Annotated in this window: 49 protein-coding genes (2 of these 49 running past the window's edge); 30 read left to right on the top strand and 19 right to left on the bottom strand. The window is 72.9% G+C overall.

The window, feature by feature from the left end:
* A protein-coding gene (locus B0I33_RS00420) for an AfsR/SARP family transcriptional regulator (RefSeq protein WP_181193126.1) crosses the window boundary here: on the top strand, positions 1–338 show its 3' portion. Its footprint begins 2,494 nt before the window's first position; 338 of the gene's 2,832 nt are visible here — the last part of the coding sequence; its start codon lies off the left edge, out of view; it ends in the stop codon at positions 336–338.
* A 98-nt stretch (positions 339–436) separates the two neighbouring features.
* Here the strand turns inward: B0I33_RS00420 and B0I33_RS00415 are convergent, their stop codons facing one another.
* The gene (locus tag B0I33_RS00415) at positions 437–1,039 is read right to left on the bottom strand and encodes a peptidase inhibitor family I36 protein (protein ID WP_106176474.1); all 603 of its coding nucleotides are present in this window, start codon (positions 1,037–1,039) and stop codon (positions 437–439) included.
* A 192-nt stretch (positions 1,040–1,231) separates the two neighbouring features.
* Between B0I33_RS00415 and B0I33_RS00410 the strand changes: the two genes are divergently transcribed.
* The 4 genes from B0I33_RS00410 to B0I33_RS00395 all read left to right on the top strand — a co-directional run bounded on the left by B0I33_RS00410 (position 1,232) and on the right by B0I33_RS00395 (position 5,791).
* Complete coding sequence (locus tag B0I33_RS00410) at positions 1,232–2,962, top strand: BCCT family transporter (protein ID WP_106176473.1); 1,731 nt, start codon at positions 1,232–1,234, stop codon at positions 2,960–2,962.
* Between the two features lie 138 nt (positions 2,963–3,100).
* Positions 3,101–4,192: a DUF222 domain-containing protein gene (locus B0I33_RS00405; RefSeq protein WP_106176962.1), complete on the top strand. Its 1,092-nt coding sequence runs from the start codon at positions 3,101–3,103 to the stop codon at positions 4,190–4,192.
* A 48-nt stretch (positions 4,193–4,240) separates the two neighbouring features.
* A complete protein-coding gene (locus tag B0I33_RS00400) occupies positions 4,241–4,585 on the top strand; it encodes a TfoX/Sxy family protein (RefSeq protein ID WP_106176472.1) in 345 nt (114 codons plus the stop codon).
* Positions 4,586–4,750: 165 nt separating this feature from the next.
* Positions 4,751–5,791 carry a permease gene (locus B0I33_RS00395; RefSeq protein ID WP_106176471.1) on the top strand — a complete coding sequence of 347 codons (1,041 nt, stop codon included), beginning with the start codon at positions 4,751–4,753 and terminating at the stop codon, positions 5,789–5,791.
* 22 nt (positions 5,792–5,813) lie between these two features.
* On the opposite strand, the gene B0I33_RS00390 is transcribed toward B0I33_RS00395, so the two are convergent.
* Together B0I33_RS00390 and B0I33_RS00385 are read right to left on the bottom strand one after the other, a co-directional pair.
* Entirely contained in the window at positions 5,814–6,845 is a 1,032-nt protein-coding gene (locus B0I33_RS00390; protein WP_106176470.1) for a LacI family DNA-binding transcriptional regulator, read from the bottom strand.
* 180 nt (positions 6,846–7,025) lie between these two features.
* A complete protein-coding gene (locus tag B0I33_RS00385) occupies positions 7,026–9,968 on the bottom strand; it encodes a glycoside hydrolase family 48 protein (RefSeq protein ID WP_106176469.1) in 2,943 nt (980 codons plus the stop codon).
* 527 nt (positions 9,969–10,495) lie between these two features.
* Between B0I33_RS00385 and B0I33_RS00380 the strand changes: the two genes are divergently transcribed.
* Complete coding sequence (locus tag B0I33_RS00380) at positions 10,496–13,114, top strand: glycoside hydrolase family 9 protein (protein WP_106176468.1); 2,619 nt, start codon at positions 10,496–10,498, stop codon at positions 13,112–13,114.
* Positions 13,115–13,163: 49 nt separating this feature from the next.
* Here the strand turns inward: B0I33_RS00380 and B0I33_RS00375 are convergent, their stop codons facing one another.
* The 5 genes from B0I33_RS00375 to B0I33_RS00355 all read right to left on the bottom strand — a co-directional run bounded on the left by B0I33_RS00375 (position 13,164) and on the right by B0I33_RS00355 (position 20,239).
* The gene (locus B0I33_RS00375) at positions 13,164–14,780 is read right to left on the bottom strand and encodes a cellulase family glycosylhydrolase (protein WP_106176467.1); all 1,617 of its coding nucleotides are present in this window, start codon (positions 14,778–14,780) and stop codon (positions 13,164–13,166) included.
* An 87-nt stretch (positions 14,781–14,867) separates the two neighbouring features.
* The gene (locus tag B0I33_RS00370) at positions 14,868–15,545 is read right to left on the bottom strand and encodes a lytic polysaccharide monooxygenase auxiliary activity family 9 protein (protein WP_106176466.1); all 678 of its coding nucleotides are present in this window, start codon (positions 15,543–15,545) and stop codon (positions 14,868–14,870) included.
* Between the two features lie 109 nt (positions 15,546–15,654).
* The gene (locus B0I33_RS00365; protein WP_106176465.1) at positions 15,655–17,196 is read right to left on the bottom strand and encodes a PQQ-dependent sugar dehydrogenase; all 1,542 of its coding nucleotides are present in this window, start codon (positions 17,194–17,196) and stop codon (positions 15,655–15,657) included.
* A 96-nt stretch (positions 17,197–17,292) separates the two neighbouring features.
* Positions 17,293–19,035 (bottom strand): glycoside hydrolase family 6 protein, encoded by a 1,743-nt coding sequence (locus tag B0I33_RS00360; RefSeq protein ID WP_281259327.1) that lies wholly within the window; start codon positions 19,033–19,035, stop codon positions 17,293–17,295.
* 157 nt (positions 19,036–19,192) lie between these two features.
* Positions 19,193–20,239 (bottom strand): lytic polysaccharide monooxygenase, encoded by a 1,047-nt coding sequence (locus B0I33_RS00355; protein ID WP_106176961.1) that lies wholly within the window; start codon positions 20,237–20,239, stop codon positions 19,193–19,195.
* Positions 20,240–21,209: 970 nt separating this feature from the next.
* On the opposite strand from B0I33_RS00355, the gene B0I33_RS00350 reads away from it, so the two are divergent.
* The 6 genes from B0I33_RS00350 (at position 21,210) to mftD (ending at position 25,976) form a co-directional block, all read left to right on the top strand.
* Positions 21,210–21,860, top strand: a complete 651-nt coding sequence (locus B0I33_RS00350; protein ID WP_425440434.1) for a glycoside hydrolase family 12 protein — start codon at positions 21,210–21,212, stop codon at positions 21,858–21,860.
* A 34-nt stretch (positions 21,861–21,894) separates the two neighbouring features.
* Positions 21,895–23,049 carry a hypothetical protein gene (locus B0I33_RS00345; RefSeq protein ID WP_106176462.1) on the top strand — a complete coding sequence of 385 codons (1,155 nt, stop codon included), beginning with the start codon at positions 21,895–21,897 and terminating at the stop codon, positions 23,047–23,049.
* A gap of 149 nt (positions 23,050–23,198) precedes the next feature.
* A complete protein-coding gene (mftA, locus tag B0I33_RS00340) occupies positions 23,199–23,297 on the top strand; it encodes a mycofactocin precursor MftA (RefSeq protein WP_106176461.1) in 99 nt (32 codons plus the stop codon).
* Positions 23,287–23,562 (top strand): mycofactocin biosynthesis chaperone MftB, encoded by a 276-nt coding sequence (gene mftB / locus B0I33_RS00335; RefSeq protein ID WP_106176460.1) that lies wholly within the window; start codon positions 23,287–23,289, stop codon positions 23,560–23,562. The genes mftA and mftB overlap by 11 nt, the downstream gene beginning before the upstream one ends.
* Before the next feature lie 15 nt (positions 23,563–23,577).
* Positions 23,578–24,768 carry a mycofactocin radical SAM maturase gene (mftC, locus tag B0I33_RS00330; RefSeq protein ID WP_106176459.1) on the top strand — a complete coding sequence of 397 codons (1,191 nt, stop codon included), beginning with the start codon at positions 23,578–23,580 and terminating at the stop codon, positions 24,766–24,768.
* Positions 24,769–24,803: 35 nt separating this feature from the next.
* Positions 24,804–25,976: a pre-mycofactocin synthase MftD gene (mftD, locus tag B0I33_RS00325; protein ID WP_106176458.1), complete on the top strand. Its 1,173-nt coding sequence runs from the start codon at positions 24,804–24,806 to the stop codon at positions 25,974–25,976.
* Positions 25,977–25,979: 3 nt separating this feature from the next.
* Here mftD and B0I33_RS00320 read toward each other — a convergent pair whose 3' ends face one another.
* Both B0I33_RS00320 and B0I33_RS00315 read right to left on the bottom strand, forming a co-directional pair.
* The gene (locus tag B0I33_RS00320; RefSeq protein WP_106176457.1) at positions 25,980–26,255 is read right to left on the bottom strand and encodes a YggT family protein; all 276 of its coding nucleotides are present in this window, start codon (positions 26,253–26,255) and stop codon (positions 25,980–25,982) included.
* Between the two features lie 155 nt (positions 26,256–26,410).
* Positions 26,411–27,016: a helix-turn-helix domain-containing protein gene (locus B0I33_RS00315; RefSeq protein ID WP_106176456.1), complete on the bottom strand. Its 606-nt coding sequence runs from the start codon at positions 27,014–27,016 to the stop codon at positions 26,411–26,413.
* 90 nt (positions 27,017–27,106) lie between these two features.
* On the opposite strand from B0I33_RS00315, the gene B0I33_RS00310 reads away from it, so the two are divergent.
* From B0I33_RS00310 to B0I33_RS00300, 3 genes are all read left to right on the top strand, one after another.
* Positions 27,107–28,117: an FAD-dependent oxidoreductase gene (locus B0I33_RS00310; RefSeq protein ID WP_106176455.1), complete on the top strand. Its 1,011-nt coding sequence runs from the start codon at positions 27,107–27,109 to the stop codon at positions 28,115–28,117.
* Positions 28,114–29,418, top strand: a complete 1,305-nt coding sequence (locus tag B0I33_RS00305; protein WP_106176454.1) for an MFS transporter — start codon at positions 28,114–28,116, stop codon at positions 29,416–29,418. The genes B0I33_RS00310 and B0I33_RS00305 overlap by 4 nt, the downstream gene beginning before the upstream one ends.
* Positions 29,419–29,696: 278 nt before the next feature.
* Positions 29,697–30,419: a mycothiol-dependent nitroreductase Rv2466c family protein gene (locus tag B0I33_RS00300; RefSeq protein ID WP_106176453.1), complete on the top strand. Its 723-nt coding sequence runs from the start codon at positions 29,697–29,699 to the stop codon at positions 30,417–30,419.
* A gap of 24 nt (positions 30,420–30,443) precedes the next feature.
* Here the strand turns inward: B0I33_RS00300 and B0I33_RS00295 are convergent, their stop codons facing one another.
* Complete coding sequence (locus B0I33_RS00295) at positions 30,444–31,571, bottom strand: glutathione-independent formaldehyde dehydrogenase (RefSeq protein WP_106176452.1); 1,128 nt, start codon at positions 31,569–31,571, stop codon at positions 30,444–30,446.
* Between the two features lie 92 nt (positions 31,572–31,663).
* Positions 31,664–32,128, bottom strand: a complete 465-nt coding sequence (locus tag B0I33_RS00290) for a hypothetical protein (RefSeq protein WP_106176451.1) — start codon at positions 32,126–32,128, stop codon at positions 31,664–31,666.
* Positions 32,129–32,226: 98 nt separating this feature from the next.
* Between B0I33_RS00290 and B0I33_RS00285 the strand changes: the two genes are divergently transcribed.
* A complete protein-coding gene (locus tag B0I33_RS00285; protein WP_106176450.1) occupies positions 32,227–32,976 on the top strand; it encodes a TetR family transcriptional regulator in 750 nt (249 codons plus the stop codon).
* A gap of 40 nt (positions 32,977–33,016) precedes the next feature.
* On the opposite strand, the gene B0I33_RS00280 is transcribed toward B0I33_RS00285, so the two are convergent.
* The gene (locus tag B0I33_RS00280; protein WP_106176449.1) at positions 33,017–34,735 is read right to left on the bottom strand and encodes an IlvD/Edd family dehydratase; all 1,719 of its coding nucleotides are present in this window, start codon (positions 34,733–34,735) and stop codon (positions 33,017–33,019) included.
* Positions 34,736–34,897: 162 nt separating this feature from the next.
* Here B0I33_RS00280 and B0I33_RS00275 point away from each other — a divergent pair, with 162 nt between their 5' ends.
* The 3 genes from B0I33_RS00275 (at position 34,898) to B0I33_RS29590 (ending at position 37,121) form a co-directional block, all read left to right on the top strand.
* Positions 34,898–35,914: a sigma-70 family RNA polymerase sigma factor gene (locus tag B0I33_RS00275; protein WP_245900371.1), complete on the top strand. Its 1,017-nt coding sequence runs from the start codon at positions 34,898–34,900 to the stop codon at positions 35,912–35,914.
* A gap of 80 nt (positions 35,915–35,994) precedes the next feature.
* The gene (locus B0I33_RS00270; RefSeq protein ID WP_106176447.1) at positions 35,995–36,852 is read left to right on the top strand and encodes a YybH family protein; all 858 of its coding nucleotides are present in this window, start codon (positions 35,995–35,997) and stop codon (positions 36,850–36,852) included.
* Between the two features lie 86 nt (positions 36,853–36,938).
* Positions 36,939–37,121, top strand: coding sequence for a hypothetical protein (locus B0I33_RS29590; RefSeq protein ID WP_146147432.1), 183 nt, complete (start codon positions 36,939–36,941; stop codon positions 37,119–37,121).
* A gap of 12 nt (positions 37,122–37,133) precedes the next feature.
* On the opposite strand, the gene B0I33_RS00265 is transcribed toward B0I33_RS29590, so the two are convergent.
* The 3 genes from B0I33_RS00265 to B0I33_RS00255 form a co-directional block, all read right to left on the bottom strand.
* Positions 37,134–37,799, bottom strand: a complete 666-nt coding sequence (locus B0I33_RS00265; RefSeq protein WP_106176446.1) for an HAD family hydrolase — start codon at positions 37,797–37,799, stop codon at positions 37,134–37,136.
* Between the two features lie 82 nt (positions 37,800–37,881).
* Positions 37,882–38,910, bottom strand: coding sequence for a glycosyltransferase family 4 protein (locus tag B0I33_RS00260; protein ID WP_106176445.1), 1,029 nt, complete (start codon positions 38,908–38,910; stop codon positions 37,882–37,884).
* A gap of 42 nt (positions 38,911–38,952) precedes the next feature.
* Positions 38,953–41,031 (bottom strand): amylo-alpha-1,6-glucosidase, encoded by a 2,079-nt coding sequence (locus B0I33_RS00255; protein ID WP_106176444.1) that lies wholly within the window; start codon positions 41,029–41,031, stop codon positions 38,953–38,955.
* 232 nt (positions 41,032–41,263) lie between these two features.
* Between B0I33_RS00255 and B0I33_RS00250 the strand changes: the two genes are divergently transcribed.
* Positions 41,264–41,746: an SRPBCC family protein gene (locus tag B0I33_RS00250; protein ID WP_106176443.1), complete on the top strand. Its 483-nt coding sequence runs from the start codon at positions 41,264–41,266 to the stop codon at positions 41,744–41,746.
* A 58-nt stretch (positions 41,747–41,804) separates the two neighbouring features.
* On the opposite strand, the gene B0I33_RS00245 is transcribed toward B0I33_RS00250, so the two are convergent.
* A complete protein-coding gene (locus B0I33_RS00245) occupies positions 41,805–42,578 on the bottom strand; it encodes a sporulation protein (protein WP_106176960.1) in 774 nt (257 codons plus the stop codon).
* Positions 42,579–42,783: 205 nt separating this feature from the next.
* Positions 42,784–43,533, bottom strand: a complete 750-nt coding sequence (locus B0I33_RS29790; protein ID WP_181193125.1) for a DUF6082 family protein — start codon at positions 43,531–43,533, stop codon at positions 42,784–42,786.
* Positions 43,534–43,703: 170 nt separating this feature from the next.
* Here B0I33_RS29790 and B0I33_RS00235 point away from each other — a divergent pair, with 170 nt between their 5' ends.
* The gene (locus tag B0I33_RS00235) at positions 43,704–44,462 is read left to right on the top strand and encodes a class I SAM-dependent methyltransferase (protein WP_106176442.1); all 759 of its coding nucleotides are present in this window, start codon (positions 43,704–43,706) and stop codon (positions 44,460–44,462) included.
* Positions 44,463–44,668: 206 nt separating this feature from the next.
* Here the strand turns inward: B0I33_RS00235 and B0I33_RS00230 are convergent, their stop codons facing one another.
* Positions 44,669–46,378, bottom strand: coding sequence for a DEAD/DEAH box helicase (locus B0I33_RS00230; protein ID WP_106176441.1), 1,710 nt, complete (start codon positions 46,376–46,378; stop codon positions 44,669–44,671).
* Positions 46,379–46,668: 290 nt separating this feature from the next.
* Here B0I33_RS00230 and B0I33_RS00225 point away from each other — a divergent pair, with 290 nt between their 5' ends.
* The 9 genes from B0I33_RS00225 to B0I33_RS00185 form a co-directional block, all read left to right on the top strand.
* On the top strand, positions 46,669–47,700 hold the full coding sequence (locus B0I33_RS00225; protein ID WP_106176440.1) for a LacI family DNA-binding transcriptional regulator: 1,032 nt from the start codon (positions 46,669–46,671) through the stop codon (positions 47,698–47,700).
* Positions 47,697–48,674, top strand: coding sequence for a carbohydrate ABC transporter permease (locus B0I33_RS00220; protein ID WP_106176439.1), 978 nt, complete (start codon positions 47,697–47,699; stop codon positions 48,672–48,674). Before B0I33_RS00225 ends, B0I33_RS00220 begins: the two co-directional genes overlap by 4 nt.
* A gap of 3 nt (positions 48,675–48,677) precedes the next feature.
* Positions 48,678–49,505 (top strand): carbohydrate ABC transporter permease, encoded by an 828-nt coding sequence (locus tag B0I33_RS00215; RefSeq protein WP_106176959.1) that lies wholly within the window; start codon positions 48,678–48,680, stop codon positions 49,503–49,505.
* Between the two features lie 31 nt (positions 49,506–49,536).
* On the top strand, positions 49,537–50,814 hold the full coding sequence (locus B0I33_RS00210) for an ABC transporter substrate-binding protein (protein ID WP_106176438.1): 1,278 nt from the start codon (positions 49,537–49,539) through the stop codon (positions 50,812–50,814).
* Positions 50,815–50,914: 100 nt separating this feature from the next.
* Positions 50,915–52,099: an ADP-ribosylglycohydrolase family protein gene (locus B0I33_RS00205; protein WP_245900369.1), complete on the top strand. Its 1,185-nt coding sequence runs from the start codon at positions 50,915–50,917 to the stop codon at positions 52,097–52,099.
* Positions 52,096–53,439, top strand: coding sequence for an ADP-ribosylglycohydrolase family protein (locus tag B0I33_RS00200; RefSeq protein ID WP_106176436.1), 1,344 nt, complete (start codon positions 52,096–52,098; stop codon positions 53,437–53,439). Before B0I33_RS00205 ends, B0I33_RS00200 begins: the two co-directional genes overlap by 4 nt.
* Complete coding sequence (locus B0I33_RS00195; RefSeq protein WP_106176435.1) at positions 53,436–54,350, top strand: ribokinase; 915 nt, start codon at positions 53,436–53,438, stop codon at positions 54,348–54,350. Before B0I33_RS00200 ends, B0I33_RS00195 begins: the two co-directional genes overlap by 4 nt.
* Positions 54,347–56,353: an SUMF1/EgtB/PvdO family nonheme iron enzyme gene (locus B0I33_RS00190; RefSeq protein WP_106176434.1), complete on the top strand. Its 2,007-nt coding sequence runs from the start codon at positions 54,347–54,349 to the stop codon at positions 56,351–56,353. The genes B0I33_RS00195 and B0I33_RS00190 overlap by 4 nt, the downstream gene beginning before the upstream one ends.
* On the top strand, positions 56,350–56,916 hold the start of the coding sequence (locus tag B0I33_RS00185; RefSeq protein WP_106176433.1) for a CaiB/BaiF CoA transferase family protein. Its footprint extends 642 nt past the window's final position; 567 of the gene's 1,209 nt are visible here — the first part of the coding sequence; the start codon lies at positions 56,350–56,352; its stop codon lies off the right edge, out of view. The genes B0I33_RS00190 and B0I33_RS00185 overlap by 4 nt, the downstream gene beginning before the upstream one ends.

Below are 56,916 nucleotides of genomic sequence, written 5' to 3'. Positions count from 1 at the left end.
GGCTGGCGCGCGAGACCGGGGACCGGCACCGGGAGGCGGCCGTGCTGCGGGACCGGAGCGGGCTGCACGTCCGGCGCGGCGACGCCACCGCGGCACTCGCGGATCTGCACCGCGCGCTCGCGGCGTTCGAGGGCATGCACGACGAGCGCTGCGTCGCCTTCACCCTGCTGGCGCTGGGTGAGGTGTACGCGGACACCGGCGACGGGTCGCGGGCGGCGGCGTCGGTCGAGCGGGCGATGACCGTGTTCCGGAAGGCGGGCAGCGACACGGAGGTCGCGGCGGGCAGGCGGCTGCTCGGGCGGCTGGGGACGGCGTCCGCCGCGCTCCCCGCCCGGTGAGGCCGCGGCTCCCCGCGGCAGGGACCGCGGGGAACGCCCCGTCGCGCGCCGGTGGGCGGGGCGCCGCGCGGCGCCCCGCCCACCGTGGACCACGGCCGTCAGTGGAGACGGACGGCGTCGATCTTGTTGTTCCAGTGGCCGCCACCCGGGTAGGCGATCAGGCCCAGGTCGGCGATGGACCCGCCGTTCCGGAGGTTGAAGACCCGGTCCTGCACCGGGAACGACCGGAAGTCGATCAGCGCGGAGTACGAGGAGCGCCGGTTGTACACGCTGGTCGCCTTGTCGCGGAAGTCCACATCCTCCAGGTGATGGGTGCCCGCGCGGACGAACCGGACCATGGCCGCCTGGTAGTTCTTGTTGGCCCACAGGCAGAGGTTGTTGGACGGGCAGTCGGACTTGGCGAGGGTGCCGAAGCCGGAGTCGGCCCGCGCGAGCCCCTCGGCCTCCCGGTAGGTGGGCAGGTCGTCGTAGCACCGGAAGTCGACGGGGCCCGAGACCTGCTCGACGCAGACGGTGGCACCCTGCCACCCCTGCGAGAGGTCGATGACCTTCCCGTTGTACTCGGCGGTCGCACCCGCCCGCTCGCCCGCCGCCCTGCCGGTGTCCCCGGCGCCGGTGGTGGCCTGGGCCGCGGTGGCCAGGCCGGCGGCGATGGCCGCGCCCGTGCCGATCACGGCCATCGCACGCTGCAGTTTCCGCATGTCGTCGTCGCTCCTTCGGTTGGTTCGGACAACGGCTTCCAACCTGGCGGCGGGCGCTGCAGAACCGCTGCACACCGGCTGGAGTTCCACGGAAGCCCGCTGGTCCGGGTGCGGCCAGGAGAGCGCGGGCACCTACGATGTTCGCGCATCGGTCACCGGCAGGAAGGAGGGCGCGCGTCAGGCGCGCACGCCATGTCCGCAGACTCCGATCAGCTCGGGTCGGCCGCGTCCGCGACGGGGGACGGCCGGCGAGCGAACGCCCCAGAGGAGACCGCCGCCGCCCGGGGCGAGCCCCAGCCTGCCGGGGAGGGCGGTGCGGACCGCCCCGCCGAGACCGACCGCGTGGTGTTCGGGGTGGCCGGCGTCCTCGCCGTCGCGATCGTGGCGTGGGGCATCGCGTCGCCCGGCAGCCTCGCTGCCGTGGCGGACACGCTGCTCAACGACGCCGTCATCCCGTACGGCGGCTGGGCGTTCGTGCTCGGCGCGAGCGCCTTCGTCGTCTTCGCGCTCTGCCTGGCGGTCAGCAGGTACGGTCGCATCCCGCTCGGCCGCGACGGCGAGGGACCCGAGTTCCGCACGGTGTCCTGGGTCGCGATGATGTTCAGCGCGGGCATGGGCATCGGCCTGATGTTCTTCGGCGTGTACGAGCCGGTCGCGCACCTGGCCGCGCCCCCGCCGGGCAGCGCGGCGCCGAACTCGGCGGAGGCCGTGCACACGGCCATGGCGACGACGCTGTTCCACTGGACGCTGCATCCGTGGGCGATCTACGCGATCGTCGGCCTCGCCATCGCCTACAGCGCGTTCCGCAAGCAGCGCAGCCAGCTCATCAGCGCGGTGTTCGAGCCCCTGATCGGCAGGCGGCGCAGCGCAGGCCCGCTGGGCAAGGCCATCGACGTGATGGCCATCTTCGCCACGCTGTTCGGCTCGGCGGCCTCGCTGGGGCTCGGCGCACTGCAGGTCGGCGGCGGCATGAGCGCCGCAGGCTGGATCGACAGCCCGGCCACCGGGCTGCTCGTCGCCATCATCGCGGTGCTCACGGTCGCCTTCGTCGCCTCCGCCGTGTCCGGTGTGGCCAAGGGCATCCAGTGGCTGTCCAACATCAACATGGTGCTGGCGGCCGTCCTCGCCGTGTTCGTGCTCGTGGTTGGCCCGACCGTGCTCATCCTCAACCTCGTGCCGAACGCGATCGGCGACTACTTCCGGGAGCTGGCCGAGATGTCCGGCCGGGCCGGGGTGACCGGCGGCGAGGAGATGCGCGACTGGCTCGCCGGCTGGACCGTGTTCTACTGGGCGTGGTGGATCTCGTGGACACCGTTCGTCGGCATGTTCATCGCCCGGATCTCCCGCGGCCGCACGATCCGGCAGTTCATCGGCGGCGTCATCGCGGTGCCGAGCGCGGTGAGCCTGCTGTGGTTCGCCATCTTCGGCGGCGCGGCGATCGAGCGGCAACGGTCCGGAGTGGACATCGCCGGTGCGGGCGGGCCGGAGGCCGCCACGTTCGCCCTGCTGGAGACGCTGCCCTGGTTCCTGCCGATCGCGGTGATCGTGATGCTGCTGGTGTCCATCTTCTTCGTCTCCGGCGCCGACGCCGCCTCCGTCGTGATGGGCACGCTGTCGCAGCGAGGCTCCGTGCACCCGCACCGGAGAATCGTGATCTTCTGGGGCGTGCTGATGGGAGCGGTCTCCGCCGTCATGCTCCTCGTCGGCGGCGACGACGCGCTGACCGGCCTGCAGAACCTGACGATCCTCGTCGCGGTGCCGTTCCTGTTCGTCATGGTCGCGCTGTGCGTGTCGCTCTACCGCGACCTGCGCCACGACCCGCTCATGATCCACGAGGACGCGATGATGCGGTCCCTCGAGGAGATCCACGAGGAGCGGACCGAGGAGCGGCACCGGAAGAGGCGCCTGCTGCGCCGATCGTGACTACCGGCTCCCAGTGTTGTCCACAAAGGATTGTCGAGGTGGTGACCTTCCGTAGCGTTGGCTCCACCCGTGTGATTGGTGCACCTGACTCGCTACATCGCTAGTGTCGGTGGTGATCACTTCTACTGGGGAGAGTTCATGACGGACACGGTGGTTCCCGGTGTCGCGCAGTCGGGTCAGGTGTTGCTGCGCCGGGCTGAGGAGTTCGCCGCTCAGGTGGCGCGCTACCAAGCGCTGCTGTTGGAGACGCTGGCGGAGTATCGCCGGTTGCGGGGCCGGGCGCGGGATGTGCCGCAGGAGGTGGCGCTGGTGCTGGCGGTGACCGAGCGGGCCGCCGCCCGGCAACTCGACCTCGCCGACGCGGAGGTGACCCGCCTGCCGCAGACCTTCGCTGCTCTGGCCCGGGGCGAGATCGACGCATACAAGGCGTCGAAGGTGCACGAGCCCACCGCCTGCCTGACCGACGAACAAGCGAGGGAGGTGGATGCCCGCATGGCGGAGAAGCTGGCGGGCAAGAACCCGCCGAACCTGCGCGCCGCCGTGCACCGGCAGGTCCACCGGGTCGACCCCGAGGGTGCTGCTGAGCGGGCCCGGCGCCGCCGGGCTGAGCGGCGGGTGGAGCTGATCCACGGCGAGGACGGCATGGCCACCCTGGTCGCCGACCTGCCGGTGGAGGTGGCCAGCAGCATCTACGCCCGCCTCGACCACACCGCGCGCAAACTCCGCGTTGGTGGGGAGGTGCGCACCCTGGATCAGCTACGCGCCGACGTGCTGGCCGACACCCTGCTGTCCGGCACCGGGTTGCCCGCGGGCCCGAAAGCCGACATCCACGTCTATGTCGCGAACTCCGCACCTGACCAACCACCGTGTCCGCCGCCTGCGCACGCGTGTCCGCGATCTGTGCACCCGTGTCCGCGATCTGTGCACGCGTGTCCGCCGCCTGCGCACGCGTGTCCGCGATCTGTGCACGCGTGTCCGCATCGCACGACGCAAACACACGTGCACAGGCCGCGGACACGGACAGCCGTCACCGACCCGCACACGCGAACCACACAGCCCGCACCAACGCAGCACTCCGTGCCCCCACGCAGCACTCACGGGACCGAACGCAGCACTCACGAACCCGAACGCAGCACCCGCGGACCTGAGTACAGCACCCGCCCGCCCCAACGCGGCACTCGCGGGACCGAACGCGGCACTCGCGGGCCTGGGCGGGTGCACGGCGCCTGACCGGCCGCACCCGCTGGTCCTGGCGGCCGGTTCCGGGGACACTGAGCCATGGCTTACGACCGGCACCTGGCCGACCGCGTCCGCGAACTGGTCGCCGACGAGGACGGGCTCGCGGAGCGGCCGATGTTCGGCGGCCTGGCCTTCCTCGTCCACGGCAACATGGCGGTGGCCGCCGCCTCGCGGGGCGGGCTCCTCGTCCGGGTCGATCCCGCACAGTCCGCGGCGCTGACCGACGACACCCACGTACGGCCGATGGTCATGCACGGACGCCCGATGCGGGGGTGGCTGCAGGTGGACCGGGAAGCGGTGCGCACCGCGCCCCGGCTCGAGCAGTGGGTCGCGCGCGGCGTGTCCTTCGCCCGGACCCTGCCCGCGAAGCACGCCCGCTCCTGACCGCCGGTCCACGCGCGCACCCAGAGCGAGACCACTCACCCGAAACCCGTCCGCGCGTCCGCGCGCCCACCCGACGCCGATGACACCGAAGCACACGGGGACGGTGTGGCCGGGGCCACGGAGGCGGCACGTGTGGGCCCGGGCCGGAGCGGGTAGTAGCGCGCCATGGTTCAGCCCGCCCACACCGCCCCGCACCCGCGCCGTGCCCTCTCCCCCGCCGTCGCCGTGCTGCTCTGCGCCGCCGTTGCGGCCGTCGCGCTGCTGCTGGTCAAGTGGCTGCCGTACGGGGCGAAGACCGCCACGCTGCTCGGCACGCACACGTGGGAGGGCGGCTCGCTGCTGGACACCGGGCAGGGGCCGAGCCTGCGTGCGGGCTGGGATTTCCTCGTGCGCTACGGCGAGGCCGTGTGGCCCGCGCTGGTCGCCGCCGTCGTGATCGGCGCGGCCGCCGAGACGCTCCTCCCGCGTGACTGGGTCGGCCGGGTGCTCGGCCCGGGCCGGACGGTCAACGGCGCGCTGCTGGCGGTGCCCAGCATGATGTGCACCTGCTGCACCGCGCCGATCGTCAACGCGTTGCGGCGCAGCGGCGCCGGCCTGCGGCCCACGGTCGCCTACTGGCTCGGCAACCCCGTCCTCAACCCGTTCGTCCTCGCGTTCCTGCTGCTGGTGGGCCCCTGGCAGTGGGCGGCCACCCGGCTGGCGGTCGGCGCGCTGCTCGTCGCCGGTGTGTCCGCGCTGGCCGGACGGCTCGCGCGCGGCGGCCACCCGGCCGGGCTCGACGGCGTCCCAGGCCTGCCCCCGGAGCCCGCGGGCAGGCGGTTCACCGGTGCGCTGGCCCGCTTCGCCGTCGTGCTGATCCCGGAGTACGCGATCCTCGTGTTCGCGGTGGGCGCGCTGCGGGGCTGGCTGTTCCCGTTCGCCGACGGCGCGGGCGTCCCCGTGCTGGCGGCGGTCGCGCTGGCCGCCGTGCTCGGCACGCTCGCCGTGATCCCGACCGCGGGGGAGATCCCGGTTCTGCTCGCGCTCGCGACGGCGGGAGCCGCCCCGGCGATCGGCGGGGCGCTGCTGATCACGTTGCCCGCCGTGAGCCTGCCGTCCATGGTGATGGTCGGCAGGGCACTCGGCTGGCGGGTCACCACGGTGGTCGGCGGCGGCGTCGCGGCCGCGGGCGCGGCCTCGGCCGCGCTGCTGACGGTGCTGTCCTGACGCTGTTCCGGGGCCGTCCTGCTCAGGCCGACTCGCGGCACACGAGGTCGGTCGGCAGGATCACCGGCGCGAGCTCCTGCCCCGGCCGGTCGATCTGGGTGGTCAGCAGCCGGGCCAGCTCCTTGCCCATGTCGTGCACGGGCTGGCGCACGCTGGTGAGCGCCGGATCGGTGTTGCGCGCCACGTCCGAGTCGTCGAAACCGATCACGGCGACGTCGTCGGGCACCCGGCGGCCCGCCGCGCGCAGCTCCCGCAACGCACCCGCCGCCATGAGGTCGCTCGCCGCGAACACGGCGTCGATCCCGGGGTCGCGGGACAGCAGCTCGCGCATCGCGTGTTCCCCGCTCGCCTGACCGAAGTCGCCCTGAGCCACCAGCCTGGTCACGCCGCGCCGCCCCTTCAGCGCCGAGCGGAACCCGGCGAGCCGGTCGATGCCCGCGGCCATGTCCTGCGGCCCGCTGATCGTGGCGAACCGGCGGCGGCCCTGCTGGTACAGGTACTCGGTCGCGGCCCGCGCGCCTCCCAGGTTGTCGGCGTCGACGTAGGGAACGCCGTCCATACCGGACATCGGCCGCCCGCTCAGGGCCACCGGCGCGCCCGCCGCGGCCAGGTTGCGGGGCAGCGGATCGTCGCCGTGCAGGGAGATGAGCGCGACGCCGTCCACGTGCCCGTTGCGCACGAGGTGCTCGACCCGCTCGTGCTGCCGCGCCGTGCTCGCCATCATCAGGTTCAGCTGGAGGGTGGTCGCCGACAGTTCCTGGCTGAGCCCGCGGACGAGCGCGGCGAAGAACGGCTCGCTGAACACCCGTGCCTCCGACTCCGACACCACGAACAACACGGTGTCGCTACGCCGGGTCACGAGACTGCGCGCTGCCTGGTTCGGCACGTAGCCGAGCTTCCGGATCGCATCCTGGACCGCCTTCAGTGTGCCCGCGCTGACCTCGAGCGACCCGTTGACCACCCGGGAGACCGTGCCGCGCGAAACGCCCGCCTCCGCGGCGACCTGCTCCAGCGTCGGTCGCCCTGCCGTTCGGACCCGGCCTGACCCCGGCATACGGCACGCTCCCCTGATCGACTCGTCGTTCCCCACCGCGAACTCATCGTACTGGGAACGCTCACGAAACGATCCGACGTGCTCCGTTAGGGGCATCACACCGGCCGGGTGCGGCACCCGCGGTGGTCACGCACGGCAGGCGCGCGTGACCACCGCGTCACTCGGGCGGCGGTCCGGTACTCAGCCGAACAACCGCACGTGGGTGGAGAAGGCCGTCGCGATCTCCGCCTGTGCCCAGAACCTGTGGTAGGTGAACGTCGGCGCAGGCCCACCGTCCAGATAGTCCCGCACCTTCGGCCACTGCGGATCGTCCTGGTAGAACGAGCGGAGCGACAGGAAGGTCGAGTCCGGTCCGATGTCGTCACCGTTGGGCATCTGCCCGGTCCACCCCGGAGGGACGTAGGTGCCCTCGCCCGAAGCCGGGTCGTACTCGTCGTCGAACCTGGCGTAGTCGGTGCGGGTCTCCTCGGTCGCGATGCCGATCGAGTCGGTGTGCGCCAGCAGCGCGTCCAGCAGGCCCTCCCCCACGGCGCGGGACTCGCCGTCGCCCGAGGCCGCGGCGTAGTTCAGCAGCACCTTGGCGTAGGCCGCGGCCACCCCGACGTCCTGGCTCGTGCTCACCACGTCGACATGGAGATTCCCGTTGTCGCCCGGATCGTCCGGGTTCCAGGTGTCCGGCGCGCCGCTCCACTCCATGTCGGAGGGAATGGCGAACTCACCGTTCTCCCCGACCGTGGTGTGCGCGATCGCCCACGGCACCCACCTGTCCAGGATCCGCTTCGCCCGCTCGTCCCCGGTCTGCTCGTAGAGCTGGGCGACGCGCTCCAGCCCCCAGACCTGGAAGCCGAACCACCGGTTGCTCGGCGGGTCGTGCCACACCGGCTGCCAGTCGTAGAACATCCCGTAGAACGTCGGCGAGCCGGCGGGCGGCTGCCCGTACTGCCCGTCCCAGCTGTTGGTGGCCCCGCCGGCGATGCCGCCCTCGGCGGACTGCAGCCACTGCAGGAACTCCAGCTGCCGGTCGAGGCTCCGCCCCCAGTCCCGGGCCCCGGTCGGCGAGTCCGGGCGCAGCGCCGGGTCGTTCGCCAGCGCGTGGGCGGCCATCGGGTTCTGGTAGCCCTGGTGCGCCGCGCCGTCCCCGATCCGCCACGCCCAGCCCGCGGAGGTGTCGTAGGCCCCGCCCCAGGCGTAGTACCAGGACATCAGGTAGTGCTGGCTGTCCCTGCCTGCCCCGCCGGGGCAGGCCGCCGCGCCGACGCAGTCGCCGATCCGTTTGAAGTACTTGTCGAACATCGCGTACCGCAGGTAGTCGCCCATCTTCGACGCCTTCTCCACGACCTCGCCGATCTGCGCGCCCTTGCCCTGCTCCGTCGCCCACTGGTTGGCCAGGTAGGCCACCTGCACCGCCCGCGCGTCGGCGTCCGGCGCGTTGGTGTACTTCCACTGCCGGGCGTACTGGGCGTCCTCGACGAACAGGTCCAGGTACCCGTTCGGACCACCGAACGCGAAGGTGTCGCAGGACGGCTGCGGGATCGTCTCCCAGACGGACTCCGACGACCCCCGCTGGTAGGTGTTCAGGTACGCGGGCGCCGTCGTCCCGTCGCCGCAGCGGCCGAAACCGTAGGTGTTGTCGACGTCCAGCAGCCAGTGCATGCCGTAGATGTCGTCGGTGCCGTAGGTGGCGGCCAGCTCGTCCGCGATCGGATCCGATCCCACGGGTACCCCGCTGTCCAGCGGCACCGGATAGTCCTCCATCCTCGGCGACTCCGGCGCGTAGGTCGCCGGGCTGCCCGGGTCGTAGGCGGCGTTGGTCGGCTGGTCCGCCGCCGAGGGGATGAGGTAGGTCTCCATCGACTCCCACGCCGCGACGAACGGCTCCCAGTCGCCCTGGATCCGGCCGTACGCCGCCTCGAGCCACAGATAGTAGCTGAACGCCTCGGACGTCGTCTGGTGCCCGTGGTCGGGCGCCTCGACGATCAGCGTCTCCACCGAGTGGTACGGCACGAGCAGGTCACCGAACTGGCGGAAGTAGCCGCTGTCCGGATCCTTGATCTTGTGGTACTGCGTGAGGAACGCGGTCTCGTAATCCGATGTGGACGGATCGAGCTCGGTCGCCGTGACCGTCGCCTCGGCGTGACCGGGAGCGGACAGGGTGAAGGTGGCGGAGGCCGGCGCGCCGCCGTTGTCCGCGGACGCGATGGTCACCTGCCGAGGGCTGCTCCAGTTGCCCGCGTCGAAGGACAGTGCCGTCGGCGTGGCGGTGAGGTCCGCGCTGCCCGACGTGCGTTCGACGGTCACCGTCACCGGCGCCGCGGGGCTGGTGGCGAGCCGGACGTCGAGCGTGGCCGTCGTGCCCTGCCGGAGGTTCACCTCCGAGGGAGTGGCCCGGATCGCGGGTGCGCCGAGCACCTGGACGGCGATCGGCGCGGAGGTGGCCGACGCGCCCCCGTCGTCGTGGGCCCTGGCCGTGACCGAGTAACGGCCCGGCTCGGCACCGGTCCAGGTGTACTCGAACGGAGCCGAGGTGTCCGTACCGAGCAGCTCGGTACCGGCGTAGAACTCGACCCTGCTCACGGTGCCGTCGCCGTCGGTGGCGTCCGCGCGCAGGTCGATGGCCGCGGGCACGGTGTACGTGGCGTTGTCGGCCGGCGCGGTGAGCCGGACGTCCGGCGCCTCGTTCGGCCCGGTGCACGGCGTCCCGTTGACGGCGAAGTCGGCCGGGGCCCGGTTGGCGCCGGACTTGGCCGCGTTGAACCCGAACTCCACCGAGCCGGACACGGGGATCGTGGCGTTCCAGCCCGCGTTGCGGACGCTCACCGCGCCGCCGTCCTGGCTGACCGTGCCGTTCCACAGGTCGGTCACCCGCTGGCCGTCCTGGAACGTCCAGGTGAGCTCCCAGCCGTCGATCGGTTCCGCACCGGCGTTGCGGATCGTGACGCCGGCGCCGAAACCGGTGTCCCATTCGTTGACCACGCGGTAGTCCACAGTGCACTGCACCGCCGCGGCCGAAGCCGGAAGCGGGTTCACCGTCGCGACACCGGTCAGCGCCGTCAGCGCCGTCAGCGCGAGCAGTGCGGACACGGGGCCCGCCCGCAGGGGCCGGGCACGTCGTCGGGATCGCATGGGGGTCCTCCTCGTCTGCGCGGGGACTGGGTGGGACCGGTCCGTGAGCGGCGCCCTGGCGGCGACCGCCCCGGACCGGGACTCGAGGGGTGCCGGACCGTGCGGTCAGCTCCTCGCCCGGGCGGGCGAGGACCCGGCGCCGGGGAGCCCGGCGCGCGCCGCGGCACCGGATGCGGCACGGACGGAGCGGACGGCGCCGACGGAGACGAGACCGGGCAGGGGTTTCGCGGTGGACGACGGTGCGGAGAACGCTGGCGCACGACGGTGCAGGGGCACGGTTTCCTCCTCGCCGAGGACATCGCCGCCCGCCATGGCGAGTGGCTATGGGAGCGCTCCCAGACTCTACTCGCCCTCGCCCGCGAGGGGAAGGGTGCCAGCACACACGCCACCCTTCGGTTCTGTTGCCGGTTGACACCGGGGCCCGACGGCGGAAGCCTTTCGGGAGCCGGCCTGCTGGGAGCGCTCACAGTTCCGGGTTCGCCGGTGTGGCGTCACAGCACATTCCCGCCGAGTCGAGAGGAACCGCGATGCGCCGACCCCGAGGTCGTCCGAACACGACACTGCTCGTCCCCCTGCTCGTCCCCCTTGTCGTCACCGCGCTGACCGTGCCCGCGTTCGGCGGCCTGGCCCCCGTCGCCGGCGCCCAGGAACCGGCGGAGCAGGTCAGCAACGGTGACTTCGCCGCGGGCCTGCAACCCTGGTGGCACACCGAGACCGCACCGGCCGAGGTGGTGGACGGAAGGCTGTGCGCCGACGTCACCGGCGGCACGGTGAACCCGTGGGACGCCATCATCGCCCAGAACGGCATCACGCTGGCGGACGGCGAAGCCTACGAACTCTCCTTCACCGCGAGCGCGTCGGTGCCGACGACCATCAGCACCAACGTGCAGCTGTCCGCCGAGCCCTACACGACGGCGCTGTCCGAACGGGTCGCGCTCGGCACCGACATGACGGAGCTGCGCTACAGCTTCACGTCGAACCTGGCCACGGACGCCGCCCAGGTCGCCTTCCAGGTGGGCGGCAGCGCCGAGCCGTGGACCTTCTGCCTCGACGACGTCTCGCTCCGCGGCGGGGAGGCACCACCGCCGTACGAGCCCGACACCGGGCCCCGCGTCCGGGTGAACCAGGTCGGCTACCTGCCCTCGGGGCCCAAGCACGCCACCGTGGTGAGCGACGCGGCGGAGCCGTTCGCGTGGCGGCTGGCCGACGCCGGCGGCACCGTGGTCGCCGAGGGCACCAGCCGCCCGCAGGGCACGGACCCGACCTCGAACCAGCCGACGCATCACATCGACTTCAGCGGCTTCCGCGAGGAGGGCACCGGGTACACCCTGACCGCCGACGGCGCGACGAGCCACCCGTTCGACATCCGGCAGGACGTCTACTCCGCCCTGCGGACCGACGCGCTGGCCTTCTTCTACCACCAGCGGAGCGGAGCCGAGATCGAGGCCGAGTACGTCGGCGACGAGTACGCCCGGCCCGCGGGCCACCTGCAGGTGGCTCCCAACCGCGGCGACATCGAGGTGCCCTGCCAGCCCGGGGTCTGCGACTACACCCTCGACGTCCGCGGTGGCTGGTACGACGCCGGTGACCACGGCAAGTACGTCGTCAACGGCGGGATCTCGGCCGCGCAGGTGATGAGCACCTACGAGCGGGCACTGCACGCCGACGGCGGCGATCCGGCGGAACTGGCGGACGGCTCGCTGGCGATCCCCGAGCGGGGCAACGGCGTGCCCGACGTGCTCGACGAGGCGCGGTGGCAGGTGGAGTTCCTGCTGCGCATGCAGGTACCGGCCGGGCACCAGCAGGCAGGGATGGCGCACCACAAGGTGCACGACCAGAACTGGACGGGGTTGCCGTTGCTGCCGCACGAGGACCCGGAACTGCGTGAACTGCACCCCGTGTCCACGGCGGCGACCCTGAACCTCGCGGCCGTCGGCGCGCAGTGCGCCCGGCTGTTCGATGAGTACGATCCCGGCTTCGCGGCCCGCTGCCTCGGCGCGGCCGAGACCGCGTGGGACGCCGCCAAGGCGAATCCGGACCGCTACGCCGATCCGAACGACGGCACCGGCGGCGGCGCCTACAGCGACAACGACGTGACCGACGAGTTCTACTGGGCCGCGGCGGAGCTGTACCTGACCACCGGTTCCGACGAGTACTGGGCGGAGGTCGCCGCCTCCCGGCACCACGACACGGAGGTCTTCACCGACAGCGGCTTCGGCTGGGCCTCCGTGGCCGCGCTGGGCATGCTCAACCTGGCCACCGTGCCGAGCGAGCTGCCCGCGGACCGGCTCACCTTCGTCCGCGACGCCGTGGTGCAGGGAGCGCAGCGGTACGCCGCGACCGCGACCGCCGAGGCCTACGGCGTGCCCTACGCCCCGTCCGGCTACGAGTACGTGTGGGGATCCAACAGCCAGGTGCTCAACAACATGGTCGTCCTCGCGACCGCGTACGACCTGACCGGGCGCGCCGAGTTCGCCGACGCGGTGCTGACCGGGTGGGACTACCTGCTCGGCCGCAACGCGCTGAACCAGTCCTATGTGACCGGTTACGGCGAGCACGACGCGCGCAACCAGCACCACCGGTTCTGGGCGAACCAGGTCGACGCCTCGCTGCCGAACCCGCCGGCGGGCTCGCTGGCGGGTGGTCCGAACACCGGGATCCAGGATCCGGTCGCCGCCGAGCACCTCGCGGGCTGCGCACCCGCGATGTGCTACATCGACGACATCGGTTCGTGGGCGACCAACGAGGTGACGATCAACTGGAACGCCCCGCTGGCCTGGATGGCGTCGTTCACCGACGACCTGGCGGCGGGGCAGCAAAGCCCGGAGGAGAGCACCTGCTCCGTGTCCTACCGCGTGCGGGACGAGTGGACGGGCGGCTTCGTCGCCGAGGTGACCGTCACCAACACCGGCATCGAACCCCTGCGCGGCTGGACAGCGTCCTGGCAGTACGCCGGTGACCAGCGGGTCACCAGCGCCTGGAACGCACGGGTGACGCAGGCCGGGACGGCCGTCACCGCGGAGAACGTGGCGTGGAACGCGACCGTCGCGCCCGGCGGGTCGGCGCGCTTCGGCCTGCAGGGAACGTGGCAGGGAAGCAATCCGCGGCCCGAGGCGTTCACCGTGAACGGCACCGACTGCGCGTGACCGGGGAGGTGGGTGGCCTGTCCTCCCGGGCAGGCCACCCACGCGCCGGTCAGCGCACGGCGCACGCCGTCCCGTCGAGGGTGAAATCCTCCGGGTCGGTGTTGCCACCGGTCCACGTCCCGAGGAAGCCGAAGCCGATCGAGCCGCCCGCCGGGATCACCGCCGTGTGCGGCTCACCGGTCACGCTGACCCGCGCCCCGGTCTGGGTGACCCTGGCGTTCCACAGGGACGTGACACGCTGCCCGTCGGCGAACGTCCACCGCAGTGTCCAGTCCTCGATCGGGTCGGAACCGTCGTTGCGCACGGTCAGCTCGGCCTGGAACCCGCCCGGCCACTGGTTTCCGACCCGGTACCCGACGGTGCACGGCGCGGACCCGCCGGAACCAGGCCGCGTGGTCACGGTCACCGGCTCGGACCGGCCGGAGCGGTTGCCCGCGACATCCCGCGCGTACACGGCGAAGGTGTACTCGGTGGCGGCGGTGAGCCCGCCGACGGTGACCGAGGTCGTCGTAGCCGAGGCGACCCGCCGCTCCGCGGGCCCGTCGAGCCGCACGACGTCGTAGCCCGCGACCCCGGTGTCGTCGGTCGACGGCGCCCAGGACAGCGTCACGCTCTCCGCCGCGACCGCGCCCGCAGTGGGAGTGCCCGGAGTGGACGGTGGCGTGGTGTCCCCCTGCCCGCCGCCGTAGACGGTGGCCTCGCGGGCGGTCTCCCCGATGCCGTCCGGGCCGTGGAAGATCCGCTCTCCCCACGGGGTCAGGTCGGCCGCGTCGAAGTTCGCCGCCATGTCGAGGTACTCGACGCCGCCGCTGTTGCCGCTCCACGACCAGCCGAGGAAGCCGACCCCCAGCGACCTGGTGTGCGCGAGGATCGCGTCCTCGTCCGGGTCGCCGTCGGAGTGGTCGTGCCCGAACTCGCCCACCACGATCGGCAGTCCCGCTCCGGTGAACCGGCCGAGGTAGTCGCGGACCTCGGCCGCGGTGTCGAAGACGCCGTACATGTGCACGGAGAACACCGTGTTGCGGTCCGGATCCGCGGCGAACACCTCCGCCGCGTTGTCGCGCATGGTGAACGACCAGTCCTGTCCCCAGTTCGGCGCGTCCACCATGAGCGTGTGCGCCAGGCCGCCGGAGCGCAGCCGCTGGATCGCGTCGATGGTGTCCGGCGTCCAGGCGGCGTATCCCGTGTTGCCATACGGTTCGTTGCCGATGTTGACGATGACGTACCGTTCCTGGCCGAGCAGCGCGTCGCGGACGCTCAGCCAGTAGTCGACGGCCGCGTCGAGCGTGGCCGCTCCGCTCTGCTCGCCGTACCCCGTGGTGTCGTGCACCTCAAGCACGCAGATCAGCCGGTTCTCCTTGCACAGCGACACCACGTTCGCCACGTCGGCCGGGTCGTCGCGCGTCCACCGGTCACCGCTGCTGAGCACCACGCGCACCGTGTTGGCGCCCAGTGCCTTGATGTCGGCGAACGCCCCCGTCTCCCCGGGGAACCAGGTGTGCGGGTGGTTCACCCCCCGCATCACGAACTCGTTTCCGTTGGCCTCGTGGAGCCGTCCGTTCTCGATGTGGAACCCGGTCGCGGCCGCCGCCGGTGGCGCCGTCAGGACCGACCCGGCCAGCAGGGCCACGAGGGCGGTGCCCACCAGCGAACGTCGTCTTGTCATCGAACACCTCGCAATCAGGGAAGGGACCGACAGCGCGATGCCCGGGTGTTCCGCGGAATCGGCGGAGCACCCGGGCATCGACGGTCCTCACCGGCCGGTGAAGACCACGTCACTGCAGAAGTAGTAGGACTGGTCCAGATGGGACGCCTGCCAGATCGTGTACACGATGTGCCGCCCGGTGCGGTCGCCCGCGTCCACCGGGATCAGGGTGTCGTTGGCGGGCGGGGTCTCGCCGACCTCGGCGACGAGCTCGAGGTCGTCCCAGCCCAGTGCCTGCGTGGTGGGGTCGAAACCCTGCCGGGTGAGGTAGACCCGGTAGTAGTCCGCCCCGTGGTAGGCCTGGTCGTGGACGTTGACGGAGAAGCGGTTGTCCTTGGTGACGGCCTTCCACTCGCCCACGGCGTCCATGGCGGCGTACCGGCCGCCCTGCGTCCGCCCGGCGCTGCAGAGCTGGCCGTCCGGAATGGCGGCCCGGTGGTCACCACCGACGCCCTCGCGGTACAGGCCGTTCCAGTTCCACATCGCGTTCGGGTCGGCCTGCCAGGCCTGCCAGCACATCGGGTCCTCCGTGGCCATCTCCGGGGCCTGGAACCGGTGGCCCCACCGGTCGAAACAGCCGTAGTTGCGCGCGGGCGGGTCGGTGGCCGAACCGTGTGCGCCGGCGACTCCGGCCGGTGCCGCCGTGGTCACCGCGGCGGTCGCGGCGAGCACCGCCATCGCTCGCCGGGCGGGCGTCCCGCGCCCGCGTGGTCTCGGCAACGACATCGTCTTCCTCCTCATCGAGAGTGACGGAGCGCGCCGGGAACGCTCCCTTGACGTGCGCCCGGGTCAGGCGTGCCCCGGGCGCACCGGGTGGGTGGACGGCACCCGTTCCTCAACCTCCCGCCCGGTCGCAGGTGCCGCCGTTCAGCACGAACTCGTCCGGTGCCGCGTTGGTCTCCCCGCGGGTGGCCCGGAATCCGAAGGAGACCGTCCCGCCCGCCGCGAGATCGCGGTTCCACGCGGCACCGCGTGCCGACACCGTCGTGTCCTGTTGCGTGACGCCGGCGTTCCACGCGTCGGCGACCCGCTGTCCCGCGGGGAAGTCCCAGCCCAGCTCCCACCCCTCCAGCGGGGTGTCACCGATGTTCGTCACCGTCACCGAGGCGGTGAACCCGGTGCCCCAGTCGCTGTCGACCTGGTACCGGACCGTGCACCGCGCCGCGGGTCGCGCTTCCTGGAACCCGACCCGGTGCAGCTGGCCGGGGAGGTCGTTGACGACGTACAGCTCCCCGGAGTCATCCGCGGCGAACGCGGTGACCTGGATCGGGAAGGTGCCGATCGGCGCGCTGTCGTACGTGCCGTCGCCGGAGGGCCGCACGCCCCACACGGTCGCCGTGCAGAAGTCGGCGGCCAGGTAGGTTCCGCCGGCCAGCTCCGCGTAGCGGTCGCCGCGGTAGACCTGGCCCCCGATCACGGCGCAGCCCTCGGTGCTGGGGTACGAGAACACGGGGTCGACGTACTCGGCGCCGGGGCGGCACTGGGCCTCGTCGAAGGGCGCGGGTCCCTCCCGGCAGGACCACCCGAAGTTGTGGCCACCGGTCCCGGCGGGCACGTGGTTGACCTCCTCGAAGGAGCCCTGCCCGACGTCGGCGATCCACTGTGATCCGTCGGCGGGGTCGAACGTGTACTTCCACGGGTTGCGCAGGCCGTAGCTCCAGATCTCGCCCCGCGCTCCCGGCGTTCCGGTGAAGGGATTGTCCTCGGGAACGCAGTACGCGAGGTCGCCGCAGCGGCGGCTGACGTCCAGCCGGAGGATCTTGCCGAGCAGGGTGCCCAGGTCCTGCCCGCTGTCGAACGGGTCGGCGGTGTGACCGCCGTCGCCGATGGCCAGGTAGAGGTGACCGTCGGGGCCGAAGCTGACGTGCCCGCCGTTGTGGTTGTCGTACTCGCTGTGCGGCTGGCTGAGCAGGACCTCCTCGGAACCGGCCGGGTCCCCGGCGCCGAGGGTGAACCGGGACAGCGTCACGGCCCCGTCGGGCAGGCTCGTGTACGCGGCATAGAGCCGGTGGTCGGCGGCGAAGCCGGGCGAGGTGGCGATGCCCAGCAGCCCGCGCTCGTTACCGGAGGTGTCGACGCGGTCGCTGATGTCCAGCAACGGCTGGGCGGCCAGCCCCGAATCGGGGTGGTAGGTCCGCACCGTGCCGGCCTTCTCGGCGATCAGCAGCCTGCCGGTGCCGTCGTCGGGGACGGCGAGGGCGACCGGTCGCCGCAGGCCCGAGGCGACCTGGGTGGTGGTGACCTCCAGCCGTTCCACCGGCACCGCGGCCGCCCGCGCCGGTGCGGGCGCCTCCGCGGGCAGGGACCAGGCCGGCTGACCGGCGACGACGAGGGCGACGCCGACCGAGAGCAGTATCGTTCGAGCTCGTCTCAACATGAGTGACTCCCTGTCGCGCGAGCCGGCGCCAGCCGGGACGGGAGCGGGGACGCGCGCACCGCGCCGCCCGCTCCCGTCCGGTGCCGCCAGTTCGGCTCAGTCGCAGGTGGAACCGTTCAGCGTGAAGCCGGTGGGCGTGGTGTGCGCGGCGGTGAGCGTGCCCTGGAACCCGAAGCTCACCGAGCCTCCCGCGGGGATGCTCCCGTTCCATCCGCTTCCGGTCGCCGTCACCTGGTCGCCCTGCTGGCTCACCGTGGCGTTCCACGCGCTGGTGACCCGCTGGCCGTTCGGGTTGGTGAAGGTGAGCGTCCAGCCGGACACGGCCGAGCTACTGGTGTTGTGCACCGTCACCTGGGCGACGTAGCCGGTGTTCCACTGGTTCTGGACGCCGTAGTCCACCGTGCACGCACCCGCGGGGTCACCCGGGTCTCCCGGGTCACCGGGGTCTCCCGGGTCACCCGGGTCGCCGGGGTCGCCCGGGTCGCTGCCGATGGGCGGGTAGGCGTTGCGCAGCAACTGCTGGAACTGCGCGGAGAACCAGTGACCGGAGATCGGCGCGTCCGGCAGGGCGCCGGTCGCGCTGTTCCCGTTGCGCGGGTTGCCTCCGTAGGTGGGGTCGCACATCCGGTCGAAACCCTTGCCCTCGTCGTTCGGGATCTCCTCGCTGGAGCCGTCCGACTCGCCGGGCGGCTTCATCCAGACGTAGGCGTCGATGCCGGGCTCCGGGTTGGCCCGCGGCCGCTCGCCCAGCCCGGCGCCATCCTGGTTGCACCAGTTGCCCACGTGGATCCGGCGGTCCACGCGCCCGCCCTCGACGTAGGCCTCCGCGCTCGTCGTCGGTCCGGGGCCGTCCGGCCGGTCCGGACCGCCCCAGCCGTTGCGGGAGGTGTCGATCAGCATCCCGATGCCGGGATCGAAACCCTCCTCGACGGCCTGCTGGCGGAAGGCCTGGGCGAACGACAGCTCGTCCACGTACCGATTCCAGTCGATCCAGCTCGACTCCGCGCGGACCTGCTGCCCGTTGACCACGTCGTCGACGTCGAAGTGCGGCTCCTCCAGCGCGCTGTAGTTGGCGGTGTTGGCGATGAAGCCGTGCACGTCCGAGGGCTCCGCGCCGTTGGCGTTGGCGGCCTCGAACATGATCTCCGCGCTCGGCTCGAAGTTGTCGTCCCAGCCGATCCAGCCGTGGTGGCCCGCGTCGACGTAGTTGTACACGTTGGGGATGTCGCCCAGCTTGTTCAGGGCGTAGCCGACGCCGTTGACGTAGTTGCCGTTGGCCAGCATCTCGTCGCACTGCTCGGTCGCGGTGGGCCTGCTGCCGACGTTGGTGACCAGGTTCGGCAGCGAGTCGATCTCGATCGTGGCCACGATCCGCAGCCCGGCGTAGGCCGGGTCGGACAGGATCTCCGCGATCGGGTCGATGTACTCGGACTCGTACCGGTCGAGCTCGTCGGGACCGAGCTCGCCGTTGGAGGCCAGCGCGGCGCAGTCGCGGCCCGGCAGGTTGTAGATGACGATCTGGACCAGGTCGGCGTCCTGTTCGAGGGCTTCGTCGAGGTGGTCGCGAAGCCCGTAGCTGCCGGTCGTCGGACTGTCGTTGCCGTAGATGGCGCTGATCCGGTCCAGCCACACGCCGGTCGGCTGGTCGGCGACGGCCTCACCGCCCGGCTCGGCGGCGGCGTTGGCCGCCCAGATCGGGTTCACGTAGACCTTGGCGCCCTCGTACGGGTTGTCGACCCGCTCGGCCGCCCCCGCGGGAGCGCCGCCGGTGACGAGCAGCCCCGCGGCCGCCGTCGCCGACGCGGCCACACCCGCGAGCACGCGATGTGGTCGCCGCACGCGGCGTCTCCACGATCGAGAACGTACTGCTTCCATTTCGGGTTTCCTTCCTTTCTCCACGACCGCGGCGTCGCGGACGAGTTGCTCCCCCTGATCCGTTCCGGGAGCGCTCCCATGTCTCCGGGCGAAGGCGGCCGGCGCCGGCGTTCCCGCCCGGTCAGTCGCAGTCCGTCCCGTTGAGCCGGAAGCCCGAAGGCGCCACGTGCGCGCCGTCGAGCGTGCCCTGGAAGCCGAAGCTCACCGTGCCTCCGGCCGGGATGCCGGTGGTGTGACCGCTACCGGTCACGGTGACCGTGCCGCCCTCCTGGGAGACGGCGGCGTTCCAGGCGTTCGTCACCCGTTGCCCTTCCGGGTTGCCGAAGGTCAGCGTCCAGTTCGGCAGCGCGGCCGCACCACGGTTGGTCACCGCGACCTGGGCGACGTAGCCGTTGTTCCACTCGCTCTGCACCGAGTAGCCGACCTCGCAGTCGACCACCGGATCGACGGGGTCCACCGGGTCTCCGGGATCTCCGGGATCTCCGGGGTCCTCGCCGTTGCCGGGACCGAAGACCACGTCGGAGCAGTTGTAGAACGCCTCCGGGCTGTCCGACCGCTGCCAGATGGAGTAGATGATGTGCCGGCCGCTCTTGCCGGACGGAAGCCGCGCGTTCCAGGTGTACTCCGCGCCTTCGGGACCACTGCCGTCGATCGGCGGGTTGGTCACCTGGTCGAACGGCACCGGCTCCAGATCGTCCCAGCCCAGCGGCTGGTCCGGGTCCCAGCCGTCCTTCGTGACGTACTGGTACCAGGTGCCCGGGTGCGCCGCCCAGGCGTTGTACCGGAAGGTGATCGCCGCACCGGCCTGCACGGTCGTCGTCGGCCAGTCCGGGTGTGGCGCGTTGTAGGCGTCGAACGTCGGGCTCGGTCCGCACAGCTTGCCGTCGGGGATGATCTCCCGGTGCCTGCCGCCCGCGTCGCTGAGCAGGTTGCCGAACCAGTTCCACAGGGGTGTCTTGCCACCCGCCGCCACGGCGGCGGCGCAGGCCGGGTTGGTCGGGGCGAGGTCACCACCCTGGCCACCCTGCTTGCCGTCCAGGTAGCAGGCGTAGGTCCGGGTGGCCGGATACGTCATCCCGCCGTGCGCCAGCGCCTCCCGCGCGGGCGAGACCACCACGAGACCTCCGGTGAGCGCGGCGAGCAGGCCCAGCAGGGCGACTCTGCGCATGATCTTCACGTGCGTCCTCCTCACAGGACTCTCTGCCGACGAAGGAACCTGGGAGCGCTCCCAGACTCAGTAACCGCTCGGGACGTCAGGAAAAGATCGCGCGACGCGAGGCCGCGCCGGAACGGCGGGAGCCACTCCACGTCCGGAACCCGGGCCGGCCACCGGGATGGCGGCAGGCCGGCGGTGCGCCGGGGCGCTCCCTCAGCGCGTACCGCGGGGTCCCGCGAGGCGGGGGAACGCGGTGACCGGGGAACCGGCTCGCTCGGGCGGGATCGGCCTGGCCCTGAGCGAACCGCCAAGACTTCGCATGCTGTGATCCTTCGACTACGTGCCGTTTGGAGCGCTCCCAGGATGCGGGGGCGCGACAGCGGTGTCAATCACGTGGGTGGTTCTGCCACCGCCCGGCAACCCGGCATGCAGGGATTTCACCCGGAAAATTGTCCCGCGCAGACGGGAAAGAACAAGAAAGAGGAATGGCCCCCTACCGGGAGAGTGCCGGCCGCGGTATATCGAGGGCTCAGCTTCCGCCGCACCGGGCACCATCACACCAAGATCGCGAATGCGGCCGCCGGGCCATCCGGCGCGCCGGCCGCGCGCAGGGAGCCGCGGACCGCATTCGATCGCAGGTTGTCGAATCGACTCGAATTCGACGGGGAGTATCGCGCCGACCATTCTTTGGTCGTAGCCAGAACGGGCGTAGTCCTTGCGCGTTCTTTTCCCACTGCCCTAACTTCGGCGTCGACGCGCTTCGAAAGACATTCGGTCGCACAGACCACATTACCGTAGGCATCACCGTCGAGAACCGTCGAATCGATTCGAGCACGCCGCCCACCGGATTCCGGCACGTGCCGGGGCCGGAGGCGGACGAGGGGGAACGAACCCGGCACCGCAGGGACACCGTCGTCCGGATGCTAAGGAGAAACGTTCCATGACAAGGCGAACGCGACTGCTCGCGGCGTTGAGCGCGGGAATGCTCATGCTGACCCTGCAGGCCCCCGTGGCGCACGCCGCGACCTGGTACTCCTCGGACCGCTGGGGCAGCTGGTCGCAGAACGGGTACACGGTCCGGAACAACGTCTGGGGCAGCGGGCACGGGCCGCAGACCGTGTGGGCGAACTCGTACGGCAACTGGGGCGTCTGGGCGGACCATCCCAACACGGGCGGGGTCAAGTCCTATCCCCATGTCGCGCGGAACATCAACCGGAAGGTGAGCGCACTGGGCCGGCTGCGCAGCGGCTTCGACGTCCGCGTGCCCGGCAGTGGTGCCTACGCCACCGCCTACGACATCTGGGCCGGCAACGGCGCCTACGAGATCATGCTGTGGATGAACCAGACGGGTCCCGTCGGCCCCATCGGGTCGTGGCAGGCCACCGCGTCCGTCGGCGGGCACACGTGGGACGTCTACCGCGGCTCCAACGGGCACAACGCCGTGTTCTCCTTCGTGCGGCAGGGCAACGTGCGCTCCGGCACCGTCGACATCAAGGCGGTACTGGACTGGATCCGGTCGCGGGGCTGGTTCGGCGACGTGACGGTCGGCGATGTCCAGTTCGGATTCGAGATCACCTCGTCGAGCGGCGGCCTCGACTTCGTCAGCAACAGCTACTCGGTCACGACCGGCTGAGCGTCGCCCGATTTCCGCAGGAACAGGAGATGCCATGGGAATCCGTGGATCCACAGTGGCCATCGCCGCGTGCGCGGCGGCGGTGTGCGCGGGCGCGGCCCTCACCCACGCCTCCACCGCACCGGGGACGGCAGCCGAATGCGGCACCGGCTCGTTCCACGCCGAGGTGACCAGGAGCGGCGGCACGTGGACCGCTCGCAACGGCAGCAGGACCGTCTACAGTGGTGGTGACACCCGCGCGGCGGTCCAGGCCGCCCTCGACAGCCTCACCCCGGGGCGCACCGCCAAGCAACGCGTCGTCGTGCGGGGCTCGGGCTCGCTCAGCGCCGGGTCCCGGATCTCGCTGCCGAGCTACACGGCACTGGACGTCTGCGGCACCCTCGACGTGACCGGTTCGGGCTCCGGTGACCAGGCACCGGTCTACGCCCGCGACGTGCGCGACATCGAGGTACAGCATCTCACCGTCACCGGCTCGCCGGTGTACGGGATCTTCGTCCGCAACGCCACCAACGTCACGCTCGGCCGGATCGACCTGCGCCTGTCCCGCGGTCTCGGCGTGCGCATCGACAACCACGGCGACCGCGGCGTCCGCACCCGCAACGTCCGGATCGACCACGTGTCGGTCTCCGGCACCAGTACCCACGGCGTCGAGACCTACGGTGTGGACGGCCTCACCATCGGCACCGTGGTCGCCCGCGACACCGGAGGCTCGGGCCTGCTGCTCAACGACACCGTCAACGCCACCGTGGGGACGGTCGACGCCAGCGGCGCCGGGACCGGCACCGGGTACGCGGCGTTCCGCACGGCCAACCGCAACGGCCGCATCGGCGACGGCTACCCGGCGAACATCCGCGTGGGCCAGGTGATCGCGCGCGGCGGCGGCCGCGGGATCTTCTGCGTCTCCGAAAGTGGCGGACTCGTCGTCGACCGGGTGGACATCGCCGACACCGGCAACAACGCGATCCTGATCGAGAACTGCTCCAACGTGACCATCGCGGCCCGCGGCGGCAGCGTCTCGCGCGGTGGCGAGATCCGGCTGGCGGCACGGTCGGAGTTCGCCAACAACCGCGACATCACCGTGCAGAACCTCACGGTGACCGACTCCGCCATCACGGAGAACCCGTGTGGCGAGAACACCACCTTCCGCGGTAACACGCTCCGGAACAGTCGCCTGAACGTGTGCGGCTGAGCCCTCGCCGGCCACCGTCCGGCCGGGGAGTCCGGACCTGCCCGAACGGACGGTTCCGGCGGTCTCTCCGCCGTCGACCCTTCCATTTGGCACCCGGTGTCATTATGGTCGGGCTCACAGCACCCCCGCTCGACGAGGAGTGAAGCCGGATGGACGAGCCGGAGAACACCGAGGTCACCGACGCTGTTGTCGAGGAAGATCTGCTGGTCGAGGAGGTCTCGATCGACGGCATGTGCGGTGTCTACTGAGCCCTTCGACGCGGCCAGGCCGTACCGCCTCAGCCCCACCGTGGCGGTACGGCCGGAGCCGTTCGGCGCGCTGGTCTACGACTTCACCACGCGCCGGCTGTCGTTCCTGAAGACCCGCACGCTGGTCGAGGTGGTGCGGGGACTGGAGGAGCAGCCCGACGCGCACGCCGCGCTCGCCTCCGCCGACGTTCCGGAGGCCGAGCGCGGGCGGTACCTGGACGCGCTGGCCGGACTGCACGCCGCGGGCACCATCGTGGCCCGCTGACCCCGGGAGCCTGTCGTGAAACTGGTCGAGCATTTCCAGCATGGGCTGGACGCGCCCATCTGCCTGACGTGGGAACTCACCTACGCCTGCAACCTGGCGTGCGTGCACTGCCTGTCGTCGTCCGGCCGCCGTGACCCTCGCGAGCTCACCACCGCCGAGTGCAAGGCGGTGATCGACGAGCTGCGGCGGCTGCAGGTGTTCTACGTCAACATCGGCGGGGGCGAACCCACCATCCGCCCCGACTTCTGGGAACTGGTGGAGTACGCGGTCGGGAACCGGGTCGGCGTGAAGTTCTCCACCAACGGCGTGCGGATCACCCCGGACCGTGCCCGCCTGCTCGCCGCCACCGACTACGTGGACGTACAGCTGTCGCTGGACGGCGCCACCCGGGAGGTCAACGACGCCGTCCGGGGCCCCGGGTCGTTCGACACCGCGATGCGGGCCATGGGCAACCTGCGTGCCGCCGGGTTGCGCGGCTTCAAGCTGTCGGTGGTGGTCACCCGCCACAACGCCGGCCAGCTGGACGCGTTCCGGCGGATCGCCGAGGACCACGGCGCCCAGCTGCGCATCACGCGGCTGCGCCCCTCCGGCCGCGGTGCCGACACGTGGGACGCGCTGCACCCCACCGCCGAGCAGCAGCACCAGCTCTACGACTGGCTGCTGCGGCACGGCGAGCAGGTGCTGACCGGGGACTCGTTCTTCCACCTCAACGCGCTCGGCTCCACCCCGCTGCCGGGCCTGAACCTGTGCGGCGCGGGACGGGTGGTCTGCCTCATCGACCCGGTCGGCGACGTCTACGCCTGCCCGTTCGCCATCCACGACGAGTTCCTCGCGGGCAACGTCCGCGACCAGGGCGGGTTCACCGCCGTGTGGCGCGAGTCCGAGCTGTTCGCGCGGCTGCGCACACCGCAGACCGGTGGCGCCTGCACGTCCTGTTCGGCGTATGACGCCTGCCAGGGCGGGTGCATGGCCGCGAAGTTCTTCACCGGCCTACCGCTCGACGGGCCCGACCCCGAATGCGTCAAGGGCAACGGGGAGCCCGCGCTGGCCGCCGCGGGCGCGGGCACCGCGAAGCCCCGGCCCGGCAAGGACCACTCGCACCGCGGCAAGCGGGTGCCCGTCGCCATCGGCTGGGGGCCGCCCGAGCCGGAGCGGCTGCCCGACCGCACCTGCGACACCAGCCCCCTCGCCGGATTCCGGCCCTGAACGATCGTCCCTTGGGGACCGGAAAGGAACAGCCGATGGCCAGCACCAAGGACTGGTTCGAGACCGTCGCCGAAGCCAGGGAACGCGCGCGCAAGCGCGTGCCCAGGTCGGTGTTCCTGGCCTTGCACGCCGGCTCGGAGGCGGGCACCACCCTGGCCGACAACACGGCCGCGTTCGCCGAGATCGGGCTGCGCCCGCGGATCGCCGACCTGCCCGCCACCCGCGAGCTCGGCACCACCGTGCTGGGCCAGGAGATCTCGATGCCGGTGATCTGCTCACCGACCGGGGTGCAGGCCGTGGACCCCGGCGGTGAGGTCGCGGTCGCCAGGGCCGCCGCGGCGTCGGGTACCGCGATCGGGCTGTCCTCGTTCGCCGCCAAGCCCATCGAGGAGGTGGTCGCGGCCAACGACAAGACGTTCTTCCAGGTCTACTGGCAGGGGTCGCGGGACGGCATCCGCGCGCGGCTGGACCGGGCCAGGGAGGCGGGGGCGAAGGGGCTGATCGTCACGCTGGACTGGGTGTTCGCGACGGCCCGCGACTGGGGCGCCCCGCCGATTCCGGAGAAGGTGAACCTGCGGACCGCCGTCGCGTTCGCTCCGCAGGTCCTCGCCCGGCCGGGCTGGCTGGCGCGGTACGTGCGGTCCGGCCGCCTGCCCGACCTCACGACGCCGAACCTGGCCGCCGTCGGCGAACCGGGACCGTCGTTCTTCGGTGCCTACGGCGAGTGGATGGGCACCTCTCCCCCGACGTGGGACGACCTCGCGTGGCTGCGGCAGCAGTGGGACGGACCGTTCCTGATCAAGGGCGTCTACCGGCCGGACGAGGCCAAGCGCGCCGTCGACATCGGCGCCACCGCGATCTCGGTGTCCAACCACGGCGGGAACAACCTCGACTCGACCCCCGCCGCGATCCGCGCCCTGCCGGGCGTCGCGGCCGCGGTCGGGGACCAGATCGAGGTGCTCCTCGACGGCGGCATCCGCCGCGGCAGCGACGTCGTCAAGGCGCTCGCCCTCGGCGCCGACGCCGTGCTGATCGGCCGCGCCTACCTCTGGGGCATGGCCGCGAACGGCGAACGCGGTGTCCACAATGTTCTCGAGATCCTGCGCCAGGGCATCGACAGCACGCTCTACGGCCTCGGCAGGAAGAGCGTCCACGACCTGACGCCGGACGACGTGCTGCTGCCGGACGGGTTCACCAGGGGCATGTGACAGCTACAGGCTGAACGCGATCGAGCGGAGGATCAGCACACCGACGAACACCGCGGTGAACGCCAGATCGATCCCCAGCCCGCCGACCCGGGCCGGGCGCAGCACCCGCCGCACCGGTGCGATGACCGGCTCGGTGAGGCTGTGGGTCACCGCACTCGCCTTGCGCACCCACGGCCGGTCGCCCGCGGCCATGCCGACCCAGCTCAGCACCGCCCTGGCGACCAGCACCAGCATGAACGCCGTCAGGACGTACCCCAGCAAGGCTCCGATGAGGCTCATCACGATCTCCTTCCCGACGGCCTCGGTGACACTCCTGCCTGGTACAACGTCGGCGACCGCCGGATCGTGCCCGGTCCGCCGTTCTCGGCGAACGATCAGCCGGTGCCGTTCCCGGCGTCGCTGGGCAGGAGCTTCTCCCCGCCACCCGACACGGCTCAGGACGGGGCGGGAGGCCGGTGCCGGGAGCGGCGGGAGGTGCGGAGGTGGATCCGTTCGCCCTGTTTCCCGAAGAGACTGAGCACCTCGACGCTGCCGCGGCCGGTGGCGCCGAACCAGTGCGGGATCTGGCAGTCGAACTCGGCCGCCTCACCCGGCCCCATGACGAAGTCGTGGTCACCGAGGTGCACCCGGAGCCGGCCACGGAGGACGTAGAGCCATTCGTATCCGGCATGGGTTCGCGGGTGGGGCTGGTTGTCGTGGGCCGGGATCGTCATCTTGTACGCGCGCGGCTCGCCCTGCTGGCGGGACAGCGGAATCAGCACCCGGCCGTCTCTCCTGGTCGGGTGCTGCGGCACGCGCGGGTCGACGACGCGAGGGGCGGCGACGATCTCGTCGAGCGGGACGCCGAGCGCCGCCGTGATCGGCAGGAGAAGTTCGAGGCTCGGCTTGCGTTGCGCTGACTCGAGGCGGGACAGGGTGCTGACGGAGATACCGGTCGCCCGTGTGAGGTAGGCGAGGCTGACGCCCTTCTTCTCCCGGGCCCGTCTCAGCCGGGGAGCGATCTGCTCGATGACGGCGTCGACGCTGGGGTTCCCGTCCATACCGGCAGTTCACCAGTTCATCCCGGAATCGGCAACATTGTTTGCCGGAACCGGTCCGTTCCGCGGACCCTCTCGGCGGAGGTGATACGCATGAACCGCACAACGCGGTGCACGGGCCGCCCGGAGGGGCGGGGGCTGTGGGACGCCGTCGGCGGAGGAGGAGCCGGCCTTTCGGCGGGGATGGTCCTCACGAGGGCGCCGTTCACGACTGCGGTCGTGGACGGTGGCCAGCCCCGGAATGAGCCGGCGAACGACATGCACGGCTATCTGGCTCGCGACGGCATGGCGCCGAGGAAGTTCCTCGCGGTCGGAAAGGACAAGGACGCCCGGTACTGCGGGACACTGGCACGGGGGACGGTGGTCGACGCCTGCCGCTCCGCGGACGGCACCTTCGAGCTGGAACTCGACAACGGCGAGCTCTTGCGCTCCCGGCCGCTGCTGGTGGCGACCGGACTCCATGACGGGCCGCCTGACATTCCCGGGCTGCGAGAACGGTGGGGACCCGGAGTCCACCACTGTCCACACTGTCACGACTACGAAGTCCGCGAGCGCGCCATCGCGGTCGTCGCAAACCCCGCGACGGCGACGACGGAGTCGGGGTCGGCTCACCTGGCGGCGCCGCTGCGCCGCTACAGCGACCAGGTGGTCTTCTGCCTCAACGGCACGGAGATCGGCCCGGCCGGGCGGCGTCGGCTGGAGGCGTACGGCGTGCGCACGGTCGACGGTCCGGTCGTCCGCGTTGGACCAGGGCGGGGCCCGGCGGACGCGGGGCCGGTCACGATCGAGTTGGGCACCGGCGCGACGGTCGTCGCCGATGCGATCTTCGCGGCGCCACGTCTCGTGCCGCGGGACCGGATCCTGACGATGCTGGCTGCCCCGCCGGACCCGGCGAGCGGGCCGGTCGGCGTCGGCTCGGTCGACGCCACGGAGGTGCGCGGGGTGTGGGCGGCGGGAAACGTGGCCAACCCCCGGGCGCAGGTCGTCACCGCCGCGGGGGCGGGATCCGCCGCCGCGATCGCCATGACCGCCTGGCTGCTCGGACAGGAACTGGCAGCGGCCATCGCACCGGGCGGCCGCACCGCCGGAGGTGCGAGCCGATGACCGGTGCCGCAACCGAACCGGCACGCCGTCGCCGCAGCGAGGGGCTGCCCGCCGGCGTGTACCTGCTCGGGTTCAGCCTGTTCGCGATGGGAAGCGCGGAGTTCCTGTTGGCAGGCGTCCTGCCTGCGGTCGCCGCCGACCTCGGCGTCACACTGACCTCGGCCGGGTTCTTGATCACCGCCTTCGCGATCGGCGTCGTGGTTGGCGGGCCGCCCTTCGCCGTGCTCAGCCTGCGCTGGCCACGCCGCACCGCACTGGTGGCGACTCAGGCCGTCTTCGCGGTCAGCATTGCCTGCGGCCTGCTGGGCAACTACCAGATCTTGCTGGTCACCAGGGTCGCCGCGGGTGTCGCCTACGCGGGCTTCTTCGCGGTTGCCGCGGTGACCGCGATCAGCCTGGCCCGGCCCGAGCGGAGCGCCCGCGCTTCCGGAGTCGTGGTCAGCGGGCTCAGCGTCGCCATGGTGGCCGGTGGGCCCGCCGGTACCCTGCTTGGCCACTTCACCGAGTGGCGCGCCGGTTTCTGGGCCGTCGTGGTCCTGACGATCACGGCGATGATCGGTTGCCTCCGCGGAATCCCGGCGCGGAGCCCCGGCCGGCACCCGACGGCCGCGCCAACGATCTCGCGGGAACTCGTCACCATGCGCGACCCGAGGTTGTGGGTCGTCTACGCGATCACGATCCTGACCACCGCCGCGTACATGATCACCTACAACTACCTGGCCGCCATGCTCGAGGACATCGCCGGCCTGCCCGGGTTCTGGATCCCGGCGGTGCTCGCGCTCTTCGGTGCCGGTGCGTTCCTCGGCCTTTCCCTCGGCGGCCGTATCTCGGACCACCGCCCGCACCTCGCGCTCCTCACCGGCGCGGTGGCGACCCTGGCACTGTCGGCGGTGCTGGTCGCGGCGATCCACCACCCCGCCACAGCGGTGCCCACGGTGTTCGTGCTCGGGATCGCCGCGTTCGTGCTGAACCCCGCCCTCTACGGCCGTGTCTTCTCCATCGCGGCCCAGGCGCCGACCCTCGCCGGCGCCACCACCGTGTCGGCATTCCAACTAGGCATCAGCATCACCCCGGTGCTCGCCGCCGTCCCACTCAGCCACGGCGCCGCGCTGACGTCGGTCTGCCTCGTCGGGGCCGGACTCGCCGCGGCCGCCGTGCCGTTGATCCTCCGCGACCGGCGAAGCCACGCCGGCACGTCGCGCGCCCGGTGCCGGACGGCGCCGCCGCACGGCCGGATTCCGAGCGGCGCCGGCGGTGACCCACCACAGCGCCCCGGTGAGGACCGGGCGCACTCGGCCTGACGAAGGCGTCCCGTCCGGATCGCTGCCGGACACCTCCCTGCTGTGCCGGTCACACCGGTCGGCCGGGCGGTGTGACCGGCACAGCCGGGAGGCGGAGCGGAGTCGGTGCTGCCCGTGGAGTGGAACCAGGACCGGCAGGGCGTCTCGGCGTCGGGCGCCACGAGTGCGGAAGCGTGCCCGCGGCGAGTGTGCGGTGGACGCCACTCGCTCTCGCCGTTGGTCCCGGGACGGCGGATGTCCCTACGCTGGAGGGGCCGGTTCCCTCGGGAAGGAGACCCATGGCCGACGCGGACATCCACTTCTACTTCGACCCGGTGTGCCCGTTCGCCTGGATGACCAGCAAGTGGGTGCGGAAGGTGATGGCCCAGCGCGCCTACACGGTGGACTGGCGCTTCATCTCGCTGCGGCTGGTCAAAGCCGAGGTCGACTACGAAAGCCACTTCCCCGAGGGCTACGAGGCGGGCCACACCGCCGGGCTGCGCCTGCTGCGCGTGGCGGCCCGTGCCAGGGCCGAGCACGGGCGCGCGGCGGTGGGACCGCTCTACGAGGCGATCGGCACCGCGGTGTTCGACTCGGCGAACTCGCCCGAGCTGGCGCCGGGGGATCGCGGTGGCCGCGCGTTCGCCGAGCCCCTGCTCACCAGGGCCGGGCTGCCCGCCGGACTCGCCGACGCGCTCGACGACCCGGCCCTGGACGCCGAGATCCAGGCTGAGACGGACGAGGCGCTGTCCTTGACCGGCAAGGACGTCGGCACCCCGATCATCCACTTCGGACCGCCGCACGGAACCGCGTTCTTCGGCCCGGTCATCAGCAGGCTGCCGGGCGACGAGGACGCGCTGCGCCTGTGGGACCACGTCGTCGGCCTGGCCGCGTTCCCGGGGTTCGCGGAGCTCAAGCGCAGCCTGCGCGAGCGGCCGCAGCTGCGCGCGTTCGGCGTCGCCGACGGCGAGACCGGCGCGGAGGAGGACTGGCACGGCGGGAGCAGGCGGCTGAAGAGGTAGGGCCGCCCACCCCGCCACCGGGTGTCACGGCGAGAGGACGACCTTGCTGTAGCCCTCTTCCCTGCGGTCGAACCGCGCGTACGCGTCGGGGGCGTCGTCCAGCGGCCTGCGCTGCGAGACGACGAACCCGGGTGCCGCGCGGCCCGCGATGATCAGGTCGCGCAGATGCCGGTTGTAGGCCTTGACGTTCGCCTGCCCGCTGCCCATGCGCAGGCCCTTCTCGAAGAAGCGGCCCACGTCGATGAGCAACCGGCCCTGTCCGGCCTCCTCGCTCGGCGCGCCCGGGTCCCTCGGCAGGTACAGCCCGACGACCCCGAGCGTGCCCGTGGCCCGGACCGTCTCGATGAGGTCGTTGAGCACCACCGCGGGCTGCTCCTCGCCCTCGGGCACGGTCGCCTGGTAGCCGACCGCGTCGATGCCCTTGTCCGTGCCGCCGTCGGTGCGGTCCCTGATCTGTTCCGGCGCGCTGCCGCGCGTGAAGTCGATCGGCACGGCGCCGATCTGCTCGGCCAGCCGCAGCCGGTCCGGCACCTTGTCCACGACGAACACCTGGGAGGCGCCGCGCAGCAGGGCGGAGTAGGCCGCCATCAGCCCGACCGGGCCCGCGCCGTAGACCGCCACCGTCTCCCCGGGAGACACCCGCGCCAGCTCGGTCGCGTGGTATCCGGTCGGGAAGATGTCGGCGAGCATGGCGAAGTCGTCCTCGTGCTCCTCCCCGCGGGGCAGCTGGAGGCAGTTGAAGTCGGCGAACGGCACCCGCAGGTATTCCGCCTGGCCGCCCGGGTAGGGACCCATGCCGACGTAGCCGTACGCGCCGCCGGCGAACCCCGGGTTCACGGTGAGACAGAAGCCCGTGTTGCCGGCCAGGCAGTTGCGGCAGAAGCCGCACGCGATGTTGAACGGCAGGCACACGCGGTCGCCCGCGCGGACGCTCGTGACGCCGGAACCGACCTCCTCGACGATGCCCATGTTCTCGTGCCCGAACACGATGCCGGGCTCGGCGATCGTGCGTCCCTCGTACATGTGCAGGTCGGACCCGCAGATGGCCGTCGTGGTGATCCGCACCAGCGCGTCGGTCGGCTGCTCGACGCGGGGATCGTCCACCTCCCGCACCGCCACCTCGTGGGGACCCTGGTACACCACTGCTCTCATGCGGACCTCCTCGGCCGTGTGCTCCTGCCCCGGGACTACCCGGGTACGCGGGCGGGCATGCCATGCAGGTCACTCCGGCCGAGGCGGGCGGTTCACCAGACGAGCGCGCCGGGCCGCACGATGGTGGACGAGGAGATCACGGTCAGCACGGAGCCGAGGCTGGGCAGCCACCGCTGGGAGGGGTCGGGCTCGACGATCCACCGCGCCAGCGTGTGCGTGCCGCGTTCCCCGGGCAGCGGGATGGCCGAGCCGGCGGGCAGGACCCGGACGCCCGAGGGCAGCGGCGTCTCCGCGACCGCGACGTCGTCGGCCTCCACCAGCAGGACGGTGACTCGCTCGCGCCGCGTCGGCAGGGCCACCGCCGGGCCGGAGCAGCCCTGCCTGGCCAGGCTGGCCAGCACGACCTCCGAGAGCGCCCTCGGCACCACCACGGCGCCCACCCCGGAGCCGGTCACCAGCCGCAGGCCGCCCTGGTGCCACTCCACCGGCCAGCCGAACGTACCCCGGTAGTCCACCCCGGTCCCCGGCGACGGGGCCGCCTCCAGCTCCACGCTCATGGTGTCCCTCTTCTCTGCGGCACGTCCTTGTCCACCACTTCCGGGGATGCTAACGGCACGGAGTGCCACTAGCAAGAGGCACCTGCTACGTTCTGCGCATGTCCGTCGACACCCAGCAGGCACCCCGCCCCCGCGCCGGGCGGACCGTCGCGGGCCGGCGCAGGCTGCGCGGCGCGCTCACCCGGGCCGCGATCGACCTGTTCCTGGAACGCGGGTACGACACGACGACGGTCGACGACATCGCCGCCGCCGCGGGCGTCGGCAGGCGCACTTTCTTCCGGTACTTCCGGTCGAAGGAGGACGCCATCTTCCCCAACCACGACGAGCTGCTGGTCGACATCGAGCGCAGGCTGGCCGACTCCGACGACGAGCGGGATCCGGTCGAGACGGTGTGCGACGCGGTCCGGCTGGTGCTCGACTTCTACCTGCGCGATCCCGAGGTGTCCCTCAAGCGGTACGCCCTCACCCGCACCGTGACCTCGTTGCGGGACAAGGAGGTCGCCAGCGTCGACCGGTACCAGCGCGTGTTCACCCGGTACCTGCGGGCGCGCTTCCAGGCGGCGGGGGATCCGCTCGCCGAGATGCGGGCGCCCATCGCCGCCGCGGCGGTCGCCGCCGCCCACAACCACGTCCTGCGCCAGTGGCTGCGCGGCGACGGGGCCGTGGACGCGCACGCGCTCGCCGACCAGGCCTTCGCCACGGTCCGGCTGGCCCACTCCCCCGCCACCCCCGGCGAGCCAGGCGACCGGACCGTGGTCGCGGTGCTGCGCACCTCCGCACCGGCACCCGAGGTGGCCGAACGGATCACCAAGGCGCTCGCCCGGAATCCGCACGACGACGCTCGGTAACGGCACGGCGTGCCACTAACGAGCGCGCCGTCGCGCGGGGTCAGTGCGAGTCCCGGTGCACGGCCGAGCCGCTGGAGCCGGTGAGGAAGTCGAGGTCGGCGCCGGTGTCGGCCTGCTGGACGTGGTCGACGTAGAGACGTTCCCAGCCCCGGGCGGGATTCGCGAAGCCCGCCACGGTGGCCGCGTCCGGCGTCCGGCGGGCCAGCTCCCGCTCGGGCACCTCCAGCGCGATCCGCCGCGCCGGGACGTCGAGGGCGACGACGTCCCCGGTGCGCACGAGCGCCAGCGGCCCGCCCGCCGCGGCCTCCGGCGCGACGTGCAGCACCACGGTGCCGTAGGCGGTGCCGCTCATGCGGCCGTCGCAGATCCGGACCATGTCCCGCACCCCCTGTTCGAGCAGCTTCGCCGGGAGGGGCATGTTCGACACCTCGGGCATCCCCGGGTAGCCCTTCGGGCCGCAGCCGCGGAGCACCAGCACCGAGTCGGCGTCCACGTCGAGGCCGGGATCGTCGATGCGGGCGTGAAAGTCCTCGATGCTGTCGAACACGACCGCGCGGCCGCGGTGCCGCAGCAGGTGCGGTGCGGCGGCCGCGGGCTTGATCAGCGCCCCGCCGGGCGCCAGGTTGCCGCGCAGCACCGCGATACCGCCCTCGGCGAGGACCGGTTCGGCGCGGGTCCGGATGACCTCGGGGTCCCAGATCGGCGCGTCGTCGAGGTAGCCGACGAGCGGTTCGCCGGTGACGGTGAGCGCCGCGGGATCGAGCAGGTCCCGCACCTGGCTCAGCACGGCGAGCAGGCCGCCCGCGCGGTGCAGGTCGTCCATGAGGAAGCGGCCCGCGGGCAGCAGGTCGACCAGCAGCGGCACCCGCGACCCGATCCGGTCGAAGTCGTCCACGGTCAGCTCGACGCCCAGCCGCCCCGCGAGCGCGAGCAGGTGCACCACGGCGTTGGTGGACCCGCCGATCGCCGCCAGCGCCACGATCGCGTTGTGGAACGACCCCCTGGTGAGCAGGGTGCTCGGCCGCCGGTCCGCCGCGACGAGCTCGACGGCCAGCCTGCCGGTGCCGTGCGCGGCCTCCAGCAGCCGGGCGTCCGGCGCCGGTGTCCCGGCCACCCCGGGCACCACCGTGCCCAGCGCCTCGGCCACGAGCGCCATCGTGGAGGCGGTGCCCATCGTGTTGCAGTGCCCCTTGCTGCGGATCATGGCCGACTCCGACCGCGCGAACTCGTCCGCCGGCAGCGTGCCCGCGCGCACCTCCTCGGACAGCCGCCACACGTCCGTGCCGCAGCCCAGCGGCGCGCCGCGGAAGTGACCGGTGAGCATGGGGCCGCCCGGCACGACGACGGCGGGCAGGTCCACCGAGGCGGCCGCCATCAGCAGCGCCGGGATCGTCTTGTCGCAGCCGCCGAGCAGCACCACCCCGTCGACCGGGTTGGCGCGCAGCATCTCCTCGGTCGCCATGGCCGCCAGGTTGCGCCACAGCATCGCCGTCGGCCGCAGCTGCGTCTCCCCCAGCGACAGCACCGGCAGCTCCAGTGGGACACCGCCGGCCTCGTGCACCCCGTCCCTGACCGAGGCGGCCACCTCGGTCAGGTGCTTGTTGCACGGGGTGAGGTCGGAGGCGGTGTTGGCGATGGCGATCTGCGGCTTGCCGAACGCGTCCCCCGGCACTCCCCGGCGCATCCACGCGCGGTGGATGTAGGAGTTGCGGTCGTCCCCGGCGTACCAGCCGGCGCTGCGCAGCGGCCCTCCGGTCATCGGGAACTCGCCTGCGCCGGTGCGATGCGGGGAAGCGGCAACGGTCTCTCCGGGTTCGCGTCGGATCGGACGGGGACGGCGGTCGCGGCCGCTTCCACGGTATACCGTCGACAGCATCGCGTCGACGGTCGCGAACCGGGCACGGTGGCACAATCCGAACCCGTGACCACGGGAGACGCGACGACCCCGGCCGGACACGGCGACCACGCCGGCACGCTGACGGCCGCGCGCGCGGGCGATCCGGCGGCCTTCGCGCGGCTGGTCGACCCGTTCCGGGCCGAGCTGCACGCGCACTGCTACCGCATGCTGGGCTCGGTCCACGACGCCGACGACGCCGTGCAGGAGGCCCTGCTCCGGGCGTGGCGGGCGCTGGACCGCTTCGAGGACCGCGGCTCGATCCGGCCCTGGCTCTACCGGATCGCCACCAACCGGTGCCTGACGCTGCTGGAACACCGGCGCCGCCGGGAGCTGCCCACGGACCTCGGCCCCGGGGCGCCCGCCGCCGAGACGGCGTGGCTGGAGCCCTACCCCGACGACCGGCTGGGCGCCGCGGCGCCGGGGCCCGAGGCGCGTTACCTGGCGCGGGAGAGCGTGGAGCTGGCGTTCGTCGCGGCGCTGCAGCGGCTCGGTGCCCGCCAGCGCGCCGTGCTCGTGCTGCGCGAGGTGCTCGGCTTCTCGGCGCGCGAGGTCGCGGACCAGCTCGGCACCACGGTCGCGTCGGTCAACAGCAGCTTGCAGCGCGCCCGCGCGGCGCTCGGGCCGCACCGGCCCGGCACCAGCCAGCAGGCGGCGCTGCGTTCGCTGGGCGCGGACGCGGCCCGGGAGCTGGCGCGGCGCTACGCCGCCGCGTGGGAACGCGGTGACGTGGACACGATCGTCGGGATGCTCACCGAGGACGTCCGGTACTCGATGCCGCCGCTGCCGCGGTGGTTCCGCGGCCGGGACGCCGTCCGGGAGTTCCTGGTGGCCGAGCCGCTCACGCTGCGGTGGCGGTTCCTCCCGGCCCGCGCCAACGGGCAGCTGGCGTTCGGCACCTACCTGTGGCGGGCCGAACGCGCCGCGTTCGTGCCCGCGGGGCTCGACCTGCTGACGTTGCGCGGCGGGCGGATCGCCGAGGTGGTCTCGTTCCTCACCGCCGACTTCGCCCGGTTCGCGCTGCCCGCCGAGATCGTGCCCTGATCCGGCCGCGGGCGATGAGTCCGGCGCGCTTCCCGGGTTGTAGGGGGGACAGTCCCACCGAAGGAAGGAAAGCGCGAACGATGACCACGGACGAAGACCGGATCCGGACCCTCGTCGAACGCTGGGCCGCGGCCGTGCACGCCGGTGACCTGGACGGTGTCCTCGCCGACCACGCCGACGACATCGTGCTGTTCGACGTGCCGCCGCCGCACGGCGGCGTGCGCGGTCTCGAGGCCTACCGCGACGTCTGGCCCGGCTTCTTCGCATGGCAGGCACAGGGCGCGTCGTTCGAGATCGTGTCCCTCGAGATCACCGCGGGCGACGACGTCGCGTTCGCCCACGCCCTGCTGCGCTGCGGGACACCGCGGGAGCTCACCGAGCACCCGGACCGCAGGCTGCGGCTCACCCTGGGCCTGCGCAAGGAGCGGGGACGCTGGGTGGTGGCGCACGAGCACCACTCCTTCCCCCATCCCGTGGACGCGGACACCACGGAGGACACGGACACCGGGACGCCGTCCGCCGAGGACGAGGTGCGGGCACTGCACGACGACTGGTTCGGCGCCACCGCGCGGAAGGACCTCGCCGCGCTCATGGCGCCGATCGCCGACGATGTCGTCTCCTACGAGCACGACGCGCCGCTGCGCCACGTGGGGGTGGACGCCGTGCGGGAGGTCTGCGCGCGCGGGCTGGACGGCGCCACCGGGGCGGTGTCGTGGACCGTGCCCGACCTGGAGGTGCTGGTCCGGGACGACCTCGCCGTGGCGTGGGGGCTCAACCAGGTGCGCGCGGAGGCGGCGGACGGCACGGCCGAGGAGAGCTGGTCGCGCGGCACGCGGGTGTTCCAGCGCCGGGACGGCCGCTGGCAGCTGATCCACCAGCATCTCTCCTTCCCGTACGACCCGGAGACCGGGCGGGCGAGGACCGACCTCCGGCCGTGAGGGTGCGCCGGGTCGCGGCGTAACCGGCCGCGGCGGCGGGAATCCCGTCCCGGACGGGAACGTCCCACCGAGGGAAGGAGCACGGCATGGTCCGTCCTGTTCCGCCGGATCCCGGGCCGGGGCCCACACCGCCCCCGGAACCCGATCCGGCGCCACCCGAGCCGCCGCGGCCACCGGGCCCCGAACCACCACCCGAGCCGGAGCCGCCCCAGCCGCCGCAGCCGCCGGTCCCCGAGCCGGAACCACCACTGCGGGAGAACCGGCGGTGACGCCGGTGTGCCTCACCGGTCGCCGGGACGGGCCAGCACGGTGTCGTCGAGCGCCGCCCGCAGGTCGGGCAGTGACTCGAACACCGCGTCCGCCCCGGCCGCGGCGAGTTCGTCGACCGAGAAGCCGCCGGTCCGCACCGCGAGGGTGGGCACGCCGCGCTTGGCCGCGGCCTGGCAGTCCCACGGCGAGTCCCCGATCAGCACCCCGGAGCGGCCGCCCACCTCGCGCAGCGCGGCGTCGACGAGATCGGCCTCCGGCTTGGTGCGCGTGACGTCGTCCGAGGTGACCCGTCCGTGGGCGAGGTCGTCGCCGTCGAGGAGCGACAGCAGGTGTGCCACGTGCCGTGGCTCGCCCGAGGTGGCGAGCACGAGCCGGAAGCCGCGATCGCGCACGTCCCGCAGGATCTCCCGCGCCTGCGGCAGTGGCCGCACCTCGTCGATGAGCCGGTCGAACTCCTCGGTGTGCGCGTCCCGGACCCGATCTCCGCACTTCCGTTCCACGTCGTCACCCGCGACGTGCCCGACCAGCCGGTCACCACCCATGCCGATGGCCCGGTGCAGGTCCCACAACGGCAGCGTGATGCCGTACCGGCGGAACGCGCGGAACCATGCGAGGGCGTGCTGGTAGTTGCTGTCGACGAGCGTCCCGTCGACATCGAAGATCGCGGTGTCGGGCACCCGGCCGCTCCCTCGGTTCGCTCGGCGCACTGGCCGGAACCGGGTTTCCCGCGCGCGGCGGTTCCAAACGGGCCGTGCCGCGTCACGGCCCGGCGCAGGCCTGGTAGATCTGCTGGTAGCCCTCGGCCATCGCGTCGACGTCGAACCGGGACCGCGCCTCCGCGCGGCAGCGTTCCGGGGACAGCGACCCGGCCGCGCGGAGGGCGTCCGGGAGCTCGGCGGGGCGGTCGCAGATGTAGCCGGTCGCGCCGTGGGTCACCACTTCCGGGATGGAACCGCGGCGCAGGGCGATCACCGGCGTGCCGCAGGCCATCGCCTCGGCCATGACGAGCCCGAACGGCTCGTCCCAGCACACCGGGAAGATCAGGCAGCGCGCGGCGGCGAGCAGCTCGAGCTTCCGCTCGCCGCCGACCTCGCCCAGCCATTCGACGCCGGGACGCAGCCGGGGCTCGACCTCGCGCCGGAAGTAGTCGATCTCGTCGGGCTCGCGGCATTTCGCCGCGATGACCAGCGGCAGCCCGGCCTCCCCCGCGGCCTCGATGGCATACCGGATCCCCTTCTCGGGGCAGGACCGGCCGAGGAACAGGGCGAAGCCGTCCTTGCGGCGTTCGAACGGGAACTGCTCGACCCGGACTGCATTGTGGACGGTGCCGGCCCAGTTGAGGTGCGGCGCGATCCGCCGCTGCGCCTCGGACACGGCGACCAGGCACACGTGGTCGCCGAGCCGCCGGTAGTACTCGCCCATCTCACCGGTCACCGGGCCGTGTGTGGTGACCACCGTGGGCTGTGACCTGCTCCTGGCGAGCAACGGCCCGGCCATGGTGTGATCGTGGACGAGGTCGACGTCCAGCGAGTCCAGGATATCGGGCAGTGCGGCGGCGTGCACGACCTCGGGCAGCGCCTGCCCCAGCCGTTCGGGTCTCGGCACGTCCTGGGTCGACACGAACTTCACCGCGAGCTGGTCGCGCCCGACCCCGATCAGCGTGACGTCCAGACCGCGGACGTCGAGCTGCTCGGCGAGGTCCGCGCACATCGACTCGATGCCGCCGTACGCGGTCGGCGGCAGCTCCATCCATGGTGGTGCCACCATGGCGACACTCAACTGTCTCATGTGGGCGAATTGCCCGGCCGGTGTCGCGTGAAACCGCCACTTTCAGGTCAACGGCAGGGGTTCGCGGAGCAGCTTGACGCCGTCGGGCAGCCCGTGCACGTCCGCCTCGTTGTCGTCGACGTCGATCCGGATGCGGCCACTCCCGAGCGGGACGTCGTCGATAGTGAGGGTGGCGAGGGATCCGGGCAGTGCGGGAGCGATCCGCACGGTCCCCTCGGGCACGCACGGCTCCACGCGCAGCAGGGTCCGCAGCAGGTGCACCGGCGCCGCCGACGCCCACGCCTGCGGCGAGCACGAGGTCGGGTACGGCACCGGATCGGCGTACTCTGCCCGGTCGAAGCCGCACAGCAGCTCGGGCAGCCTGCCGTCGAAGGCCGCCGCGGCGTCGAAGACGGCCGAGGCGACCCGCTGGGCGTGCCCGACGAAGCCGTACCGCATGAGCCCCGCGGCGATCAGCGCGTTGTCGTGCGGCCACACCGACCCGTTGTGGTAGCTCATCGGGTTGTAGGCGCCCATGTCGGAGGCGAGGGTCCGCACGCCCCAGCCGCTGAACATCTCGGGCGACAGCAGGGAGTCCGCGACGCCGGCGGCCCGGTCCGGGTCGACGATGCCGGTCCACAGGCAGTGCCCGATGTTCGAGGCGACCGCGTCGACGGGCCGCTTGCCGCCGTCGAGCGCGACGGCGTAGCGCCCGGCGCCGGGCAGCCAGAACCGCCGGTGGAACAGCTCTTTCAGCCGGGCGGCGCGCTGCCGCCAGTACCGGCCGCCCTCCGGGTCGCCGAAGGTGTCGGCCAGTTCCGCCCTGGCGACGAAGGCGGCGTAGACGTAGCCCTGCACCTCGCACAGCGCGATCGGCGGCTCGGCGATCCGGCCGTCGGCGAAGTTCACCCCGTCCCACGAGTCCTTCCAGCCCTGGTTGACCAGGCCCCGCTCGGTCGCCCGCGCGTACTCCACGAAGCCGTCGCCGTCCCGGTCGCCGTACCGGTCGATCCACTCCAGCGCCCGGTCGGCGTGCGGCAGGAGAGCCTCGACCTCGTCGCGGCCGATGCCCCACCGGCTCAGCTCACCCAGCAGCATGACGAACAGCGGCGTGGCGTCGACCGTGCCGTAGTACACGCTGCTGCCGCCCAGGGCGAGGGACACGTCGGCGCCGAAGCGGACCTCGTGCAGGATGCGGCCGGGCTCCTCCTCGCTGTTGGGTTCCGTCCGGACGCCCTGGTGCCGCGCCAGGGTCTGCGCCGTGCCCAGTGCCAGCGTCGGGTCGATCGGCAGCGCCATCAGCGAGGCGAGCAGGGAGTCCCGGCCGAACAGCGCCATGAACCACGGCGCGCCCGCGGCGATCACCACGTCCTCGAGATGCTCCGGGTCGAAGATGCGCAGCGCACCGAGATCCTCCCGGCTGCGCTGCAAGGTCCTGGCGGTGGCCGGGTCGGCCCCACGGCGCACGACCGGGCTCCCCGCACGCCACCGGCGCAGCCGCTCGGCGGGCTCGGACTGCTCCACCGGGCTCTCCAGCGGGAACATCGGCGCCGCCTGCTCCCCGTCGACCGTGGGCAGCGCGACGACACTCGCCGACCAGTCCCCCTTGGGCGGGACGACGGCGTGGAAGGTGAGCCAGTCACGCCCGTACTCCGCGTCCGTACCCCTGATCCGGATGCCCCGGCTGCCGTCGCCGACATAACACAGCAGGGCGAGCGCGGAGTCGCTGAAGTCGATGTCGCAGCTGCCGCGGGGCCGGACGCGTTCCTCCTTGACCTCGAACAGGTCGGCGAAATCGGCGTCGGCGTGGAGGCTCACCGTGCAGCTGACCGTCCGCGTCCCGTAGTTGTGCAGCACGATGTCCTCCCGCATCCCGGCCGCCACGTACCGGTCGCGGCGGACCAGCAGGGCGCTGTTCGGGTCCTCGCTGCCGGGATGCCCGCGCCCGAGGAAGGTCGCATGGAAGGGCGTGGGGGTCACCACCGTGATCGGCTGCACGCGGCTGCCGTCCAGCCGCAGGCTCCACCGGGACAGGATGCGGGTGTCCTGGTAGAAGAGGCCCTGCGCGACGGCTCCGTCCACGTCGCCGTCGTTGCCGGAGATGCAGAACGACGTCCCGTGCACGAGCGTGACCACGTCCATGCCTGGCCTCCAGTACCGCTTGTTCGACATCGGGACGGGCGGTGCGCCCGGCTTCCCGCCGGCGGACCGCCGTGCGGAACGGCTCGGGCCATTGTCCCGCAGCGTCGCGGCTCCGCACGCCGTCGTGTGCCGTCCGGGTGGCCCCGGGTCCGCCATGATCGCCGGGCCGACCCGGTGTGGCGGGCGGCGACGCGGGGTATGCGCCCCGAAAGAGCCATGGTGAGGAGTCCCCGTGAGCAGCATCCAGCACTCGGTCGAGGTGGACGTCCCGGTGGCCACGGCCTACAACCAGTGGACCCAGTTCGAGACGTTCCCGCACTTCGCCGACTTCCTGCACCAGGTGCTCCAGCGCACGGACACCCAGGTGCACGGGACCATCGACGTGGAAGGACGACAGCACGTCTTCGAGATCGACCTCGTCGAGCAGCGGCCGGACGAGCGGATCGTCTGGCAGACGGCACACGGACCGGAGCACCGCGCGGTCGTCACCTTCGACGCGCTGGACGACCGGCACAGCAGGGTGACGGTCGGGACGTCGGTGCCCGAGGCGGCACGGGAGACCGCCGGGCGGCTCGTCGAACGCGGCCTCGCCGGGTTCAAGCGGTACGTCGAGAGCCGCGGCCGCGAGTCGGGCGCGTGGCGGGGGTCCATCACGTCGTCGTCCACCCCGGGCGGCACCGCCCTGCCACGCGTGTCCTACGGGCCGCCGCGGTGAATGGCACATCGCCTGCGTTGAGCGCAGGTGATGTGCCATTCACTGCCCGGCGGCGGGGCTAGAGCCAGCCCTGCCCCAGGGAACCCAGGTGCCGGTCCAGCTCGCCCGCCCAGTCGACGCGCCCCACGGAGTCGTGGTCGACGCGCAGCACGTTGGTGATGTCCCGGCCGCTGCTGAGCAGGCCCGCCTTCTTGTCGGCCTCGATCACGACGTCCATCCCGTCGCCCGCGGCGACGAACGTCAGCTCCAGCTGCGACAGCCGCCGGTACCGGGGCGAGCCCGCGAACTCGATCTCCTGGAAGAACGGCAGGGTCTGCCGGGTCCCCCGCAGGTGGCCCGCCTCGACGTCGGCCGACCGCAGCCGGAAACCGAGCTGTTCCACGGCGTCCAGCAGCTCCTGCTGGGCGGGGAGCGCGGTGATCGCGACCGGGTCGGAGTCCGTGGGGTCGACCGCGCCGCGGATGTCCAGCACCGTGCGGACGGACACGGCCGCGCCGGGCAGCGGCCGGTCCCGGTGGTGCGTGATCGGGGTCTCCCACGGGACGGGCAGGCGGAACGGCAGCTCGACCGTCCGCCCGGCGGCCAGCGCCACCTCACCGGCCACCGCGGTCCGGCCGAAGCCCCGGTTGAGGTTCACCTCCTTGTCGTCGACCTCGTGCTCGACCCGGGTCACGAACTCCACGTGCACGCCCTGCACGTCCTGCTCCACCTCGGCGCCACGCAACCGGATCACGCCCTCGACCACACCACCGGGCGGGACGGACGTGGTGTGCAGCTCGGTCTCGACTTCGGCTCCGCCGATGCCCACGGCGGCAAGGATCTTCTTGAACACGATCACGGACCCTAGTGCCCCCGGCCCCGGCGGGGACCAACTTTCCGGTAACGCCGGGCCGCGGGCGGCTACGTCATTCGTCGTACGCGGACCTGCCCGGCGCGCACCGGCTCGTCGCCGAGCTGGTCAGCTTCGGCGCCCTCGAACGCGGGCACGGCGGCCGTTACCGCGTGGGGCCGCGGCTGCTGGAACTGTCGGCACTCGCCTACCGCCGGCGACCGGCCCGGCCCGCCACGATCCCTGCCGCGCCCCCGGCGAGCACGGCGAGCACCACGGCCCGTCGCGGGTCGCGCCCGCGCGGCGGCGGCTCGGCGCCCGCCTGGAGCGAAGCCCGCCAGGCGACCGGCCGGTCCGCCAGCAACCGCCGGTACTGCTCGTCGAGAATCCGGACGAACCTGTGGTGCGCCCTGCCGCCGGCCGACGCCATCCGGGCGGCACCGAACCGGCGCCAGTACTCCCGTCCCTCCGCCCCGGGGAACAGCCGGTGGGCGTTCGCTCGGAGGGTGCCCTCCGAACGATCCCCGGCCAGGTAGATCATCTCCCAGAACGAGATGATGAGGTTGATGTACATCGACCGCTGTGCCCGCTCGTGCGTGGCATGCTGATGCGGACCCCAGCACTCGAAGTATTTCGGATCGTCCATCGCCATCTTGAGCAGTTCGTGGTGAAACGTTCTGGCGCTGTCGCTGCGGTTGATCCTGACCTCGCGGTACTGCAGGAGAATCGTGCCGACGACTCCCGCGACCGCGAACACCGAGATCAGCGCCGAGGTCGGCCCGTACGTCTCGCCGATCGCGCTGAGCCTGTCCCAGTCCACGCCGTCGATGCCGGCGAGGCCGCGGAACGCGAGCGGCGACAAGGCGACGGCGGCGACGGCGAGGACGATCAGCAGGGCGACGAGAAGCCCCGGCGCGGATCTCCGGAGCAACCCGCTCGCCCGTCGCGACCCGCGCATGACACCGTCCAGACAGCCGCCACGGTTTCCGGTCCGGCCGCAGACCAGGGACACCCGCCCAGGGACACGCCGAGGTTCGACGGCGATCACCCGCACAGAGCAACGGGGCCGGTTCCGCACGGCGCCGTCGCGTGGCCGCGGGACCGGATGCGGCGAGCGGGTGTGCCAGGATGGGCCGCGTGAGCCCGGTTCCAGGACGCCCCGCGTCACCCGCCGATCCGGACCGGGCCAACGACTACGACAGCGTCGCCGTGGCCTACGCGGCCGCGAACGAGACCGGCATCGACAACGCCTACCACGAGCGGCCCGCGATGCTCGAACTCGCCGGTGAGGTGGCCGGACGGCGCATCCTCGACGCGGGCTGCGGCGCGGGCGCCCTGGCCGCGGCGCTGCGCGACCGAGGTGCCGTCGTGACCGGCATCGACGCGAGCGCCGGGATGCTCGAGCTCGCCCGGCGGCGGCTCGGCGCCGACGCGGACCTGCGGGTCGCCGACCTGGCCCGCCCGCTGCCCTTCCCCGACGGCGCGTTCGACGACGTCGTCGCGTCCCTGGTGCTGCACTACCTGGAGGACTGGGGACCGGTCCTCACCGAACTGCGGCGCGTGCTGGCCCCGGGCGGCCGGTTGCTCGTGTCGGTCGACCACCCGTTCGCGGTCCACGCGATCCAGCGCGGGGCCGGGCACGCCACTCAGTACTTCGAGACCTACCGCTGGACCGAGGAGTGGACCCTGGGCGGCCGGACCGTCCGGATGAGCTTCTGGAACCGGCCGCTGCACGCGATGACCGACGCGTTCACCGCGGCCGGCTTCCGCCTCTCCGTCGTCAGCGAGCCGCGGCCCGTGCCTGCCGCCCGCGCGCTGTTCCCCGAGGAGTACCGCGCGCTCACGAGGAACCCGAGCTTCCTGTTCTTCGTCCTGCACACCGGCTGACCCCTGTCCTGAGTGGCTCGTCACTGGCGCTTTTCGTCAGTAACGAGCCACTCAGGACACCCGGCGGCGCGCCACCCACCCTTCCGGAAGCTCCCCAATGCCACATTGGGTGCGTCACGCGCACCCAATGCGGCATTCGGTGCGTTGAACGCCACCAATGCCACATTGGGGAGCTCCGGGAGCGCGCCGGGAGCGAGGGGACCGGCCTACCGGCGCCGCCTGCCCGCGGTCTCGCGTTCGCGGCGGACGGTCGGCCGTTTGCCCTTGATGGTGCTGCGGCTCAGGGCCGCGATCACCTCGTCGGCCGCCGCCTCGGGCACCTCGACGAGCGAGAAGCGCTCGGCGATCTCGATGGCGCCGATGTCCCGGCCACGCAGCCGCGACTCCCCGGCGATCGCGCCGACGAGGTCCTGCGGCCGGATCCCGTTGCCGCGGCCGGCGCCGATGAACAGCCGGGCCACCCCGCCGTCCGGCTCCCGGCCGCGGCGGGCGGCGCGCCCGCCCGCCTGCCCGCGCTCGGCCCCGCGCCGGCCGGTCACCGGGGCGATCTCGGGGATGTCCTGGTCGTCGGCCTCGACGCCGGTGGACTCGTGGGCCACCCGCACCGCCGCAAGCGCCACCTCCATGAGGTCGAACTCGTCGGTGAGCGGTTCCACGACGGCGCGGAAGCGGTCCAGGTCGCCGGCGAGCAGGCTCTCCCGCACCGCGGCCCTGGTCAGTTCGAGGCGCCGCGCCCGCAGGTCGGCGACGGTGGGCACCTTCTCCACCGCGACCCGCTGCCCGGTCACCCGCTCGATCGCCTTGATCATGCGGTGCTCGCGCGGCTCCACCAGGGTGATCGCCACGCCTTCGCGGCCCGCCCTGCCGACCCGCCCGATGCGGTGGACGTACGCCTCGACCGCCGACGGCACGCTGTAGTTGACGACGTGGGTGAGCTGCTCGACATCCAGTCCCCGCGCCGCGACGTCCGTGGCGACAAGCAGGTTGACGGCGCCGCCGCGCAGCCGTCCCATGACCCGGCCGCGGTGTTCCTGGCTCATCCCGCCGTGCAGTGCCTCGGCCTGGTGGCCGCGCCCGGCGAGGATCTCGGTGAGCTCGTCCACCTCGCCCCGGGTGCGGCAGAAGACGATCGCCGCCGTGGGCGCCTCCAGGTCCAGCACCCGGCCGAGGGCCGCGGGTTTGTGCGCGCGGCTCACCAGGTAGGCGCTCTGCCGCACGAGCGGCGCCGTGCCCTCGGCGGCCGCCGCGGCGCCCATCCGGATCCGCACGGGATCCCGCAGGTGCCGCCGGGCGATCCCGTCGACCCTGGCCGGCATGGTCGCCGAGAACAACACCGTCTGCCGCTGCTCGCCGGTCTCCTCGAGGATCGCGTCGATGTCCTCGACGAAGCCCATGTCGAGCATCTCGTCCGCCTCGTCCAGCACGACGGTGTGCACCTCGCCCAGGCGCAGCGTTCCCCGGCTGAGGTGGTCGAGCGCCCGGCCCGGGGTGGCGACCACGACGTCGACGCCGCGGTCGAGCGCCTGCAGCTGCCTGCCGATCGGCTGTCCGCCGTAGATCGGCAGCACGCGCGCGCCCAGCTCGCGCCCGTACCGGTGGAACGCCTGCGCGACCTGGACGGCCAGCTCGCGGGTGGGCACGAGGACCAGTGCGGCGGGCCCGGCTCCCCGCGCGCCGTCGGTCCACCGCTGCAGCACCGGCAGCGCGAACGCCGCCGTCTTCCCGGTCCCGGTCGCGGCCTGGCCGAGCAGGTCGCGGCCCTCCAGCAGCGGCGGGACCGCCTCCCGCTGGATGGGGGTCGGCTCCTCGTAGCCGAGTCCGGCCAATGCCCGCAGCAGCTCGGGCCGCAGCCCCAGCTCGGCGAAGCCGACCGGGTCGGAGAGCTCGGCGGGGTCGGCGGGGGTGGTCGGGCTCATCGGTTTCCTCGTCTCGGGCCGAGTGGGCGGCGTGCCTCGCGTACCACGTCGGCCGCGGACGGAAACGGCTCCCGGAATCCGTTCCGGCCGCCCAGCGTACGTGGTCCCGCAGAACCGCCCGGCCCCCCGGTCCGCTCCGGTGCGTGATCGACGTGATTGACACCAGCCCGATCGGGTGACAGGATTCTCCGCAATCCGCTGGAAACGTTTCCAACCGGTTCCACTCGCTGGTTTGGAAACGTTTCCAGTACCGGCCCCGCCCGGGCCGCCGCGAACGACACGGAGGGACGATGACGTCGACACGCGCCACGCTCATGCAGGTGGCCGAGCGCGCGGGGGTGTCGCTGGCCTCCACCTCCCGCGCCCTGCACGGGACGGGCGCGAGCAAGGCGATGGTCGAGCGGGTCCGGGCGGCGGCCGCCGAACTCGGCTACAGCGCCGACGCCATCGGTCGCTCGCTGCGCATGAAGAAGACCTCCCAGATCGCGTTCGCGGTCGCGGACATCGGCAACCCGGTCTACGTCGAGATGATGCGTGGCATCCACGAGGTGCTCGCCCCGCACGGCTACCGGGTGGTGGTCATGACCACCGGCGACACCGCCACCTCCGCCACGGAACTGGTGCGCAGCCTCAACAGCGGCTTCGTCGACGGCATGATCCTCATCCCGCTGCGCACCGACGACCGGCTGATCACCGAGATCCGGCGGGCGCCGGTGCCCGTCGTGGTGATCGGCCGGGCACTGAGTGAGCACGGCGTCAGCTCGGTGTCCACCGACTCGGCGGCCGGGATCGGCCAGGCGGTCCGGCACGTGCGCTCCCGGGGCCGCCGCCGCATCGGGTTCCTCAACGGCCCGCTCGACACGACGCCGGGTGCGGCCCGGCAGCGTGGTTTCGACGCGGCCGTCCGGGCCGACGGGTTTACCGCCGACCGCGTCGAGACGGAGGTCGCCGACGACTTCACCGTGGCCGCAGGCCTGGCCGCGGCCCGGCGGCTGTTCTCCCGCGGGGCCGGGCGGGCGGAGCGGCTCGACGCCGTCGTGGCGGCGAACGACCTGCTCGCCATCGGTGCGATCCGCGCCGCGCGCGAGGCCGGGTTGTCGGTGCCGGACGACGTGGCCGTCACCGGCATGGACGACACCGAGCTCGGCCGCGTGTTCCTGCCGAGCCTGACGAGCGTGTCCCTCGGGTCGGCCGAACGCGGGCACGCCGCGGCCGGGCTCATGCTCGGCCTCACCGACGATCCGGACCAGCCCGCGCGCCAGGTCGCCGTCGGTCCCGAGCTGATCGCCCGGGAGTCCACAGCGGACGGATCACCGCGATGAGCACGCCGTCGCTGACCACGCGGTCCACTCCGGACTCACCCGTCACCCCGCCGGGCCGGGGACCCGCGCGCCGCGCGCGGAGCGCGCGCGTGCGCGCCCGGCGGCGGGAGGCCATCGCACTGGTGCTGCCGTCGCTGATCCCGATCCTGGTGCTCAGCGTCGCGCCGCTCGTCGTCGGCATCGCGCTCGCCTTCACCGACGCGCGCCTGGTCCGCCGTCCCGACTACGACGTGGTGGGGCTGGAGAACTTCGGCCGCCTCACCGACAACCCCCTGTTCTGGGAGTCGCTGCGGATCGGCATGATCTGGACGGTCAGCGTGACCCTGCTCCAGCTCGTGGCGGCGATGGGCCTGGCCCTGCTGCTCAACTCGGGTCTGCGGCTGCAGGGCCTGACCCGGGTGCTCGCCCTCGTGCCGTGGGCGATGCCGCCCGTGGTCGTGGCGATCATGTGGCAGATGATCTACTCGGCCAACGGCGGCCCGCTCAACGCGGTGCTGGACACCGTCGGCCTGCCCGGCGACGTCAACTGGCTCGGCAACTTCTCGACCGCGCTGCCCGCCGTCATCCTCGTCGGGGTCTGGGTCGGGATGCCGCAGACAACGGTCACGCTGCTGGCCGGGCTGCAGCAGATCCCCGCGGAACTGCACGAGGCGGCCGCGGTGGACGGCGCCGGAGCCTGGCGCCGGTTCACGGCCGTCACCTGGCCCAGCCTGCGCCCGATCGCCACGTCGATCACGTCGCTGAACTTCATCTGGAACTTCAACTCGTTCGCCCTGGTCTACGTCCTCACCGAGGGCGGCCCCGGCGGCCGGACGATGGTGCCGGTGCTGTTCGTCTACCTGGAGGCGTTCAAGAACCGCAACCTCGGCTACGCCGCGGCGATGGGCGTCGTGCTCGTCCTCGTCATCGTGACCGTCCTCGCCCTGTACCTGCGGTCGCAGTTCCGCCACGACAGCACCGAGAAAGCGCGGTGAGTGATGCGTGCCCTGACCCGCCCCGCCCGGTACCTGGCGCTCGCCGCGTACCTGTTCTTCCTCGGCTTCCCGCTGCTGTGGCTGATCTCGGCGTCGGTGAAGTCCTCCGCGGAGCTCAACTCGCTGTCGGTCAGCCTGCTGCCGGACCAGTGGCACTGGGAGAACTACACGCAGGCGCTGGAACGGCAGGGCATCGTGCGTTCCGCGGGGAACAGCCTCGTCGTGGCACTCGTGTCCACCGCGCTGGTCATCGTGATCGCGCTGCCGGCGTCCTATGTGCTCGCCCGGATGCGCGGGAAGGTCCGGCTGGCCGGGATCTCCTGGATCCTGGTCAGCCAGGTGTTCCCCGTCGTCCTGGTGATCCTGCCGCTGTTCCTCATCCTGCGCACGCTCGGCCTGGCCGACAGCCTGACCGGGCTGACGCTCGTGCACACCACCTACATGCTGCCGTTCGCCCTGTGGATGCTGCAGGGCTACGTCTCGGCGGTGCCGGTCGAACTGGAGGAGGCCGGGGCGATGGACGGCGCGAGCCGGTTCACCGTGCTGCGCACGATCGTGTTCCCCCTGCTGGCGCCCGGCATCGTCGCGACGGCGATGTTCGGCTTCGTCGCCTCGTGGAACGAGTTCTTCTTCGCGCTCGTCCTGCTGCAGTCGCCGGAGAACTACACCCTGCCGATCACCCTGAAGATGTTCGTCGGCGGCGAGGGCAAGGTCGCGCTCGGGCCGCTCGCGGCCGGCGCGGTCCTCGCCGCGATCCCCAGCATCGTCTTCTTCTCCCTCCTCCGCCGGAAGCTCACCAGCGGGCTCATGGCCGGAGCGGTGAAGGGATGACCCGCACCACCCCAACCGTGAAAGGTCGACAATGAAGTCTCCACGCACGTTGCTCACCGCCTGCGCCCTGACCACCGGCCTGCTCCTGACCGCCTGCGGCGGGGGCGGGGAGGGCGGCGGCTCGGGCCCGGTCACCCTGACCTTCCAGTCGCTGTCGGACCAGCCCGCCGCGATCGAGGCGACACAGAAGATCGTCGACGAGTGGAACCGCGAGCACCCCGACGTGCGGGTGGAGATCGTGCCCGCCGGCTGGGACGGCATCTACGACAAGCTCATCACCCAGTTCAACGGCGGCAGCGCGCCCGACATCGTCCACTACGAGGCGGCCGGGATCGTGCCGTTCGCCAAGGACGGCTACCTCGCCGACCTCACGCCGTACCTGTCGGAGGAGACCCGCGCGGACATCCCCGAGGGCATCCTCGACACGGTCACCGTCGACGGCAAGGTGATCGGCTACCCCACCGAGCTGCAGTCCTACATGGTCTTCGCGAACAAGACGATGCTGGAGGACGCGGGCGTCGAGATCCCGGCAGGCCCGACGATGACCTGGCAGCAGCTCCGCGACATCGCCAAGGCCACCACCGGGGACGGCCGGTACGGGCTCGGCTGGGGGCTGTCGAGCCCGACGGCGGCGTTCCTCGCCCTGGCACCCGGCTTCGGCGGCCAGTACTTCGAGGGCACCGGCGACAGCACGTCGATCACGGTCGGCGAGGCGGAGACCGCGCTGCCCGAGCTGGTGCACGCGATGGCCTACGAGGACGAGTCGATCATGCCGGTGACCCTGACCCAGTCGGGGTCCAAGACGCTCGCCCCCTTCTACGAGGGACAGATCGCCATGACCGTCCAGGGCTCGTACCAGGCGGCGAACATCGCACAGGACGCCCCGGAGGGCCTCGACTGGATCGTGCTGCCGCCGCTGGCGGGACCGGAGGGAGCCGCGCAGGCCACGAGCCCGCAGACGCTGTCGGTCAACGTCGACTCCGAGCACGTGGAGGAGTCCGCCGAGTTCCTCGAGTTCTTCACCAGCACCGAGAACCTCGCGGCGATCAACGAGGCCGACGCGCTCATCCCGCCGACGAGGTCCGCGCGGGAGGCGCTGGCCGACAAGCTCGGCTCGCAGCACGGCTGGGACGTGATCCTGTCCTCCGGCGAGCACCTGACCTCCGCCCCGTACCTGTTCGTCGACAAGTACGCGCAGTGGAAGGACACCGTCGCCACCCCGGCGTTCCAGCGTTTCCTGGGGCGGGAGACCGATGCCACCGGGCTGGCGCGGGAGCTGCAGGACGGCTGGAAGAGCATCGCGAACTGAGGCCGGGCCGGGCCGGCGGCGCGTCCGTCACCGGCCCGCCCCGGCACGCACGCACGCGCGGGCGGCCCGCCCGCGCCCGACACGGAAGGGACCTGATCCGGTGACCTGGCTGGAGGACCGTGCGGTGGCGGTGATCACCGGCGCGGCGGTGGGGGACGCCCTCGGTGGGGCCACGGAGGGGTGGACACCGGAACAGATCGAGCAGCGGCACGGCGGCCGGGTGACCGGCATCGTCGGGCCGTGGTACCCGAACTGGCGCGACGCCCGCCCGATCGCCCCGTACCACAAGGGCGACGGGCACATCACCGACGACACCCTGATGACCCGGGCGATCGTCGAGGTGTACGCGAAGCGGCGCGCCCACCTGGACGCCTACGCGATGGCCGAGGACCTGGTGCCCCTCATGATGGGCGAGCCCCGCTGGGTGCCCGAGCTGGAGTCCACCGCCCTGCTGCTGCAGCGGGTCTTCCTCGCGGAGAAGTGGATCGTCACGCGGCTCCACTACGGGCACGCCGACCCGCGCGAGGCCGGGGTGGGCAACGTCGTCAACTGCGGCGCGGCCATGTACGTCGCTCCGGTCGGGATCGCCAACGCGGGAGACCCCGGCGGGGCCTACGCCGAGGCGATCGACCTCACCGGCGCGCACCAGTCGAGCTACGGCCGCGAGGCCGCGGGGGTGCTGGCCGCCATGGTCGCCGCCGCGGTCGCTCCCGGCGCGACCCTGGCCGACGTGACCGACGCGGGCCTCCGGGTCGCCCACGACGGGACGGCGGCGGCGCTGGGCGCCGTGGCCCGCGAGTTCGCCGACGGCGTGCCGCCGCGCACCGACGACGAGGAGCGGGAGCTGGCGCGCCGCGTCCGCGAGACCGTCGCCCCGTTCGACTCGGTCGGCCCGCACTACCGGGAGATGTCGCTGGACGCCCGGCGGCCCTCCCGGACCAAGTCGATCGAGGAGCTGCCCGCCGCGCTGGGGTTCGTGCTCGGCCACCGGGGCGACTACCGCGGCGCGGTGCTGGCCGCGGTGAACTACGGCCGGGACGCCGACTCGATCGCCTCCATGGCCGGTGCGCTCTGCGCCGGGCTCGGCGGGGCCGCCGCGGTGCCCGCCGAGTGGCTCGCCGCGGTCAGCGAGGCCAGCCGGATGGACCTGCGCGAGACCGGGCTGCTCATGGCCTCGGCCGCGGCCGACATCCTGCGCGCCGACCGGGAGCGGGCACTCGCCCGTGCCGCCGCGCTGGACGCGCTGACCGCCCCCGGCGCCGTGCCGATCGGAGGCCCGGCATGAGGCTCACCTGGGCGCGGCCCGAGGACCTGCTCGCGCACGAGCTGGTGCAGTCCGCCGCCGAGGGCAGGGACGTGGCGGACGTGCGCGCACGGTGGGTGGCCGCGGGCGGCGACCCGGTGCCCCCGGCCGGCGGCGCGGGCCCGCACCCGGCGCCCCCGGAACTGCGGTCGCTGGCGCGGGCGCTGCTCGACGAGCTGGCGGCACTGCCCGCCCCGTCGGCGCCGGACGAGCCGGACGGCTGGGACGCCCTCGCCGCGCGGCTCGCCCCTCCCCCCGACCTGCCCCGGACCGGGCGGGACCGGGCCCTCGGCGCGTGGACCGGCCGCGCGGCCGGGTGCCTGCTCGGCAAGCCGGTGGAGAAGATCCCGAGGGAGGGCATCGAGGAGATCCTGCGGGCGACCGGCCGGTGGCCGCTGGACCGGTACTTCACCGCGGTCGGCCTGCCCGCCGAGGTCGCGGCCCGCTGGCCGTGGAACCGGCGCTCGGCGGCCACCTCGCTGGAGGAGAACATCGCCGGGATGCCCGAGGACGACGACCTCAACTACCCGATCCTCGCGCTCACCCTGCTCGAACGGCACGGCCGGGACTTCGGCACCGACGACGTGGGCCTGCTGTGGCTCGACACCCTGCCCGCGGGCCGGGTGTTCACCGCCGAGCGCGCCGCGTACCGCAACCTGCTCGACGCCAGGCCCGTGCCCGAGACCGCGACCCACCACAACCCGTTCCGGGAGTGGATCGGCGCGCTCATCCGGGCCGACGTGTACGGCTGGGTGTCGCCGGGCGATGTGCGCACCGCCGCCAGGCTGGCGTGGACGGACGCCCGGCTGAGCCACACCCGCGACGGGATCCACGGCGCGATGTGGGCGGCGGCGCTCGCGGCGGCGGCGATGGTGTGCGACACCGTCGACGAGGTGCTCGACGCCGCGGACACGGTCGTCCCGCCGGGCAGCGGGCTCGCCCACGCCGTCCGGTCCGGCCGCGAGGCGGCCGCCGGGCCGGACGTGCGCGACGGGCTCGACCGCCTGCACGCCGAGTTCGGGCACCTGCACTGGGTGCACGTGCTGAACAACGCGGCGGTCATCGCCTACGCGCTGGCGCGGGGCGGCGGGGAGTTCGGGCCGAGCGTGTCGATCGCGGTGACGGCGGGCTGGGACACCGACTCGGCGGCGGCGACGGTGGGCGGCGTCGTCGGTGCCCTGCGCGGCGCCGAGGGCATCGGTGAGCGCTGGACCGCACCGCTCGCCGGGCGGATCGCGACCTCGCTGCCCGGCGGGGAGCAGTCCATCGCGGACCTCGCCGCCCGCACCACCGCGCTCGCGGCGGGACGGGAGGAGCCGTGACGGGGCGGGGCCGGGTGGTGGTGGCCGGATCGGCGAACGTCGACCTCGTCGTCGACGTTCCCCGGCCACCACGAGCCGGGGAGACGATCCTCGGCGGGGACCTGCGCCGCAGTCCCGGCGGCAAGGGCGCGAACCAGGCGGTGGCGGCGGCGCGCGCCGGCGGCGCGGACACCACGTTCCTCGGCACCCTGGGCGACGACGAGCCCGCGGGCCTGCTGCTCGCCTCGCTCGACGGGGCCGGGGTCCGCACCGACCTCGTCGAGCACGTGAGCGTCCCCACCGGCACCGCGTTCATCACCGTCTCCCCCGGCGGGGAGAACACGATCGTCGTCGCTCCCGGCGCCAACGCCCGCCTGCGGCTCGGAGCCCGGCACGGGGACCGGATCGCCGCCGCCGACGTGGTGCTCACCCAGCTGGAGGTGCCGCTCGACGTGGTGCGCGCGGCCGCGGCCGCGCGGCGGCCCGGTGCGCTGCTGGCGCTCAACGCCGCCCCGTCCCGGCGGCTGCCGCGCGACGTGTGGGACACGGTCGACCTGCTCATCGTCAACGAGCACGAGGCCGCCGAGCTCGCGGGGGACACCGCGGGACCGGACACGCTCGCCCGCGCGCTGCGGGAACGCGTGCCCGCCGTCGTGATCACCCTCGGCCGGCAGGGGTGCCTCGTCGCCGAGGGCGACCGCGCCCCGCTGCACATCCCCGGGGTCCCGGTCGAGGCCGTCGACACCACGGGCGCGGGCGACACCTTCTGCGGAGCCCTCTGCGCGGCGCTGGCCAGGGCGCTGCCGCTGCCGGAGGCCGCCCGGCTGGCGGGCGCGGCCGCCGCGCTGGCCGTGACCCGGCCCGGTGCCCAGGCGGCCGTTCCCACCGCCGACGAGGTGGCGGCCTTCGCCGCCGGAGGAAACGCACGATGACGTACACGTTCGACCCGCTCGTCCCCCGGCCGATCGACCGGCCGACCGAGGTGCCGCTGGGCGGCCCGCCGGACGAGGGCACGCTCGCCGCGCTGGACGAGGCGAAGATCTTCGCCGGGCCGCCCGACCCCGCCGACCGGCCCGCGTGGCGGGAACGCCTGCACGCGTGGCGCGCCGACGCCCGGCACCGCCACGGTTACACCGGGGCCGCCTACGACCGCCCCGAGGCGGCGTGGGCGGCGGGCTGCCACGCGGTCGCCCAGGTGTGGCTGTGGGACGAACTGCTCTACTCGTTCTCCGAGCGGCGGTTCACACCGGAGCGTTTCCTCGCCGACGCGCGGGAACGCTTCGGCGGGCTCGACGCGGTCGTGCTGTGGCACGCCTACCCGGTGATCGGCCTGGACGACCGCAACCAGTGGGACTTCTACCGCGACGTGCCGGGCCTGGCCGGGCTCGTCGGGGCGCTGCACGACGCGGGCCTGCGCGTGTTCGTCGACTACAACCCGTGGGACACCGGCACGCGGCGCGGCGCGGACGACGCCACCGAACTGGCCGCGCTCGTCGCCTGGCTCGGCGCCGACGGCGTCTTCCTCGACACCCTCAAGAAGGCCGAGCCGGAGCTCGTCGACCGGCTGGAACGGGCCCGGCCCGGGATCGTGCTGGAGGGCGAGTCGAAGCTGCCCGTCGAGCGGATCGAGGACCACTCGTGCTCGTGGGCACAGTTCTTCGCCGACTCGCCCGTGCCGGGGGTGCTGCGCGCGCACTGGTACGAGCGGCGGCACCTGCAGCACCACGTGCGCCGCTGGCACCGCGACCACACCGAGGAGCTGCAGTCGGCGTGGCTCAACGGCGTCGGCGTGATGGTGTGGGAGGTCGTGTTCGGGGTGTGGGTGGGCTGGTCCCGGCGCGACGCCGCGACCGTGCGCCGCATGGTGACCGTCCAGCGCGCGGCGGGCGAGCTGCTGCGCGACGGCACGTGGACGCCGCTCACGGAGCTCCACGAGGACGCGGAGGCGGCCGGGGTGTACGCCTCCCGCTGGGAGCTGGACGGCCGGACACTGTGGACGATCGTCAACCGCGGCGCGGACGACTACACCGGGCCCGTGCTCGCCTCCGGTGGCGAGGGCACGCTGGTCGACCTGTTCGCGGGCGGCCCCGCGGGGGAACGCGTCACCGTGCCCGGGCGCGGCATCGCCGCGCTGCTGCGGCTCGCCCCGGGCGTCGCCGAGCCCGGCTGGCTGCCCGCGCTGCTGCGCACGCTGCCCGGCCTGCCGCACGACCCGGACGCGCGCTTCCCGCACCGCGTCGCGGTCCGCGAGCGGCCCGGCCCGGCGGCCGGTGCGCCGGAGCCGGACGCGGTCGTCGTGCCCGCGGGCCCGTACGTGCTCACGGTGCGCTACCGGGCCCGGGAGACGGGCATGTACCAGGGAGCGCCCTATGTGGACGAGTGGAAGCCGCTGCCGCCCCGGCTGCACGACGCCAGGACGCTGCAACGCGACGGTGAGCTCGCCGCGCCCGTCGCGGTCGGCGCGAGCGAGGTGACCAACGCGCGGTTCGCGGAGTTCCTCGCGGCGACCGGCTACCGGCCCGCCGAGCCGCACCGGTTCCTCAAGCACTGGGTGGACGGCCACCCGCCACCCGGCACGGCAGACGAGCCGGTGACCTTCGTGGACCTGGACGACGCGCGCGCCTACTGCGCGTGGCGCGGCGGCAGGCTGCCGACCGAGGACGAGTGGCAGCTCGCCGGGGAGACCGGCCTGCTGCGGCGCGGCGAACCCGCCGTGTGGAACTGGACCGAGAGCGAGCACTCCGACGGGCGGACCCGGTTCGCGATGCTCAAGGGCGGCTGCGACCACCGCGCCAAGGGCGCCGACTGGTACTTCGACGGCGGCAGGCGGGCCCCGGACTTCAGCGCCAAGCTGCTCCTGCCGGGACTCGGTCTCGCCCGCGGCGCGACCGTCGGCTTCCGGTGTGCCTGGGACGTGCCGGAGGTGCCGCGGTGACCGTCTCCCGGGACCCCTCGGCGGGGGCGCTGGCCGGGTTGCGGGTCGTGGACGCGGCCACCCTGTTCGCCGGGCCGATGGCGGCGACCCACCTCGGCGACCTGGGCGCCGATGTGATCAAGGTCGAGCACCCCCGCAGGCCCGACCCCGCGCGCACGCACGGCGCCGCCAAGGACGGCGTCAACCTGTGGTGGAAGACGCTGGGCCGGAACAAGCGCACCGTCACCGCCGACCTCGGCAGCGACGGCGGCCGCGCCGTGTTCCGCGCGCTCGCCGCGACCGCCGACGTGGTGATCGAGAACTTCCGGCCGGGCACGCTCGAACGGTGGGGCCTCGGCTACGACGTGCTGTCGGCGGACAACCCCGGACTCGTGCTGGCCCGCGTCACCGGATTCGGGCAGATCGGCCCCTACCGGAGCAGGCCCGGCTTCGGCACCCTCGCCGAGGCGATGAGCGGATTCGCCGCGATGACCGGGGAGCCGGACGGCCCGCCGACGCTGCCGCCGTTCGGCCTCGCGGACGGCATCGCCTCGCTCGCCACCGCGTTCGCGATCACGGCCACA

Source organism: Prauserella shujinwangii (genome assembly GCF_003001955.1).
Classification (GTDB): Bacteria; Actinomycetota; Actinomycetes; order Mycobacteriales; family Pseudonocardiaceae; genus Qaidamihabitans; species Qaidamihabitans shujinwangii.
Note: the sequence above shows the minus strand (reverse complement) of the source record. Positions and strands in the feature narration are given on the sequence as shown.

Excerpts from the sequence above, each read along its gene's own strand:
- B0I33_RS00415 (WP_106176474.1), bottom strand. The coding sequence starts at position 1,039 with ATGCGGAAACTGCAGCGTGCGATGGCCGTGATCGGCACGGGCGCGGCC.
- B0I33_RS00410 (WP_106176473.1), top strand. The coding sequence starts at position 1,232 with ATGTCCGCAGACTCCGATCAGCTCGGGTCGGCCGCGTCCGCGACGGGG.
- B0I33_RS00405 (WP_106176962.1), top strand. The coding sequence starts at position 3,101 with ATGACGGACACGGTGGTTCCCGGTGTCGCGCAGTCGGGTCAGGTGTTG.
- B0I33_RS00400 (WP_106176472.1), top strand. The coding sequence starts at position 4,241 with ATGGCTTACGACCGGCACCTGGCCGACCGCGTCCGCGAACTGGTCGCC.
- B0I33_RS00395 (WP_106176471.1), top strand. The coding sequence starts at position 4,751 with ATGGTTCAGCCCGCCCACACCGCCCCGCACCCGCGCCGTGCCCTCTCC.
- B0I33_RS00390 (WP_106176470.1), bottom strand. The coding sequence starts at position 6,845 with ATGCCGGGGTCAGGCCGGGTCCGAACGGCAGGGCGACCGACGCTGGAG.
- B0I33_RS00385 (WP_106176469.1), bottom strand. The coding sequence starts at position 9,968 with ATGCGATCCCGACGACGTGCCCGGCCCCTGCGGGCGGGCCCCGTGTCC.
- B0I33_RS00380 (WP_106176468.1), top strand. The coding sequence starts at position 10,496 with ATGCGCCGACCCCGAGGTCGTCCGAACACGACACTGCTCGTCCCCCTG.
- B0I33_RS00375 (WP_106176467.1), bottom strand. The coding sequence starts at position 14,780 with ATGACAAGACGACGTTCGCTGGTGGGCACCGCCCTCGTGGCCCTGCTG.
- B0I33_RS00370 (WP_106176466.1), bottom strand. The coding sequence starts at position 15,545 with ATGTCGTTGCCGAGACCACGCGGGCGCGGGACGCCCGCCCGGCGAGCG.
- B0I33_RS00365 (WP_106176465.1), bottom strand. The coding sequence starts at position 17,196 with ATGTTGAGACGAGCTCGAACGATACTGCTCTCGGTCGGCGTCGCCCTC.
- B0I33_RS00355 (WP_106176961.1), bottom strand. The coding sequence starts at position 20,239 with ATGCGCAGAGTCGCCCTGCTGGGCCTGCTCGCCGCGCTCACCGGAGGT.
- B0I33_RS00350 (WP_425440434.1), top strand. The coding sequence starts at position 21,210 with ATGCTCATGCTGACCCTGCAGGCCCCCGTGGCGCACGCCGCGACCTGG.
- B0I33_RS00345 (WP_106176462.1), top strand. The coding sequence starts at position 21,895 with ATGGGAATCCGTGGATCCACAGTGGCCATCGCCGCGTGCGCGGCGGCG.
- mftA (WP_106176461.1), top strand. The coding sequence starts at position 23,199 with ATGGACGAGCCGGAGAACACCGAGGTCACCGACGCTGTTGTCGAGGAA.
- mftD (WP_106176458.1), top strand. The coding sequence starts at position 24,804 with ATGGCCAGCACCAAGGACTGGTTCGAGACCGTCGCCGAAGCCAGGGAA.
- B0I33_RS00320 (WP_106176457.1), bottom strand. The coding sequence starts at position 26,255 with ATGAGCCTCATCGGAGCCTTGCTGGGGTACGTCCTGACGGCGTTCATG.
- B0I33_RS00315 (WP_106176456.1), bottom strand. The coding sequence starts at position 27,016 with ATGGACGGGAACCCCAGCGTCGACGCCGTCATCGAGCAGATCGCTCCC.
- B0I33_RS00310 (WP_106176455.1), top strand. The coding sequence starts at position 27,107 with ATGAACCGCACAACGCGGTGCACGGGCCGCCCGGAGGGGCGGGGGCTG.
- B0I33_RS00305 (WP_106176454.1), top strand. The coding sequence starts at position 28,114 with ATGACCGGTGCCGCAACCGAACCGGCACGCCGTCGCCGCAGCGAGGGG.
- B0I33_RS00300 (WP_106176453.1), top strand. The coding sequence starts at position 29,697 with ATGGCCGACGCGGACATCCACTTCTACTTCGACCCGGTGTGCCCGTTC.
- B0I33_RS00295 (WP_106176452.1), bottom strand. The coding sequence starts at position 31,571 with ATGAGAGCAGTGGTGTACCAGGGTCCCCACGAGGTGGCGGTGCGGGAG.
- B0I33_RS00290 (WP_106176451.1), bottom strand. The coding sequence starts at position 32,128 with ATGAGCGTGGAGCTGGAGGCGGCCCCGTCGCCGGGGACCGGGGTGGAC.
- B0I33_RS00285 (WP_106176450.1), top strand. The coding sequence starts at position 32,227 with ATGTCCGTCGACACCCAGCAGGCACCCCGCCCCCGCGCCGGGCGGACC.
- B0I33_RS00280 (WP_106176449.1), bottom strand. The coding sequence starts at position 34,735 with ATGACCGGAGGGCCGCTGCGCAGCGCCGGCTGGTACGCCGGGGACGAC.
- B0I33_RS00270 (WP_106176447.1), top strand. The coding sequence starts at position 35,995 with ATGACCACGGACGAAGACCGGATCCGGACCCTCGTCGAACGCTGGGCC.
- B0I33_RS29590 (WP_146147432.1), top strand. The coding sequence starts at position 36,939 with ATGGTCCGTCCTGTTCCGCCGGATCCCGGGCCGGGGCCCACACCGCCC.
- B0I33_RS00260 (WP_106176445.1), bottom strand. The coding sequence starts at position 38,910 with ATGAGACAGTTGAGTGTCGCCATGGTGGCACCACCATGGATGGAGCTG.
- B0I33_RS00255 (WP_106176444.1), bottom strand. The coding sequence starts at position 41,031 with ATGGACGTGGTCACGCTCGTGCACGGGACGTCGTTCTGCATCTCCGGC.
- B0I33_RS29790 (WP_181193125.1), bottom strand. The coding sequence starts at position 43,533 with ATGCGCGGGTCGCGACGGGCGAGCGGGTTGCTCCGGAGATCCGCGCCG.
- B0I33_RS00235 (WP_106176442.1), top strand. The coding sequence starts at position 43,704 with ATGGGCCGCGTGAGCCCGGTTCCAGGACGCCCCGCGTCACCCGCCGAT.
- B0I33_RS00230 (WP_106176441.1), bottom strand. The coding sequence starts at position 46,378 with ATGAGCCCGACCACCCCCGCCGACCCCGCCGAGCTCTCCGACCCGGTC.
- B0I33_RS00225 (WP_106176440.1), top strand. The coding sequence starts at position 46,669 with ATGACGTCGACACGCGCCACGCTCATGCAGGTGGCCGAGCGCGCGGGG.
- B0I33_RS00220 (WP_106176439.1), top strand. The coding sequence starts at position 47,697 with ATGAGCACGCCGTCGCTGACCACGCGGTCCACTCCGGACTCACCCGTC.
- B0I33_RS00215 (WP_106176959.1), top strand. The coding sequence starts at position 48,678 with ATGCGTGCCCTGACCCGCCCCGCCCGGTACCTGGCGCTCGCCGCGTAC.
- B0I33_RS00210 (WP_106176438.1), top strand. The coding sequence starts at position 49,537 with ATGAAGTCTCCACGCACGTTGCTCACCGCCTGCGCCCTGACCACCGGC.
- B0I33_RS00200 (WP_106176436.1), top strand. The coding sequence starts at position 52,096 with ATGAGGCTCACCTGGGCGCGGCCCGAGGACCTGCTCGCGCACGAGCTG.
- B0I33_RS00190 (WP_106176434.1), top strand. The coding sequence starts at position 54,347 with ATGACGTACACGTTCGACCCGCTCGTCCCCCGGCCGATCGACCGGCCG.